At 67.0% G+C, this 57671-nt stretch carries 47 protein-coding genes (2 of these 47 cut by a window edge); 11 read left to right on the forward strand and 36 right to left on the reverse strand.

The window, feature by feature from the left end; genetic code table 11:
• The 4 genes from AC5P9L_RS12175 to AC5P9L_RS12190 form a co-directional block, all read right to left on the reverse strand.
• Positions 1-685, reverse strand: partial view of a COG3650 family protein gene (locus tag AC5P9L_RS12175; protein WP_227415206.1) — the 5' portion only. 8 nt of this gene lie to the left of the window's left edge; the window shows 685 of its 693 coding nt (coding positions 1-685); its start codon is at positions 683-685; its stop codon lies beyond the left edge, outside the window.
• 83 nt (positions 686-768) lie between these two features.
• Complete coding sequence (locus AC5P9L_RS12180) at positions 769-1161, reverse strand: nuclear transport factor 2 family protein (RefSeq protein ID WP_087803366.1); 393 nt, start codon at positions 1159-1161, stop codon at positions 769-771.
• On the reverse strand, positions 1142-4291 hold the full coding sequence (locus AC5P9L_RS12185) for a multidrug efflux RND transporter permease subunit (protein ID WP_227415207.1): 3150 nt from the start codon (positions 4289-4291) through the stop codon (positions 1142-1144). Before AC5P9L_RS12185 ends, AC5P9L_RS12180 begins: the two co-directional genes overlap by 20 nt.
• A 36-nt stretch (positions 4292-4327) precedes the next feature.
• Positions 4328-5473: an efflux RND transporter periplasmic adaptor subunit gene (locus tag AC5P9L_RS12190; RefSeq protein WP_024958332.1), complete on the reverse strand. Its 1146-nt coding sequence runs from the start codon at positions 5471-5473 to the stop codon at positions 4328-4330.
• A 129-nt stretch (positions 5474-5602) separates the two neighbouring features.
• Here AC5P9L_RS12190 and AC5P9L_RS12195 point away from each other — a divergent pair, with 129 nt between their 5' ends.
• Positions 5603-6319: a response regulator gene (locus tag AC5P9L_RS12195; RefSeq protein ID WP_005413196.1), complete on the forward strand. Its 717-nt coding sequence runs from the start codon at positions 5603-5605 to the stop codon at positions 6317-6319.
• Positions 6319-7395 (forward strand): ATP-binding protein, encoded by a 1077-nt coding sequence (locus AC5P9L_RS12200; RefSeq protein WP_005409462.1) that lies wholly within the window; start codon positions 6319-6321, stop codon positions 7393-7395. The genes AC5P9L_RS12195 and AC5P9L_RS12200 overlap by 1 nt, the downstream gene beginning before the upstream one ends.
• Here AC5P9L_RS12200 and AC5P9L_RS12205 read toward each other — a convergent pair.
• From AC5P9L_RS12205 to AC5P9L_RS12215, 3 genes are all read right to left on the reverse strand, one after another.
• A complete protein-coding gene (locus AC5P9L_RS12205) occupies positions 7373-9169 on the reverse strand; it encodes an Lnb N-terminal periplasmic domain-containing protein (protein WP_227415208.1) in 1797 nt (598 codons plus the stop codon). The two genes, AC5P9L_RS12200 and AC5P9L_RS12205, sit on opposite strands and share 23 nt — an antisense overlap.
• Positions 9170-9203: 34 nt before the next feature.
• Entirely contained in the window at positions 9204-9503 is a 300-nt protein-coding gene (locus AC5P9L_RS12210) for a DUF2388 domain-containing protein (RefSeq protein ID WP_005409460.1), read from the reverse strand.
• Between the two features lie 62 nt (positions 9504-9565).
• Entirely contained in the window at positions 9566-10954 is a 1389-nt protein-coding gene (locus tag AC5P9L_RS12215; RefSeq protein ID WP_024958330.1) for an FAD-binding oxidoreductase, read from the reverse strand.
• A gap of 169 nt (positions 10955-11123) precedes the next feature.
• Between AC5P9L_RS12215 and serA the strand changes: the two genes are divergently transcribed.
• A complete protein-coding gene (serA, locus tag AC5P9L_RS12220; RefSeq protein ID WP_033833465.1) occupies positions 11124-12365 on the forward strand; it encodes a phosphoglycerate dehydrogenase in 1242 nt (413 codons plus the stop codon).
• Positions 12366-12444: 79 nt separating this feature from the next.
• On the opposite strand, the gene AC5P9L_RS12225 is transcribed toward serA, so the two are convergent.
• Positions 12445-13059: an NUDIX hydrolase gene (locus AC5P9L_RS12225; protein WP_227415209.1), complete on the reverse strand. Its 615-nt coding sequence runs from the start codon at positions 13057-13059 to the stop codon at positions 12445-12447.
• A 133-nt stretch (positions 13060-13192) separates the two neighbouring features.
• Between AC5P9L_RS12225 and AC5P9L_RS12230 the strand changes: the two genes are divergently transcribed.
• A complete protein-coding gene (locus tag AC5P9L_RS12230) occupies positions 13193-14668 on the forward strand; it encodes an amino acid permease (RefSeq protein ID WP_005409456.1) in 1476 nt (491 codons plus the stop codon).
• Positions 14669-14750: 82 nt separating this feature from the next.
• A complete protein-coding gene (locus tag AC5P9L_RS12235) occupies positions 14751-16178 on the forward strand; it encodes an amino acid permease (protein ID WP_005409455.1) in 1428 nt (475 codons plus the stop codon).
• Positions 16179-16330: 152 nt separating this feature from the next.
• On the opposite strand, the gene AC5P9L_RS12240 is transcribed toward AC5P9L_RS12235, so the two are convergent.
• On the reverse strand, positions 16331-16825 hold the full coding sequence (locus tag AC5P9L_RS12240) for a hypothetical protein (RefSeq protein WP_227415210.1): 495 nt from the start codon (positions 16823-16825) through the stop codon (positions 16331-16333).
• 198 nt (positions 16826-17023) lie between these two features.
• Complete coding sequence (locus AC5P9L_RS12245; protein ID WP_005413186.1) at positions 17024-17398, reverse strand: hypothetical protein; 375 nt, start codon at positions 17396-17398, stop codon at positions 17024-17026.
• A gap of 252 nt (positions 17399-17650) precedes the next feature.
• Between AC5P9L_RS12245 and AC5P9L_RS12250 the strand changes: the two genes are divergently transcribed.
• The 3 genes from AC5P9L_RS12250 to mtnC all read left to right on the forward strand — a co-directional run bounded on the left by AC5P9L_RS12250 (position 17651) and on the right by mtnC (position 19641).
• Positions 17651-18292, forward strand: coding sequence for a methylthioribulose 1-phosphate dehydratase (locus tag AC5P9L_RS12250; protein ID WP_043035629.1), 642 nt, complete (start codon positions 17651-17653; stop codon positions 18290-18292).
• 92 nt (positions 18293-18384) lie between these two features.
• Positions 18385-18942: a 1,2-dihydroxy-3-keto-5-methylthiopentene dioxygenase gene (locus AC5P9L_RS12255; protein WP_005409451.1), complete on the forward strand. Its 558-nt coding sequence runs from the start codon at positions 18385-18387 to the stop codon at positions 18940-18942.
• Between the two features lie 3 nt (positions 18943-18945).
• Positions 18946-19641: an acireductone synthase gene (mtnC, locus tag AC5P9L_RS12260; protein ID WP_099497644.1), complete on the forward strand. Its 696-nt coding sequence runs from the start codon at positions 18946-18948 to the stop codon at positions 19639-19641.
• A gap of 521 nt (positions 19642-20162) precedes the next feature.
• On the opposite strand, the gene AC5P9L_RS12265 is transcribed toward mtnC, so the two are convergent.
• From AC5P9L_RS12265 to AC5P9L_RS12290, 6 genes are all read right to left on the reverse strand, one after another.
• Positions 20163-22781: a beta-mannosidase gene (locus AC5P9L_RS12265; RefSeq protein WP_279915652.1), complete on the reverse strand. Its 2619-nt coding sequence runs from the start codon at positions 22779-22781 to the stop codon at positions 20163-20165.
• Positions 22782-22872: 91 nt separating this feature from the next.
• A complete protein-coding gene (locus tag AC5P9L_RS12270) occupies positions 22873-24099 on the reverse strand; it encodes an AGE family epimerase/isomerase (protein ID WP_279915651.1) in 1227 nt (408 codons plus the stop codon).
• Positions 24096-25091 carry a carbohydrate kinase family protein gene (locus AC5P9L_RS12275; protein ID WP_012480047.1) on the reverse strand — a complete coding sequence of 332 codons (996 nt, stop codon included), beginning with the start codon at positions 25089-25091 and terminating at the stop codon, positions 24096-24098. The genes AC5P9L_RS12270 and AC5P9L_RS12275 overlap by 4 nt, the downstream gene beginning before the upstream one ends.
• Positions 25092-25098: 7 nt before the next feature.
• The gene (fucP, locus tag AC5P9L_RS12280) at positions 25099-26412 is read right to left on the reverse strand and encodes an L-fucose:H+ symporter permease (RefSeq protein WP_279915650.1); all 1314 of its coding nucleotides are present in this window, start codon (positions 26410-26412) and stop codon (positions 25099-25101) included.
• A gap of 60 nt (positions 26413-26472) precedes the next feature.
• Positions 26473-27522 (reverse strand): LacI family DNA-binding transcriptional regulator, encoded by a 1050-nt coding sequence (locus tag AC5P9L_RS12285; protein ID WP_005413180.1) that lies wholly within the window; start codon positions 27520-27522, stop codon positions 26473-26475.
• Positions 27523-27618: 96 nt separating this feature from the next.
• Positions 27619-30084, reverse strand: a complete 2466-nt coding sequence (locus tag AC5P9L_RS12290; RefSeq protein WP_049459806.1) for a GH92 family glycosyl hydrolase — start codon at positions 30082-30084, stop codon at positions 27619-27621.
• Positions 30085-31121: 1037 nt separating this feature from the next.
• Here AC5P9L_RS12290 and AC5P9L_RS12295 point away from each other — a divergent pair.
• Both AC5P9L_RS12295 and AC5P9L_RS12300 read left to right on the forward strand, forming a co-directional pair.
• Positions 31122-34199 (forward strand): TonB-dependent receptor, encoded by a 3078-nt coding sequence (locus AC5P9L_RS12295; RefSeq protein ID WP_279915490.1) that lies wholly within the window; start codon positions 31122-31124, stop codon positions 34197-34199.
• A gap of 203 nt (positions 34200-34402) precedes the next feature.
• The gene (locus AC5P9L_RS12300) at positions 34403-34597 is read left to right on the forward strand and encodes a heavy-metal-associated domain-containing protein (protein WP_005409441.1); all 195 of its coding nucleotides are present in this window, start codon (positions 34403-34405) and stop codon (positions 34595-34597) included.
• A gap of 80 nt (positions 34598-34677) precedes the next feature.
• Here the strand turns inward: AC5P9L_RS12300 and cueR are convergent, their stop codons facing one another.
• The 18 genes from cueR to hisS all read right to left on the reverse strand — a co-directional run bounded on the left by cueR (position 34678) and on the right by hisS (position 55250).
• On the reverse strand, positions 34678-35133 hold the full coding sequence (gene cueR, locus AC5P9L_RS12305; protein WP_005409440.1) for a Cu(I)-responsive transcriptional regulator: 456 nt from the start codon (positions 35131-35133) through the stop codon (positions 34678-34680).
• Positions 35134-35144: 11 nt separating this feature from the next.
• Positions 35145-37646 (reverse strand): heavy metal translocating P-type ATPase, encoded by a 2502-nt coding sequence (locus AC5P9L_RS12310; RefSeq protein ID WP_279915489.1) that lies wholly within the window; start codon positions 37644-37646, stop codon positions 35145-35147.
• Positions 37647-37820: 174 nt separating this feature from the next.
• Positions 37821-40778, reverse strand: a complete 2958-nt coding sequence (locus tag AC5P9L_RS12315; protein WP_164225670.1) for a TonB-dependent receptor plug domain-containing protein — start codon at positions 40776-40778, stop codon at positions 37821-37823.
• A 400-nt stretch (positions 40779-41178) separates the two neighbouring features.
• Positions 41179-41910 (reverse strand): copper homeostasis protein CutC, encoded by a 732-nt coding sequence (locus AC5P9L_RS12320; protein WP_024956874.1) that lies wholly within the window; start codon positions 41908-41910, stop codon positions 41179-41181.
• A complete protein-coding gene (locus tag AC5P9L_RS12325; RefSeq protein ID WP_043035082.1) occupies positions 41907-42905 on the reverse strand; it encodes a glycosylasparaginase in 999 nt (332 codons plus the stop codon). The genes AC5P9L_RS12320 and AC5P9L_RS12325 overlap by 4 nt, the downstream gene beginning before the upstream one ends.
• A 51-nt stretch (positions 42906-42956) precedes the next feature.
• Complete coding sequence (locus AC5P9L_RS12330) at positions 42957-43979, reverse strand: glucokinase (RefSeq protein WP_005413172.1); 1023 nt, start codon at positions 43977-43979, stop codon at positions 42957-42959.
• Between the two features lie 84 nt (positions 43980-44063).
• Entirely contained in the window at positions 44064-44348 is a 285-nt protein-coding gene (locus AC5P9L_RS12335) for a hypothetical protein (protein WP_005409434.1), read from the reverse strand.
• 35 nt (positions 44349-44383) lie between these two features.
• Positions 44384-45973, reverse strand: a complete 1590-nt coding sequence (locus tag AC5P9L_RS12340) for a calcineurin-like phosphoesterase C-terminal domain-containing protein (RefSeq protein ID WP_062605920.1) — start codon at positions 45971-45973, stop codon at positions 44384-44386.
• Between the two features lie 154 nt (positions 45974-46127).
• Positions 46128-46748 (reverse strand): bifunctional phosphoribosyl-AMP cyclohydrolase/phosphoribosyl-ATP diphosphatase HisIE, encoded by a 621-nt coding sequence (gene hisIE / locus AC5P9L_RS12345; RefSeq protein WP_076738989.1) that lies wholly within the window; start codon positions 46746-46748, stop codon positions 46128-46130.
• Entirely contained in the window at positions 46738-47514 is a 777-nt protein-coding gene (hisF, locus tag AC5P9L_RS12350) for an imidazole glycerol phosphate synthase subunit HisF (RefSeq protein WP_005409431.1), read from the reverse strand. The genes hisIE and hisF overlap by 11 nt, the downstream gene beginning before the upstream one ends.
• The gene (gene hisA, locus AC5P9L_RS12355) at positions 47508-48242 is read right to left on the reverse strand and encodes a 1-(5-phosphoribosyl)-5-[(5-phosphoribosylamino)methylideneamino]imidazole-4-carboxamide isomerase (protein ID WP_164225671.1); all 735 of its coding nucleotides are present in this window, start codon (positions 48240-48242) and stop codon (positions 47508-47510) included. Before hisA ends, hisF begins: the two co-directional genes overlap by 7 nt.
• The gene (gene hisH / locus AC5P9L_RS12360) at positions 48239-48841 is read right to left on the reverse strand and encodes an imidazole glycerol phosphate synthase subunit HisH (protein ID WP_024956882.1); all 603 of its coding nucleotides are present in this window, start codon (positions 48839-48841) and stop codon (positions 48239-48241) included. Before hisH ends, hisA begins: the two co-directional genes overlap by 4 nt.
• Positions 48838-49911: a bifunctional histidinol-phosphatase/imidazoleglycerol-phosphate dehydratase HisB gene (hisB, locus tag AC5P9L_RS12365; protein WP_005409428.1), complete on the reverse strand. Its 1074-nt coding sequence runs from the start codon at positions 49909-49911 to the stop codon at positions 48838-48840. Before hisB ends, hisH begins: the two co-directional genes overlap by 4 nt.
• Entirely contained in the window at positions 49908-51002 is a 1095-nt protein-coding gene (gene hisC / locus AC5P9L_RS12370; protein ID WP_076738987.1) for a histidinol-phosphate transaminase, read from the reverse strand. The genes hisB and hisC overlap by 4 nt, the downstream gene beginning before the upstream one ends.
• A complete protein-coding gene (gene hisD / locus AC5P9L_RS12375) occupies positions 50999-52294 on the reverse strand; it encodes a histidinol dehydrogenase (RefSeq protein ID WP_076738986.1) in 1296 nt (431 codons plus the stop codon). Before hisD ends, hisC begins: the two co-directional genes overlap by 4 nt.
• Complete coding sequence (gene hisG / locus AC5P9L_RS12380; RefSeq protein WP_099562583.1) at positions 52291-53202, reverse strand: ATP phosphoribosyltransferase; 912 nt, start codon at positions 53200-53202, stop codon at positions 52291-52293. The genes hisD and hisG overlap by 4 nt, the downstream gene beginning before the upstream one ends.
• 34 nt (positions 53203-53236) lie before the next feature.
• Complete coding sequence (locus AC5P9L_RS12385) at positions 53237-53545, reverse strand: YerC/YecD family TrpR-related protein (RefSeq protein ID WP_005416326.1); 309 nt, start codon at positions 53543-53545, stop codon at positions 53237-53239.
• A gap of 310 nt (positions 53546-53855) precedes the next feature.
• Positions 53856-55250, reverse strand: a complete 1395-nt coding sequence (gene hisS, locus AC5P9L_RS12390; protein ID WP_495230627.1) for a histidine--tRNA ligase — start codon at positions 55248-55250, stop codon at positions 53856-53858.
• 126 nt (positions 55251-55376) lie between these two features.
• Here hisS and AC5P9L_RS12395 point away from each other — a divergent pair, with 126 nt between their 5' ends.
• Positions 55377-56129 carry a Crp/Fnr family transcriptional regulator gene (locus AC5P9L_RS12395; protein WP_005409422.1) on the forward strand — a complete coding sequence of 251 codons (753 nt, stop codon included), beginning with the start codon at positions 55377-55379 and terminating at the stop codon, positions 56127-56129.
• 102 nt (positions 56130-56231) lie between these two features.
• Here AC5P9L_RS12395 and thrC read toward each other — a convergent pair whose 3' ends face one another.
• Entirely contained in the window at positions 56232-57518 is a 1287-nt protein-coding gene (gene thrC / locus AC5P9L_RS12400) for a threonine synthase (protein ID WP_279915486.1), read from the reverse strand.
• A 29-nt stretch (positions 57519-57547) separates the two neighbouring features.
• On the reverse strand, positions 57548-57671 hold the 3' portion of the coding sequence (locus AC5P9L_RS12405) for a homoserine kinase (protein ID WP_062605932.1). The gene runs 791 nt beyond the window's last position; the window shows 124 of its 915 coding nt (coding positions 792-915); its start codon lies off the right edge, out of view; the stop codon is at positions 57548-57550.

A 57671-nucleotide genomic window follows, 5' to 3' on the forward strand; every position in this document is an offset into this window, starting at 1 on the left:
GCTTCGCGCCGAAATTGCCGCAGCCGTGGTACTGGCGGGTGCCGATGGTCAGGTTCACCTTGGCCTCGAACGCCTCGCCACTCATGTCGTCCTGGCAGATCGTGCGCTGGAAGCTGAGCTTGACGTCGGTGCCATCAGACGCCTTGCCACTCCAGCCGTCAGCACCTGCGGTGGGCTGGGCGACATCGAAACGACGCTCACCGTAATCCACTTCCACCTGCAGGCCCGGCGTGTCGCCGTCGACAACCGCCAGCCAGCCCGGCTCATTGCCGGTGGCACGGAACGCGGCATTGCCGGCGCTGCCATCGCCTTCAGTGGCTTCGACCGCATGGCACTCGCGATCGGCTTCGCCCTTCAGGCTCAACAGGCCGTCATCGCTGCCCTTGGTCCAGAAGCTGTTGCCCTTGCCATCGCCGTACTTGGCACCCGACGCCGCACGCTCGGAGCTCATGGCGAAGGTGCGTTCGCCGATCACCACCGTGGCCGCATCCTCGCCATTGAAGGTCGCGCGCACGCTCAGATCACCACACTGGTACGTGGTCTCGCTGCCACCTTCGGTGCTGGCGCTCGGCTGCGGCGCGGCAGGCGGGGCGTCATTGCCGCCTGCGGCGGGCGGCTGGGCCGGCTGGCACGCGGCCAGCACCAACCCGAGGGAGGCTGCCAACAGACTGGGAACTACACGCATGGCTCGACTCCTTGTCGACACTACAGAGAGGCTCGACCCTACCACCTGTCGGTGAGCGGGGCCTGAAAGCGGCCTGACCGCACTCATGCGGCCAGTACCGCCATCGACAACAGCTGCGCGCCGCTTTCGCCGGAACTGCAGGTCCACACCCGCAGCAGGCGCAGTTTCAGCTCGCGCTCCTGGCCCTGCCCGCGCACCGACAAGCGCACGTCGCTGGACAACAATGCCAGGCGTCCGCACAGCAGCGTTTCCACCGCGTACGACTGCAGGCAGCGCACGTGCAGGTTTCCGGCCAGCCAGTCGCCCAGCCACGGCAGGTCGAGCAAGCGTCCGCCCTGCCCGTCCATCATGAACAATGCCGGCGATACCAGCGCGGTCAGCGCATCGTGGTCGTCATCCAGCAATGCCTGCCGCAGGCGCTGTTCCAGCGCTGCCAACTGCCGCTCATGCAGGTCTTCAACGATGTCCCGTTCCATCCACGGATCCTTCCGGCATCGGCCGGCGCCTGCGCAGGCGTTGCGCGATCCACTGCCGCGCGCCCTGCACCACTACATAGAAGACCGGCACGAAGAACACCGCCAGCACCGTCGCACTGACCATGCCGCCGAACACACCGGTTCCAATCGCCTGCTGGGTTTCCTTCGACGCGCCCTGCGCCAGCATCAGCGGCACGACGCCCAGCGCGAATGCCAACGAGGTCATCACGATCGGCCGCAGGCGCAGCCGCGCCGCCTCCAGCGCTGCTTCAACCAGGCCGCGACCCTGCTGCTGCAGCTGGCGCGCGAACTCGACGATGAGGATCGCGTTCTTCGCCGACAGCCCGATCACGGTGATCATGCCGACCTTGAAGAACACGTCGTTGGGCATGCCCCGCAACAGCACCGCAGCAACCGCACCGAGCAGGCCCAGCGGCACCACCAGCATCACCGCCAGCGGGATCGACCAGCTCTCGTACAGTGCCGCCAGCACCAGGAACACCACCAGCATCGACAACAGCAGCAACCACGGCGCCTGCGCACCGGACTCCCGCTCCTGCAGCGACTGGCTGGTCCACTGCAGGGCAAAACCGGACGGCAGCTTCTCCGCCAACCGCTCCATCTCCGCCATGGCCTGGCCGGTCGACACGCCGGAGGCCGGTGCGCCGGACAGGTTCAGCGCCGGGAAGCCGAGATAGCGCTGCAGCTGCAGCGGCGCCTCGGTCCAGTGCGGCGTCACCAGTTCCGACAACGCCACCATGCCGCCTTCGCTGTTGCGCACGTATAGCTTCAGCACATCCTCCAGCTCCATCCGGTGGGGTGCATCGGCCTGCAGGATCACCTGCTGCAGCCGCCCCTTGTTGGGGAAGTCGTTGACGTACTGCGAGCCCATCGCCGCCGACAGCGTGCTGCTGATCTGCTCGAACCCCACGCCCATCGCCTCGGCCTTGGCGCGATCGATGTCCAGCCGCACGCTGGTACCTGCCGGCAGGCCATCGGCATGCACCTCCGACAGCAGCGGACTGGCCTCGGCCAGCTTCAGCAGCTGCTGCAGGGCCGCACGCAGCTCGGCCTGGCTCTGCCCGGTGCGCGCCTGCAGCGCCAGCGAGAAGCCGGACGAACGGCCCAGGCTGTCGATCGCCGGCGGCATCACGCTCATCACCTCGCCCTCGGCAATCGTCGCCATCGCCTTCTGCGCGGCCTCCACTTCGCCGGCCGCGGTGGCCCCTGCACGCTCGCCCCAGTCCTTCAGCATCGTGTAGGTCAGCGCCGCGCTCGGGCCGGAACCGGAGAAGCTGTAGCCGAGGATCGACTGGTTGGAGCCGATGCCCGGGCGTGACGCCACGTGCCGTTCGTAGGCTTCGACCACGGCCAGCGTGCGTTCGGCGGTGGCTTCGGCCGGCAGCTGGATCGAGGTCATGAAGTAGCCCTGGTCCTCTTCCGGCAGGAAGGCGCCCGGCAGCCAGTGCAGGCCCAGCAGCAGCGCCGCCACCAGCGCGGCGAACACGCCCATGACCCGCCCGCTCCGCTGCAGCACCGACGCCACGCCACGCTGGTAGCGCCCGGTCATCCGTTCGAAGCCACGATTGAAGGCGCCGAACAGACCGCCCCGACCATGGTGGCCATGGGTGTTCGGGCGCAGCAGGGTCGCGCACAGCGCCGGCGTCAGGCTCAATGCCAGCAGCGCCGAGAACAGGATCGACACCGCCATCGCCACGGTGAACTGGCGGTAGATCGCACCCACCGAGCCGCTGGCCAGCGCCATCGGAATGAACACCGCGGTCAGCACCAGGGTGATGCCGATCACCGCACCGGTCAGTTCGCGCATCGCCTTGATGGTGGCCTCGCGCGGCGGCAGGCCTTCCTCGGCCATGATCCGTTCCACGCCCTCGACAACCACGATGGCGTCGTCGACGATGATGCCGATCGCCAGCACCATGCCGAACATGGTCAGCACGTTGATCGAGAAGCCCAGCGCCAGCATCACCGCGAAGGTGCCCAGCAACGCGATCGGTGCGACCAGTGCCGGAATCAGCGTGTAGCGCCAGTTCTGCAGAAACAGGTACATCACTGCGAACACCAGCAGCATCGCCTCCAGCAGCGTCTGCACCACCTTCTGGATCGAGATCTTGACGAACGGTGCGGTGTCGAACGGAATGCTCGCCTCCACGCCGCGCGGCAACAGCGGCGCCAGCTCGGCCATGCGCTCGCGCACCGCCGACGCGGTGCGAACCGCGTTCGCGCCAGGACGCAGCTGCACGCCGGCGGCGGTGGCCGGATGACCATCCTCGCGGGTGCCCCAGGCATAGCTCTGCGCGCCCAGTTCAACGCGGGCGACATCGCCCAGCACCACCCGCGAGCCGTCGGCCCCGGCGCGCAGCACGATGGCAGCGAACTGCTCCGGCGTGGACAGCTGGCCATCGGCACTCAGCGGCACGGTGATGCGCTGGCCCGGAACACCCGGAGAATCGCCGATGCGCCCCGGCGAGATCTCCAGGTTCTGCTGCTCGATGGCAGCGGCCACGTCACCCATGGTCAGCCCATAGCCGGTCAACCGGGTCGGGTCCAGCCACACGCGCATCGCCTGTTCGGCACCGAACAGCTGCACGCGGCCGACGCCATCGATGCGGCGCAGCTCCTCGATGATGTTGCGCGCCATGAAGTCGCCCAGTGCGGCCTCGCTGACGCTGGCATCCGGCGAACGCAGGCCGACCAGCATCAGGAAACCGGAATCGGCGGCCTCCACGAACAGGCCGTTCTGGCGCACGCTGCGCGGCAGGCGCGGCTCGATCGCCTTGATCCGGTTCTGCACGTCCACCTGCGCCAGCTCCGGGTTGGTGCCCGGCTTGAAGGTGGCGGTGATCGAGGCTTCGCCGGACGTGTCCACCGACGACTCGAAGTACAGCAGGTGCTTGACGCTGGACAGCTCGCGCTCGATCAGGCCGACCACCGCGTCATTCAGCGTCTGCGGGCTCGCACCCGGGTAACTGGCGTAGATGCTGACGCTGGGCGGGGCAACCGCCGGATAGCGCTCCACCGCCAGCCGCGGGATCGCCAGCACACCGGCCAGGATGATGAAGATCGCCAGCACCCAGGCGAACACCGGGCGATCGATGAAGAAACGTGCCATGTTGGATTTTCCTGGAGGGACCGGCCCGGTAGAGGCTCAGCCCTTGCTGCCGGCCTGCACCGCGCCGGCGCTGGCGACCGGCATCTGCCAGTCGCGCGCATCGACCACCACGCCTTCCTGCAGGCGTTCCTGGCCTTCGACCACCACCTTTTCGCCCGCCTTCAGGCCGGTGCGCACCAGCCATTGGCGATCGACACTACCGTCCACTTCCAGCGTGCGGATCACCGCCTTGCCATCGCCACCGATCACCCAGGCATAGGCCTGGCCACCGGCACTGCGCAGCACGGCCTGCTGTGGCACGGTCAGTGCGCTGGCCGGCGCACCCCGCGGCACCTTCGCGCGCACGTACATGCCGGGCAGCAGCTGGCGCTGCGGGTTGTCGACCAGGATGCGCAGGATCACATCACCGGTGCGCGCATCGACATTGATGCCGGAGAACAGCATCTGGCCACGTTCGGGCAGCGGCTTGCCGGCCGCACCGATGATCGTCACCGGCAGCTCGCCGCCACCGGCACTGCGTTGCAGCGACTCGAGCTGCGCCGCTGGCTGGCGCACATCGACGTAGACCTGGTCGATCTGCTGCACCACCGCCATCGGCTCGGCATCGGCCACGCCGACCAGTGCACCTTCGGTCACCAGCGCCTGGTCGATGCGGCCGGCAATCGGCGCGCTGACCGTGGCATAGCGCAGATCGAGCTGGCGACGCGCCAGGATCGCGCGCGCTTCGTTCACCGCGGCACGGGCCTGTTCGTACTCGGCACTGGCATCGTCGCGGTGCTGCTGGCTGACCGCCTGCGCGGCCGCCAGCGCATGCAGGCGCTGCGACTGCACGCGGCTGCGGCCCAGGGCTGCCTCACTGCGCTGCAGCGCGGCCAGTGCCGAGTCGACATCGGCACGGAACGCCGCCGGATCGATCTGGAACAGGGCCTGGCCGGCGCGCACTTCCGCACCCTGCTCAAACAGCCGGCGCTGCACGATGCCGCCCACCTGGGCACGGATCTGTGCGGTGCGTACGGCGGCCACGCGGCCGGGCAGTTCGTCATCGCGCTGCACGACCTGCGGGCCGACAGTGACCACGCTGACGCGCGGTGCCGCTTCGGGCGTGGCTTCGGGGGCGGAGCAGGCCGTCATGGCCAGGGCGAGGGCCGCGATCAACGCGACCGGAGTCCTGAAGGTTCTCATTGCTGTGCACAATGCCGCGCGGGCGGCTGATAGGTTCTGAAGCGTGCAGTCTGCGGGGCGATGATGGGGTTTCGATGGAGGAACTGTGGAGATACGATGGAGGCAAGCACCTTAAGGCCCCGCCCCTGCATGCATGCCTCCCCTGCCCTCGCCGCCCTCGTCCTGATCGTCGAGGATGAGGCCGAGATCGCCGATATTCTTACCGCCTACCTGGAACGCGAAGGACTACGCACCCTGCGTGCCGCCGATGGCCACAGTGCACTGGACCTGCACCGCAGCGCCCGCCCCGACCTGGTCCTGCTCGACGTACAACTGCCGCGGCTGGATGGCTGGAGCGTACTGACCCAGCTACGCCAGCGCGGCGAAACGCCGGTGATCATGCTGACCGCGCTGGACCAGGACCTGGACAAGCTGACTGCGCTGCGCATGGGCGCCGACGACTACGTGGTCAAGCCGTTCAATCCAGCCGAAGTGGCAGCGCGCGTGCGCGCCGTGCTGCGGCGTACGCTGCGTGGCTCGCGCGTGGACGCACCGACCGCACTGCGCGCGGGCCCGTTGCTGATCGACTCGGCCACCCATGCCGTGCATGTGGAAGGCGACGGCTACAGCCACGAAGTGCTGCTCACCCTCACCGAGTTCAAGCTGCTGCACTGCATGGCGCTGGCGCCGACCCGCATCTTCAGCCGCAGCGAACTGATGCACGAATGCCTGCCGGAAAGCGAGGCGCTGGAGCGCACGGTCGACAGCCATGTCAGCAAGCTGCGCCGCAAGCTGGATGAAGTGGGCATGGTCAATGTTCCGGCCAGCGTGCGCGGTGTCGGCTACCGGTTGATGGCCGACCGCTGATGGCCCGCCTGCGCCGCTCCGGGCTCAGTCGCCACATCATCGTCTCGATGTCGCTGATGGTGATCGGCGTCATCGTGATGATGATCCTGTCATCGTGGCTGCTGTACGCGGTGCTGGTCGAGTTCTTCCCCGGCAGTGCCGAAGAGCCGGAAAGCTGGCTGCCGACCGGGCCGGAGCTGGCATGGATGGTCGGGGTGATCCTGACCGGCCTGGCACTGGCCATCGCCGCCTCGTTCCGCCTTGCCCACCGCATCCTGTCGCCGTTGAATTCGCTGGTCGACAGCGTGCGCGCGCTTGCCGGCGGCGACCTCGGTGCGCGCGCCAGCGCCCAGGAAAACTCGCCCGGCGAAGTGGCCACCCTGGTCGAGGATTTCAATGCGATGGCGCGCCGCCTGCAGCACATGGAGAGCGAGCGCGCGATGTGGCATGCGGCCATTGCCCATGAACTGCGGACTCCGGTGACGATCCTGCGTGGTCGCCTGCAGGGGCTGGCCGAGGGTGTGTTCCAGCCAGACGAATCCCAGTTCCGCAGCCTGCTGGCACAGGTCGAAGGCCTCTCACGCCTGATCGAGGATCTGCGCGTGTTGAGCCTGTCCGACAACGCGCGGTTGGACGTACGCCGCGCGCGCACCGACGTGGTGGCCGAAGTGCATTCGGTGATGACCCTGGTCGACCCGCAGTTCCGCGCCGCCGGCTTCGTGCTGGAGCTGGAAACCAGCCGCGAGGAACACAACGCGCACTGTGACCCGACACGCTTGCGCCAGGCCCTGCTGGCACTGCTGGAGAATGCGCGCCGCTACGCCAGCCCGGGCAAGGTGCGGATTGCCGTGCACGACACGCCCGGACACGTGCAGGTGGCGATCGAGGACGAAGGCCCGGGCATCGACCCGGAACTTCACACCGACATCTTCACTCCGTTCATGCGCGCCGACGGCTCGCGCTCGCGCCAGGGCGGCGGCAGCGGGCTGGGCCTGGCGGTGGTCAAGGCCATCGCCGATGCACATGGCGGCCGCGTCTACTGCACGCCCGGCAGCGCCGGCGGCAGCCGCTTCGTCATCGAGCTTCCGCGCCAGTAGCGGGCGTGGCTGCCTGTTCCCGCAGGCGTGCGCCGAGCGCGGCGAGGTTGGCATCGATCGCATCCATCTCGTTGCGCTGGCCCGCCGGCAACTGCTGGCGCAGCTGCACGCGCAGCGCCTGCCAGGCCGGCACCGCCTCTGCGCTGGCAGTGGCAACCGCTTCGGCCAGCACCGCCTGCTCATCGGCAAGCGGCAATCCGTAGCCATCGTCGACCAGCAGCGTACCCGGGCGCAGCCATTGCCCACCCTGCTCCAGCAGCTGGCGCAGGCCGCGCGTCTCGGCACTGTCCGGTGCCGCCAGCAGGCGCCGTTTCAGCACATCGCGCGCGCGCAGTTCAGCGCGGCGTTGCGCAGCCTGTTCCAGCAGCAGCAGCCCGGCGCTGGCACGCAGGTCACCCTGCAGCAGCCAGGGCGCACGCTGCTGTGCGGGCAGCTTCAGCCAGGCGCGCACATCGCGCACCGGCAGCCCCAGCTGTGAGCTCGCCACCGCGAACAACTGCTGATAGTGATCGCGCGCCGAGGCAAAGTAGTAGCCCTGCGCCTGCGCTGCATTGCGGTCCGTCAGCACCTGCTCGTCCAGCACATGCAGCCGGGACAGCCGACGCTTCAACCCGCGCGGACTCAGCTGGGCCAGCCCGGCCGCCCCCAGGCGCGGCACACCCGCCTGCAGCAGCTTTGCAGTTTCCACCGCGCAGTTGTTGCTGACGAAGTAATAGCGCCCGTCATAGCTCCAGTGCACCTGTGCAGTGCGCTCGAGCAGGCCGGCGATCTCGCCGGGCGACAACTGCAACGGCAGCGACTGCAACCCACGCAGTTCCACCTTGGTGTACTCGTCCACCACCTGCTGCAGCGGCAGCACGAACAGGCGCGAGGGATAGCCGCCGGTCAGGCCACGCCAGTTGGAAATCTGCACATCACCTACGAATGCGCGGAACGACAGCACGCGGTGGTACTCCAGGTCCAGGCGGCAGTCTGGCCCCGGCGCACGGCCCGGCCGGCAGATCACCAGCCGCAGCATGCTGTGCCCCCAGCGGCTCATCGGCTGCGCACTGCCTTCGGCGAACAGGTAGTCCACGGCGTAGACGCGCGAAGGATCGAGCTGCAGCAGCGATGCCGCACCCTCTTCCGATTCGGCCTGCAGCAATGGCAACGTGGCCGCGCAGTGCGACTGCGGCAGCGATGGCGGGGTTCCGAAATGGGCCTGGTACCACTGCGCCAGCGCCGGGCGCCGGCAGGCAAACTCGCTGTCGAGCACGAAATGCTCGGCGTTCACTGCCAGGTACTCGGCCGGGTCCTTCAGCTCATAGGCATCCGGACTACGGTCACGGAAGTCGTTGCCACCACGGCCAAGATGCCAGGGCTTGCGCTGCCATCCGGCCAGGTCGCGCCAGCGCGCACTGCGCGACCAGTTCGCGCCGCTACGGTCTGCAACATGGGTCAGTTCATGCACCAGCGCGCTGCGTCGTGCACGGCGTGCGCCGGGCACGGCATCATCCAGCAGCTCGCGACGCAGGTCGATGCGGCCGGCGAAAGCGCGACCGTGCACATCGGCCGGCAGGTGGTCGCTCCAGCGCACCTGCACGTGTGCTGGCAGTGCGCGCAGCAGGCCATCTGGCAGCAGGGACTGCACGTCGGCCAGGGTCTGCATCGCCACCTGCTGCTGTGCAGGGCTCAGCCCTTCCGGATCCAGGCGCAGGTCGCTGCTGGCATGTGCGGCCGGAACGGCCAGCAGTAGAGCCAGGCCATGCCTGGCTGCGTTCCGTGCAGATGTCATGGCGTTGCCAGCCAGCGGCCGGCACTACCCGGGATCAACGCGCCAGCAGCGCGCGGGCCAGTTCCAGGTCGCTCTGCTGCTGCGCGGCAGCGCTCTGCTCACGCAGATGGACCAGCGCGGCCTGCAGGCGGGCGCCACGGATCTGGCCGTCGCTGGCGATGAACGCGGCGGCATCGTCGCGTGCGGCCTGCACCACCTTGTCGTCGCCCGAGCTGCTGGCCGAAGAGCCCGACGATGCACCGGTGGCGGAACCGGCCGAGGTGCCGGCGAAGCTGGAAGCGAAGCCGGCCAGCGGCAGGGACAGCAGGGCGAGCAGCAGAAGCGGACGGGTCATCGGTTCGAAGCCGGTTGTGAGGATGCGTGGAGCGTAACGGGTGCGTGAAGGATTTGCCCGGCTCAAACGTCGAACAGCTTGCCGGGATTCAGCCGCGCTTGGGGATCGAACGCACGTTTGACCGCCTTCATCAGGGCGATCTCGGCCGGGCCGCGGGTGCTGTCCAGGTAGCCCTTCTTGACCAGGCCGATGCCGTGTTCAGCCGAGATGCTGCCATCGAACCGGGCCAGCACCTGCGCCAGCAGCTTGGTCACATGCTCGCACTGCGCCACGAAATCGGCGTCGCTGGTGTCATCGGGCTTGAGCACGTTGATGTGCAGGTTGCCGTCACCGATATGACCGAACCACACCACATCGAAGTGCGGGTAGGCCTGCCCGATCAATGCCTGGGTCTCGGCCAGGAACGCCGGCATCGCCGAGATCCGCACCGAGACGTCGTTCTTGTAGGGCTTGTAGCGCGCCAGCGATTCGGTGATGCCTTCGCGCAGGCGCCACAACTGGGCGGCCTGGGCATCGCTGGCACTGATCACGCCGTCGCTGACCCAGCCGTTGCCCATGCAGTCCTCGAAGGCCGCCATCGCCGCCGCTTCCTGCGCTTCGTCGTTGGCGGCGAACTCGGTGACCACGTAATACGGGTGCACCTCGTCGAACGGTGCCTGCGCACCATGCGCCAGCACGTGCTCCAGCGCGCGATCAGTGAAGAATTCGAAGGCCTGCAGCTGCAGCCGTGCGCGGAACGCGGCGAATACCTGCATCAGCACTTCGAAGCTGGGCAGCGCCAGCAGCATCACGTTGCTGGCCGGCGGCGGATCGGTCAGCTTCACCGTCGCTTCGACGATCACGCCCAGCGTGCCTTCCGAACCGATCAGCAGCTGGCGGAAGTCATAGCCGCTGGAGTTCTTGATCAGGCCCTTGTTGAGCTCCAGCAACTCGCCACTGGCGGTGACCACCTTCAGCCCGGCGATCCACTCGCGGGTGTTGCCGTAACGGATCACGCGGATGCCACCGGCATTGGTGGCGATGTTGCCGCCGATCGTGCAGGAACCACGCGCGGCGAAATCCACCGGGTAGATCAGGCCGTGGTCCAGCGCGGCGTTGTGCACGGCTTCCAGCGGCATGCCGGCCTGCACCACCAGGGTGCGATCGACCGCGTCGTAGGCCAGCGCCTTGTTCATCCGTTCCAGGCTGAGCACCAGCTCGCCGTTGGCAGCCACCGCGCCACCGGAGAGGCCGGTACGGCCGCCGGACGGCACCACGGCCACGCCCTCGCCCGCACTCCAGCGCATCACCGCCTGCACTTCCTCGACCGTGGCCGGCAGTGCGATCGCCAACGGCGCCGGCGTCCAGCGCCGGGTCCAGTCGCGCCCGTAATGCTCCAGGTCGGCCGGGTCGGTCTTCAGCTTCAGGCCGGGACAGGCCTGCTGCAGCGAGGCAATGCGGGAATCGGTCATGACGGTCCAGCGCGGGGCGTGAAGAACGGGCAAGCGTGCCAGCGGCACGCGCCAGCGTCCAGCCCTGCCGCGCTGCAGATAGCTACGGATGCAACCAATTGCGCACTGCACCATGGGCGCTTCGATCTGGCATAGTGGTCAGCCCCTGTCCCACTGGCCGTGTCGCCCCATGTCGCCGAAGAAGACCTCGTTCCCCAAGCAGGATATCCGCGTGCTGTTGCTGGAGGGGGTCAGCCAGACCGCCGTGGAGGTGTTCAGCGCCGCCGGCTACAGCCAGATCGAGGCGCACACCAAGGCACTGCCCGAGGACGAACTGAAGGCACGCATCGCCGAGGCGCACATCGTCGGCATCCGTTCGCGCACCCAGCTCAGCGCCGAGGTGCTGGCCGAGGCCAAGCGCCTGATCGCGGTGGGCTGCTTCTGCATCGGCACCAACCAGGTCGACCTGGACGCGGCCGAGCTGGCCGGCATCCCGGTGTTCAACGCGCCCTATTCCAACACCCGCAGCGTGGCCGAGCTGGTGATTGCCGAGGCCATCATGCTCACCCGTGGCATTCCGCAGAAGAATGCCGAGTGCCATCGCGGCGGCTGGTCGAAGTCGGCCAGCGGCAGCCATGAGGTGCGTGGCAAGACCCTGGGCATCATCGGCTATGGCCACATCGGCACCCAGGTCGGCGTGCTGGCCGAATCGCTGGGCATGCAGGTGATCTTCCACGACGTGGAAACCAAGCTGGCGCTGGGCAATGCGCGTGCTGCGGCCAGCCTGGACGACCTGCTGGCCCGCGCCGACATCGTCACCCTGCATGTGCCGGAGACCCCGGCCACGCAGTGGATGATCGGCAGCACCGAGCTGGCGAAGATGCGCAAGGGCGCGCACCTGATCAACGCCGCGCGCGGCACCGTGGTCGACATCGATGCGCTGGACGCGGCCCTGGCCAGCGGCCACGTCGGTGGCGCCGCGCTGGACGTGTTCCCGGTCGAGCCGAAGGGCAATGGCGATATCTTCGAATCGCCGCTGACCCGCCACGACAATGTGATCCTGACCCCGCACGTGGGCGGCAGCACGCTGGAGGCGCAGGACAACATCGGCGTGGAGGTGGCGGCCAAGCTGGTGCGCTACAGCGACAACGGCAGCACGCTGTCGGCGGTCAACTTCCCGGAAGTGACCCTGCCCGAACACGAAGACAGCCTGCGCCTGCTGCACATCCACCAGAACGTGCCGGGCGTGCTGTCCAAGGTCAACGAGATCTTCTCGCGCCACAACGTCAACATCGACGGCCAGTTCCTGCGCACCGACCCGAAGGTGGGCTACGTGGTGATCGACATCACCGCCAGCGAGGAACAGGCCGCCGCCGTGCGCGACGAGCTGGCCGCGATTCCGGGCACGCTGCGGACGCGCATCCTGTATTGAAAAAAGGGGACGGAGGGGATTAAGTCGTTAGCGGCACATGCGCTATAAACGACTTAATCCCCTCCGTCCCCTTTTTACCTCAACGTGCCAGCCAGCGGCGCGCCATGCGCTGCATGGACTCGTCCGATTCCTGATCGGACGCGACTTCGGTCACCGGCCGCCATGCCAGGTCAAGTGACTCGTCGCTGAGCACGAAGGCTTCGCCACCCAGCGCGCGGATCACGAAACGCACGTCGTAGTGCCAGTGCCCCGGCACGTCCTTGCGCTCCGGGATCCAGTGCTTGTCCAGATCGAAGATCGCCGGGTCTTCCAGCACCAGGCCGCTCAGGCCCGACTCCTCTTCGGCCTCCTTCAGCGCCACCTGGGCCAGGTCACGGTCGCCGTCGGCGTGGCCGCCCAGCTGCAGCCAGCGTTGCAGCTTGCGGTGGTGGGTCAGCAGCAGGCGCTGGCCATCGGCACTGACCAGCCAGCAGCTGGCGGTGAAGTGGCCGGCCAGGCGCTCGCGGCGGAACGGATCTTCCGGATCGTCCAGCAATGTGCCGAATTCGGCAGCCAGTGCGTCGTGGGCAGGCTCACGGCGGGCATAGTCCCGCAGCAGGCCACGCAAGCGATCGTCAAGCACGGCAAGGGTTTCGGCGGTCTGGCGCATGAATGGGGGCGGTCTGGAAAAATACTGCTCATTATCGCCGTTCATTGTTGCGATTGCGCTTGTGCGTTGGCTTCAGCTTTGGCTAAGGTACAGCGGGCCGTTCGCGCGGCCTTCACCATTCCAGGGTTGCCGGCAACGTATCGGCGGCCCACCCCATCCGATCACTAGGAAGTACTGCATGCTGAAAGCTCTGTTGAGGGTCAAGCCGGTTGAACCGGCCGGGCACGTCGATGCCGGCGAACCCATCGAAGGCAGCCTGGACGGCGAAGCCACGCTGAAACGGACCCTCACGGCTAAACACCTCATCCTGCTTGGCGTGGGTGCGGTGATCGGCGCTGGTATCTTCGTGCTGACCGGCCAGGCCGCGGCCAACCATGCCGGCCCGGCGGTGATGCTTTCGTTCGTGCTGGCCGGTTTCGCCTGTGCCCTGGCGGGCCTGTGCTACGCCGAGTTCGCGGCGATGATGCCGGTCTCCGGCAGTGCCTACTCGTACTCCTACGCCACCCTGGGCGAAGGCATGGCCTGGTTCATCGGCTGGTGCCTGGTGCTGGAGTACCTGTTCGCCTCGGCCTCGGTCGCGGTGGGCTGGTCGGCGTACCTGATCAGCTTCATCACCACCACCTTGCACATGCCGTTCCCGGACCTGCTCAGCGCCGCGCCCATCGCCTGGACCGGCAGCGAGTTCGTCTCCTCCGGCAAGCTGTTCAACCTGCCGGCGGTGCTGATCGTGGCGGCGGTGTCCGGCCTGCTGTACGTGGGCGTGACCCAGTCGGCCTTCGTCAACGCCATCATCGTGGCAATCAAGGTCACCGTCATCTGCCTGTTCATCGGCATCGGCGCGGCCCATATCGACCCGGCCAACTGGCAGCCGTTCATCCCGGAAAACACCGGCGTGCCGGGTGAGTTCGGCTGGAGCGGCATCTTCCGCGCCGCCACCATCGTGTTCTTCGCCTACATCGGCTTCGACGCGGTCTCCACCGCCGCCGGTGAAACCAAGGACCCACAGCGCAACATGCCGATCGGCCTGCTCGGCTCGCTGGCGGTGTGCACGATCGTCTACATCATCGTCTGCGCGGTACTGACCGGCATGATGCCGTACCACCTGCTGGGCACCGACAAGCCGGTGGCCACCGCGCTGGAGCCCTACCCGACCCTGTCCTGGCTGAAGACGTTCGTGGAAATCGGCGCCATCGCCGGCCTGTCCTCGGTGGTGCTGGTGATGATGATGGGCCAGACCCGCATCGCCTACACCATCTCCCGCGACGGCCTGCTGCCGAAGTTCTTCGGCAAGGTCCACGCCCGCTTCCGCACCCCGTACGTCGCCACCATCGTGGTCGGCGTGATCGCTGCCGCGCTGGCCGGCCTGGTGCCACTGAACGTGCTGGGCGAACTCGTCTCGATGGGGACCCTGCTGGCCTTCGCCACCGTCTGCGTCGGCGTGCTGGTGCTGCGCTATACCAAGCCGGACCTGCACCGCCCGTTCCGCGTGCCGATGGTTTGGATCATCTGCCCGCTCGGCGCTGCCACCTGCCTGTTCCTGTTCTGGCAGGCGTTCGTGGTGCATTGGCACCTGTTCGTTGGCTGGACCCTGCTCGGCCTGCTGATCTACCTGGGCTACGGCATCCGCAACAGCAAGCTTGCCAAGTCGCCCTGATCCGCCGACGGGCCGGCCTCGCGCCGGCCCGTCCGTTTTCCCCGCGCGCCGCCCGTGGCGCGCTTCGACAAGACCACCACACATGTTCAAGCAACTGTGGGCCACCAAGCACCCGCATGCCGCCCATGAAGAGGCCAACGGCCTGAGCCTGCGCCGCCACCTCGGCCCCTGGGGCCTGACTGCCCTCGGTATCGGCGCGGTGATCGGCGGCGGCATCTTCGTCATCACCGGCCAGGCCGCCGCCAACCACGCCGGCCCGGCCATCATGCTGTCGTTCGTACTGGCCGCCATCTGTTGCGCCTTCTGCGCACTGGCCTATGCCGAATTCGCCTCGATGGTGCCGGTCTCCGGCAGCGCCTACACCTACACCTACGCCACCTTCGGCGAGCTCTCGGCCTGGTTCATCGGCTGGATGCTGGTGCTCGAGTACGGCGTCTCCGCCTCGGCGGTCGCGGTCAGCTGGACCGGCTATTTCCTGAGCCTGCTCAGCCAGTTCGACATCCATCTACCGGCGGCGCTGGTCAGCGCCCCACTCGATGCACAGCTGCGCCCCACCGGCGCGATCGCCAACCTGCCGGCCGCTGCGCTGGTACTGCTGCTGACCTGGCTGTGCTACGTCGGCATCAGCAAGTCCTCGGCGATGAACATGGCGATGGTCGTGCTGAAGACCGGCCTGATCCTGCTGGTCATCGTGGTCGGCTGGAAGTATGTGGACACCAGCAACTGGACCCCGTTCATTCCCGCCAACGAAGGCCCCGGCAAGTACGGCATGGAAGGCGTGCTGCGTGGCGCGGCGATGGTGTTCTTCGCCTACATCGGTTTCGAAGCGGTGTCGGTGGCGGCGCAGGAATCGAAGAATCCGCAGCGTGACATGCCGTTCGGCATGATGCTGTCGCTGGTGATCTGCACCGTGCTGTACATCGCGATGGCTGCGGTGATGACCGGCCTGGTGCCGTTCCAGCTGCTCGGCACCGACGAGCCGGTGGTGACTGCCGTGGCCGCGCATCCGCAGCTGGGCTGGCTGCGCTGGGTGGTCGAGGTCGGCGCGCTGGTCGGCCTGTCCTCGGTCGTGCTGGTGATGATCATCGGCCAGCCGCGCATCTTCATGATCATGGGCCGCGACGGCCTGCTGCCGCCGGTGTTCACCAGGATCCACCCGAAGTACCGCACTCCGCACATCAACACCGTGATCACCGGCATCGGCATCGCGCTGCTGGCGGCGCTGTTCCCGCTGGACATCCTCGGCGAGCTGACCTCGATGGGCACGCTGATCGCGTTCGCCGCAGTCTGCGCCGGCGTGCTGATCCTGCGCCGTACCCAGCCGGACCTGCCGCGCCCGTTCCGCATGCCGATGGCGTGGCTGATCTGCAGCCTGGGCGTGTTGAGCTGCCTTGCCCTGCTGTCGGCGATGACGATGCACAACTGGATGCTGATGGGGGTGTGGACGTTCGTCGGTTTCGTGATCTATTTCTGCTACGGTTTCAGGCACAGCCGCCTGCGGGGTAAGTAAAGGGATTGCAGGGCCTGCGGCCCTGCACCCGCCTTTGAAGCCGGAGCAACGGCAACGGCAACAGCGGGTCTGAGGGTTTGGCGGGGAGGGGCGAGATTGCGGGGGGCGCTGCAAGTACATCCCTGTAAGCTCGGTCGCCGCATCCATGCGGCTCACGCCCCCGCAACCTCACCCCTCCCCACCTTCGACACTCTCCCTGCGCGTCCGGTGGATCCACGCCATGCGTGGATGATGGTCATTCCCAGCGACCAGGGCGCCCGACGATGATCATCTGCGGCCAAACCAGATGGTCTTCTGTATCCAGCCTGCGCCGCCCATGCAGCCCATGAAGTGCTGTGATTCTCCTTGGCGTTGACGTCCACGGTGTGGCGCTCGGTCTTTGGCATCAGCATCGTCATGTATTTGCCATCCACGTCGCATGTCTCGCCTTCCTTGCAGACGGTCAGCACCTCGATCTCCTCGGTGCGCTCGACAACGTCCATCTTCTCCGGCCACTTCTCGTTGGCCTCTGCCCTGCAGCGCCACCGCGACTCATCCAGCGGATCAGCATGATCACTGAAGCGGGCCCATTCGGTCGCACAACCGCCGCTCAACAGCGCAAGCCCCGCAGCCACGGCCATTCGCATACACGTAGCCATCTCCATCATCCTTCTCGATTTCCGGTCGCTGCACGCGCTCGTACTTTCCGTCCACGTCGTACGTGTTCTTGTCCCGCCCCCTGCTCGTCTCCAGCCTCAACGCCTGAACGGTTCGCAGAGCCAGATCATTCTCCGCTGGCCCCTGTTGCCTCGACTCCGTTGACCAGCAATCGGTCGAGCCCCTGTCGTCCGCTGCGCCGGCCCCGCCTAGCGGCGATTGAACCAGATGAGCTGCTGCTGCCAGCCGGCACCGGCCATGCAGGCATTGAACTCGCTGCTGCGGTCGGACGCGTTGACGTCCACGATGTAACTCTCCTCTTTCGGCATGGGTACCATGTTGTACTTGCCGTCAATGGCGCAGACTTCATCAAGCCTGCAGGGCACCTTGCGGTCTTCGTAGACGGTGCGCGTGGCCACTTCATTCCTGACCGGCCAGTGATCGTCGGCCTGCGCCCTGCAACTCGAATGGGCGGGGCCGAATGACCGCGCACCCGCATCCATCTTCACCCATTCCATCGTGCAGCCACTGCTGGCAAGCATGATGCCAATCACCCCCATCATCCCCATCGCGCGCGCGATCATCGAAGTACTCCTTTTCTTGGCGCTCGCCGGAACTTCTGCGGCAATCCGATGATGTTTCGCGGCAAGAGGGCTGTCCACGACCGGAATCGCTTCCAGCGGGAGCGCTGCCCTCCCCATTCAGCCAGCGCTGTGCTTGCCTCGATCCAACCCCTGCGCGCCGCCTGCCAGCACGCCGCTTCGCGTTGCCCACGCAGCAGGCAGGCGGTCGCCGCGCGGGCCCAGCATCGGGCCGGATCACGTAAAATGCCGTCCATGGACACCACCACCTTCCCCTACGACACCGCCCGCCTGGGCGAACTGGCCCAGCTGCTGATCGACAACGTCCGCGAACTGGCCCAGGCCGGCTGGACCCCGGCCACCAGCAGCAACTTCTCCCACCGCCTGGATGACCGCCACGCCGCGATCACCGTCTCGGGCAAGGACAAGGGCCGCCTGATCGAGGACGACATCATGGTGGTGGACTTCGATGGCAAGGCCGTCGGCCGCCCGCTGCGCCCCTCCGCCGAGACCCTGCTGCACACCCAGCTGTACCGCCGCTTCCCGGAAATCGGCTGCGTACTGCACACCCATTCGCCGGTGCAGACCATTGCCTCGCGCCTGTACGCGCCGCAGGGTCATGTGCACCTGGAAGGCTACGAACTGCTGAAGGCCTTCGCCGGCAACAGCACCCACGAGATGGCCATCGACGTACCGGTGTTCGCCAACACCCAGGACATGAACGTGCTTTCGAAGCAGGTCGATGATCTGCTCGACCGCCAGAACCTGTGGGGCTACCTGATCGACGGCCACGGCCTGTACGCCTGGGGCCGTGACATGGCCGAGGCGCGCCGTCATCTGGAAGCCTTCGAATTCCTGTTCCACTGCGAACTGGAACTGCGCAGGCTGCGCGGCTGAACCCGCGCGCAGGTGCAGATGCCGATCCGGAATCTGCACCTCGCCCCCACCCTGATACCCTGTCTTCCCCCCGAGACGTTCAAGCTGCCGCCATGAGCCGACTGCGCATCTACGACGACACCCGCCCCGAATCGCCGCTGCTGGACACCCAGGACGGCGCGGTCATCGCTGCCGAACTGCAGAAGATCGGCGTCACCTTCGAGCGCTGGCAGGCCACCGCACCGGTTGCGCCCGGCGCCAGCCAGGAGGAAGTGTTCGCCGCCTACCGCGCGGACATCGACCGCCTGGTCGCCGAGCGCGGCTTCAAGAGCGTGGACGTGGCCTCGATCGCCCCGGACAACCCGAACCGCGCCGAGCTGCGGAAGAAGTTCCTCGACGAACACTTCCACAAGGAAGACGAGGTGCGCTTCTTCGTCGCAGGCTCCGGCCTGTTCACCCTGCACGTGGGTGACAAGGTCTATGAGATCGAGTGCGTGAAGGACGACCTGATCGCCGTGCCCGATGGCACCACCCACTGGTTCGACATGGGCGATGAACCGAGCTTCGTGGCGATCCGCTTCTTCACCGAGCCGGACGGCTGGGTGGGTCATTTCACCGGCACCGACATCGCGCAGAAGTTCCCCCGTTACGTACCTACCCAGGCGTCCTGATCCATGCAGCCCCGCGTCATCCTGACCGACATCGAAGGCACCACCAGCAGCATCTCGTTCGTCAAGAACGTGCTTTTCCCCTATGCCCGCAAGGCCTTGCCGGCGTTCGTCGCCGAACATGGCCAGCAGCCGGAGGTCCGCCGCTGGCTGGACGCGGTGGCTACCGAGATCGGCGGCGCCTGCCAGGACAGCCTGGTGGCCGAGACGCTGCAGGGCTGGATCGACCAGGACCGCAAGCACACCGCGCTGAAGGCGCTGCAGGGCCTGATCTGGGATGAAGGCTACCGCCGCGGCGACTACACCGCGCACTTCTACCCGGAAGTGGCGCCGGTGCTGAAGGGCTGGCACGCTGCCGGCCTGCCGCTGTACGTGTACTCCTCCGGCTCGGTGCCGGCGCAGAAGCTGTTCTTCGGTTTCAGCGATGCCGGTGACCTCAGCCCGCTGGTGTCGGGCTGGTTCGATACCGAGATCGGTGGCAAGCGCGAGGCCGACAGCTACCACCGCATCGTGCAGGCGATCGGCGTGCCGGCCGGCGAGATCGTGTTCCTGTCCGATGTGGTGGAGGAATTGGACGCCGCCCGCGAAGCCGGCCTGCAGACCCGCCTGATTGATCGCCTGGATGACTACCCGATGCCGCGCATCGGCCAGGCCGCCAACGGCCACGAGCGGGTCGAGAACTTCCAGCAGATCCAGCTGTAAAGAAGAGAGGTGTGCGGACCAACGGTCAGCACCTACCCGTCTCCGCGTCTGGTGGATGCCAACCTGGGTTGGCATGTTCCGGGTGTGCCAACCAAGGTTGGCACCTACCAAAACAGCATGTGCCGCCCTCAACGATCGAGGTGCGCGGACCAACGGTCCGCACCTACCCGGCTCCGTGTCTGGTAGATGCCAGCCTTGGGTGGCATGTTCGGGGTGTGCCAACCAAGGATGGCACCTACCCAAACAGGATGTGCCGCCCTCAACGATCGAGGTGGGCGGACCAACGGTCCGCACCTGCCCGTCTCCGCGTCTGGTAGATGCCAACCTTGGTTGGCATGTTCCGGGTGTGCCAACCAAGGTTGGCACCTACCAAAACAGGATGTGCCGCCCTCAACGATCGAGGTGGGCGGACCAGCGGTCCACACCTGCCCGGCTCCGCGTCTGCTAGATGCCAGCCTTGGTTGGCATGTTCGGTGTGTGCCAACCAAGGTTGGCACCTGCCAATGCGGGATACGCCGCCCTCAACGATCGTTGAGGGTCTTCAGCTTCATTGCTTCGCGCAGGGTCGTCAGGTCCACCGGGCCACGCACCGCGATATCGCGGATTTCGCCCGGCAGCAGATCCAGCAGGTTGTCTTCGACCTGCACATCCAGCGCGCCGAAATCGATCCACGTCGCGCGCACGTAAGACGCGCTTTCCAGGCGCAGACGGTAGTGATCGCCTTCGATGGACAGGGTGGCCTTCAGCTTCTGCCGCGGCAACACCTGGTCCTTGGCTTCGACGAATCCGACGATCTGGCGGGCACTGACCGCCCCGTTCTGCAGCAGCTCGAACACGGCCACCGTGCGCTTCGGATCGGCACCGGCCAGCAGCTCGGCATCGCGGAAATCACCAATCGAGGTGACGCCCGCCGCCGTCAACGTCACCGCGTCCTCGCGACGACGCAGCACCTTGCCATCCACATCCATCACCCGCAGCCGCCAGCGTGCATCTCCGGCAGCGCCATCATTGATCAGGCGCACCCGCGTACTGCCCTCGTCACGCAATGCCGCCAGCGTGGCCGGCGCGAAGAAGCGCCGCGCGGCAAAGTGCAATGCCTTCCAGCGACCGAAGTAGTCCACGCTGGACCATGAAGCACCCGGCCAGACGTCGTTGAGCTGCCAGTACAGCGAGCCCATGGTGTACGGCCGCGAAGCGCGATGGTGCAACGCGGCCAGCGCGATGCCATCGGCCTGCATCACCTGGCTGAGGTAGACGAAGTCCTCGAAGTCCTTCGGCGTGCCGTAGCCCAGTTCGATGTAGTGCAGCAGGCGGCTGTTGCCCTCGCCGGCCATGAATTTCTGGTGCGCGCGGATCACCGGGCTGTCGATGCGCTGCTCGGCGCGGGTGGCGATCTGGTCAACGGTGGCCACCGACGGCCATGCCTGCAGGCCGTACTCGGACATGAAGCGCGGCGTCTCGCGCAGGTAAGCCTGCACCGGCAGCGCCGGATTACCCCAGACCTGCCAGTAGTGCTTGTCGCCACGGGTAGAGTCGTTCGCCTTTTCGCCCAGGTCGTTACTGGGCGAGCTGGACCAGTACGGCACGCCCAGTCCCTCCTCACCCACCACCCGGCGCAGGTCATTGCCGAACAGGTCGACATAGCCCTGCCAGACCTTCGCTGCAAACGCCGGGTCGGCCGCCTTCAGGTCGCGGCCGTGGCCCCAGTCCTTCCAGGCGGTTTCTTCCTCGTTATTGCCACACCACAGCACGATGCTGGGGTGATGGCGCAGCCGGCGCACATTGTCGCGTGCCTCGGCCACCACGCTGGCACGGAAGGCCGGATCGTAGCCCGGCTGCATGCCACCACCGAACATGAAGTCCTGCCAGACCAGCAGGCCCAGTTCGTCGGCGATGTCGAAGAAGGCATCGTCCTCGTAGTAGCCGCCCCCCCAGTTGCGCAGCATGTTCATGTTGGCGTCGCGTGCGGCGGTCAGCACCTGGCGCAGGCGCGCGGCGTCGACCCGTGCGGGGAAGGCATCGAACGGAATGACGTTGGCGCCCTTTGCGAAGATCTCCACGCCGTTGATGACGAAAGCGAAGCCCTGCCCGCCCTTGCCGTCTTGCTCGCGGCGCAGTTCAACCGTGCGCAGGCCGATGCGCTGCTCGCGCACCAGCGCTGCATCGGCGCCACCGTCCAGGCGGGCCTGCACGGTGTAGCGGTCCTGTGCACCGTGGCCGACCGGCCACCAGCGCTGCGGCTTGACCAGTTCGACCGGTACTTCGACGGCGTTCTGGCCGGGCTTCAGCAGCACCGTGCGCTGCACCTGGGCCACGATGCGACCCTGCGGATCGCGCACATCGACATTCACCACCGCAGAACCGGCCGCCGCGCCCTGCTCCATCTCCAGCAGCACGGCCAGCTTCGCCTGCTCCGCGCTCAATGCATCGGTACGCACGGCAAGATCGATCAGGCGGTGCGCATCCCAGGCCTGCAGGTCGACCCCGCGCCACACGCCGGCGGTGACATAGCGCGGGCCCCAGTCCCAGCCGAAGTGATAGGCCGGCTTGCGCGCGAAGTTGCCGACCATCGCGTCCTTGGGCTCATCGCCATAGGGCGAAGGATAGTTGCCGGCGATCTTGTGCGGCATCGCCTGCACACCCGGCAACAGCGTGCGGATTGGTGAACGGAACACGATCTGCAGTTCATTGCCATTCGCGCGCAGGCGCCCGTCCACGCGCGCACGCCAGGTGCGGTGCGCGTTGTCCGCGCGCAGCAGCCGCCTGCCGTTGAGGCTGACTTCGGCATAGGTATCCAGCCCATCGAAGCGCAGCTCGGCATTGGGCTTGGTCAGTGTCGCCGCATCCACGTCGAAGCGGGCGCGGTACTCCCAGGCAGCCAGCCCGATCCATTGCAGCTCTGCCTCAGGCGCACCGACGTACGGATCGCGGATCAGCGCATGGGCGAGCAGGTCGGTGTGCACGCTGCCCGGCACCTTCGCCGCACGCCACTGCTGCAGGCCCGGGTGGGCGGCGCCCTGCGCATCGCCGGGCAGCATGCGGAATTCCCATCGCGCCTGCAGCGGGGCTGCAGTTGCCGGGAAGGCGGAGACTGCGATCAGCAGCAGGAGCAGACGGACAACGAGGGAAAGACGATGCACGCGGAGCTCCTGTTTTTCCGCCGGGCGTCGCCCGGCGCTACCGATTCCGGATTGCCAGGCATGGCCTGGCAATACTGCCTTCGAACGATCTTCAGCGCAGCACGTTCAACACTTCGTAGCACGCGCCCATGGTGTGGTAATCCACCTTGCCGGCCGGGCTCTTCTCGTCGCTGTACTTGCGGTTGTCGGCATCAAGGATGCGGAACCAGGCACCGTACTGGTGGTCGACGAAGTACTCCCACGAGTACGCCCAGATGCGTTCGTACCACTGCCAGTAGCGGTCATCACCGGTGCGCTTGGCCATCAGTGCGGCGGTGGCCAGCGTTTCGGCCTGCACCCAGAAATACTTGTCGTCGTCGCAGACGAAGCTGTCGCCACCGATCGGCGCACCGTCCATGCCCGGCTGTCGGCGCGTTTCGGGTGCGAAACCGTAGTACAAGCCACCGCGCGCTTCGTCCCAGCTGCGCGCCACGGCCACATCGAACAGGTGCTGCGCGGTCGGCACCAGCCAGTCGGCCTGCACGTGGCGATCGAGGATCAGCAACAGCTTGGCCCACTCGGTCTGGTGCCCCGGTTGGAAGCCCCACGGGCGGAACAGGTGCTTGGGGTCGTCCAGGTTGTAGTCCCAGTCGATCTCCCAGTTCTCATCGTAGTGCTCCCAGACCAGCCCGCCGGCCTTGGCCGCCTGGCGGCGGGTCATGTTGTCGGCCAGCTGCAGCGCACGCTCGACATAGCGCTGCTCACCACTGGCCTCGAACGCCGCCAGCATCGCCTCGCACATGTGCATGTTGGCGTTCTGGCCGCGATAGCCGGTGAAGTTCCACTGGCCGTCGGCCTCGTCCTTGTACAGGCCGTGCTGTGGCTCCCAGAAGCGCGCTTCCAGCAGCTGCCAGGTTTCGTCCATCCACACACGCGCCTGTTCGATACCGGCCTTCAGCGCGCAACTGTAGGCCAGCAGCACGAACGCCACGCCGTAGCAGTGGTTCATGTCGTCCTCGACCTTGCCATCACGCAGGGTCCAGGCGTAGCCACCGGTAGCCGGGTTGCGGTGCACCTCGCGCAGGTAGCGCACGCCGTGCTCGACCGCCTCGCGGTACTCGGCATTGCCGAATTCGCGGTAGGCCATCGCGTAGTTGAAGACGAAGCGCGTGCTGCTCACCAGGTGCCGGTGGCTGGCATCGTAGACGCTGCCGTCATCCCGGAAGTAGTGGAAGAAGCCGCCGTCCGGATCGATGCAGCGCGGATGGTAGAACGCCATGGTATCGGCGATGTGCGCGCGCAGGAACGCGGGCGAACGGAAATCGGGCGAGGTGCTCATGCGGTAATGTCCTGTGCCTGCAGCAGCTGCTGCACTTCATCGAGCGAGGGCATTGCGGCGAACGCGCCCTTGCGGGTAACAGCCAGCGCCCCCACGGCGGCGCCGAAACGCAGCGTGGCGGTGATCGCCTCCGGGTCCTGGCAGAACGCAGCGAAACCAGCGCCCGCCCCACCGCGCTCCAGCAGGCCGACCAGCACGCCACCGACGAAGGCATCGCCAGCAGCCGTGGTGTCGACCGTGGCCACGCGGAAACTGGTGACCGTGCCGTGGTTGTCGCGGGTATACCAATGCAGTGTGGCCGCACCGTCGGTGACGATCACCCAGCGCGCCTGCGCGGCCAGCAGGCGCCGCAGCACCGTCGCCTCGCCGTCATTGCCCAGCGGCGCGGCCAGGTAGTCCAGCTCCTCGCGCGACAGCTTCACCAGATCGGCGCGTTCCAGCGCCTGCCACAGGCGCGGCGTCGGATCCTCGTTCGCCGGCCACAGCGCGGGCCGCAGGTTGAGGTCCAGGCTGACCACTGCGCCGGCCGCACGTGCACGGTCCATGCCGGCAAAGGTCGCCTCGGCGATGCCCGGCTCGGTCAGGCTGTTGGAGCAGACGTGGAAGCACTGCGCGCTGTCGAGGCAGGCGGCCTGGAAATCGCTGTCACGGAACAGCAGGTCGGCCGCCGGCGGGCGGTAGAAGCTGAAGCTGCGCTCGCCACTGGCGTCGAGGGCGACGAAGGCCAGCGCGGTCTTCGCCGCATCGGTACGCACGATGTAATCCGTGCCCACGCCGTGCTCGACCAGGCTGTCGGCCAGGAAGTCACCGAACATGTCACGGCCGAGCATGCCGACGAACTGGGTCTTCGCGCCCAGCCGCGCAGCGGCCACGGCAACGTTGGCCGGCGCACCGCCGGCGTACTGCAGGAACGCCCGCGGCGTATCGGCCGAGGCCGGCGGCTGCGCTAGTAGATCGATCAAAATTTCGCCGAAGCAAACGATGGAACCCATTCCGGACTCAGCCTCCCTGCGTTGCGGAAGCCGGCGTACGTGCGCCGACCAGTCCGTAGAAAATGATGTAGCCGTAGCACAGCAGCGGCAGGATGAAGCTGGCCTGCACACCGATGTGGTCGGCCAGCACACCCTGCAGGTACGGCACCACCGCACCGCCGACGATGGCCATGATCAGCAGGCTGGAACCCTTGTTGGTCAGCGGGCCCAGGCGCTCGATGCTCAGCGCGAAGATGGTCGGGAACATGATCGAGTTGAACAGGCCGATCGCCACCACCGAGTACAGCGCGATGTTGCCGGAGGTCAGCATGGTCGTGACCAGCAGCCCCACGTTGACCAGCGCGAAGATCGCCAGCAGGCGGCTGGGCGAGAAGCGCGCCAGCAGCGCCGAGCCGGCGAAGCGGCCGATCATCGCCATCGTCCAGTAGGCCGACACGTAACGCGTGGCTTCCTGCTCGCTGAAGCCGCCGATGTTGGGCATCGACAGGTAGTTGACCAGGAAGCTGCCGATCGAAACTTCGGCACCGACGTAGAAGAAGATGCCCAGCACACCCAGCAGCAGGTGGCGCTTGCGCAGCGCATCCAGGTAGCTGTGGTGGTGGCCCTTGTCGGCCTGCTCGGTGGCGTCGCTCAGTGCCGGCAGGCGGAACAGGTATACGAACAGCGCCAGCAGCACCAGCGCAACGGCCAGCCCCACGTACGGGCCCTGCACGGCCTGCGCCTCGGCGGCACGGTAGGCCAGCTGTTCGGCGGCCGGCAGTGCCGCGATGTCATCGGCACTCTTCACCGTGTTGGACAGGATCAGCATGCCGCCGAAGATCGGGGCGATGGCCGTGCCCAGCGAGTTCAGTGCCTGCGCCAGGGTCAGGCGACTGGAGCTGGTCTGCTCCGGGCCCAGCAGCGCGACGTAGGGGTTCGCAGCAACCTGCAGCACGGTGATGCCGGTGGCCAGAACGAACAGTGCGCCCAGGAAGGCGCCATACACGCGCAGCTCGGCCGCCGGCCAGAAGCCCAGCGCGCCGATACCGGCAATCACCAGGCCGGCCACGATGCCCTTCTTGTAACCCAGCGCCGCCACCAGCCGACCCGCCGGCAGCGACATCAGGAAATAGGTGCCGAAGAAGGTGAACTGCACCAGCATCGCCTTGGCGTAGTTCAGCTCGAACACCGCCTTCAGGTGCGGGATCAGGATGTCATTGAGGCAGGTCAGGAAGCCCCACATGAAGAAGATCGTGGTGACCACGGCCAGCGCCTTGCCGTTGGTGACGGCAGGTGCGTTGCCCGAAGATCCCGTTGGACGGGGCGTTGCGGAGATCGGCATGCGGTACGCGCCTCGATGCGCGGAAGGTCGTTGTTGCGTGGAAGGGGTGTATGGAATAAATCAGTTCGGTCGTGCGGCACTGCTTTCGCGGATGCGCAACTGCACCGGCGCGACCGTGCGCCGTGGCGGCGCGTCCGGTTCGTCCAGTCGTTGCAGCAGCAGCGCCGCAGCTTGCCGGCCCCGCTCGCGCGGATCGGCGGTGAGCGTGGTCAACGGCGGCACCGCCACCGCAGCCTCGGAAATATCGTCGAAGCCGGTAACGGCAAAGTCACCTCCCGGACGGATGCCCCGTGAATTCAAGCCCAGCATCAGGCCCAGCGCGACGGTGTCGTTGTAGCAGACCGCCGCACTCGGCCGATGGCCATCGGCAAACAGCTCATCGGTGCGCGCAGCGGCTTCCAGACGGTTCGGCGCCGACTCGATCATCCAGCCCGGCGGCAGCGACAGACCGGCCTCGGCCAGCGCCTGCTGGAAACCGGCACGGCGCTGGTGGCACGAGCTCGATGCAGCGTGGCCGCCGAAGAAGGCGATCTGGCGATGGCCGCGCTCGATCAGGTGACGCGTGGCCAGATAGGCGCCGTGCTGGTTGTCCAGGGTCAGGAAGTCCCAGTCGGCCCCTTCCAGTTCGCGGTTGAACAGCAGCACGTTGGCATTGGCACCCAGTGCCTGTCGCAACTGCACGGTATCGCTGCCCTCGGCCGGCGACAGGATCAGGCCGGCCGGGGTGTGCTCCATCAACGTGGACAGCACCGCCTGCTGGCGCTCCGGCGATTCGCCAGTGCTGCCGAGCAGGGTCACGTAGCCGCGTCCGCCCAGCGCCTCGTCCACGCCGGACGCGAATTCGGCGAAGAACGGGTTGGAAAGATCGTTGATCACCAGCGCGATGCTCGACGAGGTACGCCGGCGCAGGTTGGCGGCAGCGCGGTTGTAGACATAGCGCTGCCGGCGCAGCTCGGCCTCGACCTTGGCACGGGTATCGACGTTGACCAGCGGGCTGCCGCGCAACACCAGCGACACGGTCGCCCGTGACACGCCGATGGCACGCGCGATGTCGGTCACCGTCACTGCCTTGCCGGCGCGCTTGCTGGGACTGCTGCCGTTGTCGTTCATCGTCTTCCCGGACTCCGCTGGAGGCTCAAGCCTAATGGATCAGGGCCGTGTCGTGCCGTGCCGTTCGCTGGGTCACCGCGAACGGCACAGTCCGGCTCAGCGCAGCTGGCTGCCCGGTGCCGCGCACCAGGACACCGGCAGGTCCTTCACCGCCGTACCCCAGCCCTGCTCCGGCGCCTTCGCGTCAAGCGCGAACTGCAGGCGCGGGCCCTGCTGCAGCTGGTTCCAGTCCAGCCAGACCGGCGCATGCGCCTGGCCATCGACCTGCACGCCCTGAACGTACTGCAGGCGGCGGCCATCGGCACCCGGCGCGTCGATGCGCAGCGTCCGGCCATTGCCCATGTCCAGTTCCACCTTGCTGAAGCGCGGGGTGTGCAGCAGGAACTGGCCGCTGCCCGGCACCGCCGGATACACGCCGATGGCGCTGAAGAGATACCAGGCCGACATCGTGCCGAGGTCGTCGTTGCCGGTCACGCCATTGGGCGCATTGGTGAACAGCTGCTGCGCGGCACGCACCACGGCCGCGGTCTTCCACGGCTGGCCGATCAGCGTGTACAGCCACGGCGAGTGCAGGTCAGGCTCGTTGTTCGGGTTGTAGCGGAACTGGTTGTAGTAGCTGTACGGCCCGACCACCCACTCCTTGCGGGCGGCATTGAGCGGATCGGCCTGCAGCGCGTCCATGGCGAAGAACGCGTCGAGGCGGCGGCCGGCCTGTTCGCGGCCCTGCATCGCTTCGACCAGCCCCGGCACGTCCTGCTGCGCCAGCCACTGGTACTGCCACGCCGTGCCTTCATGGAAACCGTGGTGCGAACGCGGGCTGTAGTGGCCATCGGCCGGGGTGTACCACTGGCCATCCTCGGTGCGCGGGCGCGGGAAACCGGTGAAGCCTGTCTCGGCGTCGCGCACCTGCGGGTCCCACACCTTGCGCCAGTTGCGGCCGCGCTCACGCAGCGTCGCCGCGTCCTGCGCATGGCCGAGGCCATCGGCCATCTGCGAAAGCGCACAGTCGGCCAGTGCGTATTCCAGCGTTGCCGAACCGCCGTGGTGCGGATCGACGTCCATGCCCTTGGACGGGAACGCGCGGTCGTAGACCACATAGCCCTTGTCCAGGTACGTCGGGTTGCCGGAACGGCCGGCCATGCGTGAGTTCAGCGGCGGCGTGCCGAAGGCATTGCGGCGCAGCGCATCCCAGGCCTGCGATTCACGGCCCTTGAGCGCACCGAAGCGCCACAGGTCGACCATGAACGGGGTGACCGGATCGCCGGTCATGATGTTTGTCTCGAAGTTGGCATAGCCCCAGCGCGGCAGCCAGCCGCCCTGCTCGTCGATCGCCAGCAGGGTACGGCCGATGTCGCGCGCCACGTCCGGGCGGGTCAGTGCCAGCCACTGGTTCTGCGCGCGGTAGGTATCCCACAGCGAGAAGTACTCGTAGTAGGTCCAGCCATCGGCACGGTGGATGCCATCGTCATAGCCGCGGTAGCGGCCGTCGGCGTCGTTGCCGGTCATCGGCTGCAGCAGCGCGTGGTAGACCGCGCTGTAGAACACAGCGCGGTCGTCGGCGGTGCCGCCCTGCACGCGCACCCGGCCCAGCTGCTCGCGCCACGACTGCTGGGACAGCGCCCGCATCCGGTCGAAACCGAGCAGCGCGCCGCCCTGCATGCCTTCCGCGCGCAGGTTGGTACGCGCGCCTTCGGCATCCACATGCGATATCGCGCTGATCGCCGTTACCGACTGGCCCTTGGCGAGGTCGAAGCTGAGCCAGGCACCATTCGGCTTCTGTTCGCCTTCCATGCTGTGGCGCGCACCCGGCAGGCCGCCGCCCTCGCCCCAGGTGCCATGCGCCTTGAACGGGCGGTCGAACTCGATGCGGAACCAGGTGGTGTACTGATGGCCGCCGCAGAAACTCTTGGTGACCAGCTTGCCCTCGACCACGCGGTCGCCGACCACATCGACCACGCTGCCGATCACCGAATGGCGCTCATTGGCCTGGCCAACATTGACCAGCACGTGGCCCTCGCCCTGGCGCTGGCTGAAGGTGTAGCGCTCGGCCGCGGCACGTGTACGCGCGGTGGCCTCGGCATCGATGCCGCCGTAGCTGGTCAGGCGCACCTTGTAATAGCCGGCCTGGCCGATCTCGCCGTCATGCGTGTACGAAGCGGCATAGGTCTTGTGGTTGAAGTTCTTGGCATCAGCAGTATCGAAATCGCCGCCCGGACCGATGCTGCCGGTGACCGGCAGGATCGACACCTGCCCGCCCTGCTCCCAGCAACCGGCGCCGGAGATGAAGGAGTGGCCGAAACCGCGGATCTTCTCGTCGTCGTAGCGCCAGCCCGAATAGTGGCTGCCGATCGGGCTGACCTGGATCAGGCCGAACGGTGCCGATGCGCCGGGGAAGGTATTGCCGTCGTCCTTGCTGCCGATGAAGGTGTTGACCTCGCGCTCCAGCGCCGCCGGTGCGGCCTGCAGCAGCATCGGCATGGCCGAAAGCGCCAGCAGACAGGCCAGGCGCGCCAGCGGGCGGGAGGACAATGGGACGGCGGGAGCGGACGGCACTGGACGCATGTCGGGTTCCTGTAGTCAATGACGCGGAGGCAGACGGCCGGGGCCGTCCGGCACCGTTCCGCTGAGCCCTGCCCTGACCCGCAGAGAGCTCCCCCTGGAATGACGCCCGACCCACCAGACCGTGGATTTAGATCGATTCAAGTAGAGCATGCGGATTCAGCCGAATGCATTCTGCGGCGCAGCATGAGAGGGGGTGTTCGGCAGGGCTGCGCCCTGCACCTGCTACAAGCTGGAGCAACAGCAACAGCAACAGCAGAAGCTGGTTTCCTGCGGGGAGTCGGGGTGGGTCCGGTTGCGGGGGACGCCGTAAACCCGTCCCTGGGGGCTTGGCCGCGGCATCCATGCCGCGGACACCCCCGCAACCGGACCCACCCCGCCTTCGACAGATTTCCGCGATCTGTGGATCCATGCCATGCGTGGATGAATCTCTGTCGGATATCGAAATCGATTGGGGTCAGATCCGTTTTCCAAAGGAAAACGGATCTGGCCCCAGGACCCCATGTCGTTCCAGGATCAATCCAACCGTCACCGGGAAACTGTCGAAGGCGGGGCGGTGTCGGATTGCGGGGTGTCCGCGGCATGGATGCCGCGGCCAAGCCCCCATGGACGGGTTTACGGCGTCCCCGCAATCCGACACCGCCCCGCCCAACCCACAGAAAACCGGAGCCGTTCTGGCTTTGGCTTTGGCCTTGGCGTCGAGCAGGTGCAGGGCGCAGCCCTGCCGACCCACCCTCCCCTGCGCACGAAAACGATTTCACTGTTTTCAGCAAACCGTCATCCCTTCGCCACGCCAGTACCATATTGCGGAGCAGCATGCGCCCACGGGCGACCCATGCTAAAAAACGCCCGCCCATCGCTTAGATCGATCCAAGACGACATTGCGATGGCCGGGAGTTGGGGGAGCGGCAACAGGACGTACCAGGCCACGCGTACGGTGCAACTGCCACTGCATGGCGATAGCGACAATGTCACTTCAAATTAGATCGATTCAAGTTGTCCGTGCCACGTCACCGGATCAATCCAGGAGAGAGGGAGAGATGGGAATGAAGCATTCAACACGTACGCATGGCCAGGACGCATTGTCGCTGGCCGTCGCGCTGGCCTTGGCCGCCGCCGTCGTTCCGGCCGGCGCCGCCGCGCAGCAGGCAACCACCAGCGCCTCGCAGGAAGCCACCAACCTGGACAGCGTCCAGGTCACCGGCTACCGCTACGCCATCGAAAAGAGCCTTGAGCAGAAGCGCGACGCCAACGCCGTTGTCGAAGTGATCACCGCCGAGGACGTCGGCAAGTTCCCCGACAAGAACGTGGCCGACGCACTGCAGCGCGTGCCCGGCGTGGTCATCACCCGCAGCGGTGGTGAAGGCAAGAGTGTCAGCGTGCGCGGCCTTGCGCCGGACCTGACCCTGACCCAGTTGAATGGCAACTACGTGGCCACGTCGGAAACCAACGACGAAGCCACCCGCTCGTTCAACTACACCCTGCTGCCGTCGAACATGCTGTCCAGCGCCGAGCTGTTCAAGTCGCCGGAAGCACGCATCGACGAAGGCGGCATCGGCGGTACGGTCATCCTGCACACCCGCCGTCCGCTGGACATGGAGTCCAACTCGGGCTTCGTCACGCTTGAGGGCACCTCCTCCGATACCCACCACGATATCGACCCGCAGGCCTCGGCCCTGTATTCCTGGCACAGCAAGGATGAGCGTTTCGGCGTGCTGGTCGGCGTGACGCAGCAGAAGCGCACGACCCGTACCATGGAAGCCAGCACCGAGGACTACCAGTGGTACGGCGCCGGCAAGGCACGCGACGCCTATGGCAACGTGCAGCAGCAGGACGGCATCCACTACTGGTGGGGCAAGTCCGGCTTCAACAACCAGACCGGCGGCAACTACAGCGACTTCTTCATGCCGACCTCGGTCAACTTCGCCGTGAAGGAAGAAAAGCGCGAGCGCAAGGGCGGCCAGCTGACCTTCCAGTTCAAGCCGGTCGACAACGTCACGATGACCGCCAACTACTTCCGCTTCGAGCTGCAGGGTGACTACACCCAGAACATGCTGAAGATTCCGGAATGGAGCATGGCCCGCTTCAACGGCGATGGAAACTGGGCCGGCGGCCGCCTGCTCAACGGCCTGGATTTCGACCCCAGCGGCAACACCGTCACCGGTGCCCAGTTCGAAAAGCTGGCCGGAAAGACCTACTACTGCAGCGAAGACCAGGCCAAGGCCGCCGGCCTCAAGCCCGGCGGCTGGGGCCCGGACGACTGCACGATTCCGACACCGCAGCTGACCGGTGGCTACAGCAAGGAAAAGGCGCTGTCGCAGACCGCCGACCTGACCATCGACTGGGACATCAGCCCGCTGTGGAAGGCCTCGTTCACCGGTGGCCGCACCTGGTCTGAAGGTGGTCCGTCGATGAACTTCCGCATGTCGGCCAAGCCGCGCCGCAAGGTCGGCAACGACTACCTGTCCGGTAACCAGTACAGCGCATGGGACCTGACCGGCACGCCGTCTGCCACCTTCTCGCCCGACCTGCAGCAGCAGTTGATGAACGGCATCGCCGAAGTCGACACCGGCTCGACCGATTCGTCGTGGAAGCGCACCGAGGTCAAGCAGAACTACTTCCAGGCCGACGTGACCAAGCTGTTCGAGTCCGGTTGGCTGGATTCGATCCAGTTCGGTGCCAAGTACCGTGATGGCAAGGTCCACCGCAACACCGGCAACACCTACTGGGTATGCCCGGGCCGTGACCCGGCCGACTATGACAACAGCCGCTACCAGAGTGGCTGCGATCCGACTGCCGGCGATGCGCAGCCCGGCTTCTTCCTGTCGAACCCGATCAGCAACATTGCCGGTGGCTTCAATGCCAACGTGTTCCCGGGCATCAACTACCCGGCGTACATCGACTATCTGAACAAGACCTACGGTGGTTCGCACAACCGTACCGAGGAAGACTTCGTCTACAACGTCAACGAGAAGATCTACTCCGGCTACTTCCAGGCCAACTTCCGCACCGAGCGCCTGCGCGGCAATGTCGGCGTGCGTGTGGTGCGCACCAAGCAGTTCGCGCAGTCTTCCGACTCGATCGAGAAGTTCAACGACTACTTCCTGGACAACGCGTCCGGCGCGCCGATGGCGTGCACCGATCCCGCCGCTGCGGCCTACCCGACCTACAGCTGCGAGAGCGGCTTCGTGCGCCTGCCGCATGACCTGGCGCAGAGCAAGACCTACAGCCTGATCGGCGTGGACCGCACCTACACCGACGTGCTGCCGAGTTTCAACATTGCATGGGACATCACCGACACGCTGGTGCTGCGTGGTGCCGCATCGAAGGTGATCGCCCGCCCTGGCTACACCGACATCGCAGCACCGGGCGCACTGAGCTACTACAGCGAGGAGTACGTCAATGATCGCCGCGTTGCCGGTGGCGCATCGACCGCAGGCTGGGTCGGCCAGGGCAGCAACAAGCAGCTGGAGCCGTTCAAGGCCACCCAGTTCGACCTGGGCCTGGAGTGGTACTTCCAGCCGGGCGCGGTCGCCGGCGTCAGCCTGTTCCGCAAGAACGTGGACAACTTCACCCTGCCGGTGGTGCGCGACACGCCCATGGTCATCAACGGTGAAGCGGTGAACGTGCAGCGCTACGAGACCCAGGCCAATGGCCGCGATGGTGTGTCGCAGGGCGTCGAGCTGTATGGCCAGTACACCTTCGATTTCGGCTTCGGCGTGCAGGCCAACTACACCTACAACGACACCAACCTGGCTTCCATTGTTCTGGACGGGCAGGAAATCGGCTCCTCGCCGCTGGTCGGCAGCGCCAAGAACCAGGCCAACGTGACGGTCTTCTACGAGAACGAGAAGTTCCTCGCGCGCGCCTCGTTCAACCGTCGCGGCCAGGTGGTCGGTGGGCTCAACAATGGCCTCACCGTCTACACCGAGCCGTATGACCAGCTGGACCTGAACGTGGCCTACAACCTGACTCCGGACTGGACCCTGACCGCCTCGGTGATCAATGCCACCAAGTCCGAGCAGCGCGTGCACCTGGGAAGCGACACCAAGGCACGCCTGGTCTCCAATACCTATGCAGGCCGCCAGCTGTACTTCGGCGCTACCTGGAAGTTCTAAGGCAACACCGGGTTGCCCGGGCGTGCCCCGGTGCAACCCACGCCCCGCCCTGGCGGGGACGTTCCTCCACGGCAGCCGCGCTGGTACAGGTGGCTGCCGTTTTTTCTTGTCGGCGCTTGCCTTTCGTTCAGCCCGGCGCTTGACCCTGCCATCGTTGGAAGGTGCACACTGACTCCACCCCAAGAGCACCGAAGGAGCTACAGATGGAATTCCATGTCGATGGCATGACCTGCGGCGGCTGCGCGCGCAGCGTGACCCGTGCGATCCAGCAGATCGATCCCAACGCCAGCGTGGTCGCCGACCCGCCGACCGGCCTGGTCAAGGTGCAGACCACCGCATCGCAGGAAGACGTCTTCGCCGCAGTGAACGACGCCGGCTTCCCGCCACGTACTGCCTGATCCCCTGCCCCCGTCTCACACAGAAAAGCCCGCCCGGTGCTGCTGCACCCGGCGGGCTTTTTCATGCATGCGATATCGAGTCAATGCTTGTGCGTACGCCGCCGCACCGCACCGGTCTTCGCGGTATCGACCGGCACCGGCGTCTGATCATCCTCACCCAGCCGCTGCAGGATCGGGCACTCCGGCCGCTCGTCGCCCGCACAACAACTGATCAGCGATTTCAGCGTGTCGGCCATCTGCCGCATGTGCTCGATGCGCTGTTCCAGATCGGCAATGTGCTGTTCGGCCAGGTGCTTCACGTCGGCGCTGTGCCGCGAGGTGTCATTCCAGAGGCCCAGAAGATCAGTGATCTCGGCCACCTGGAAGCCGAGATCGCGCGCGCGGCGAATGAAGCGCAGACGGTGGATGTCCGCCTGCGAATACGCCCGGTAGCCCGACTCGGTTCTATCAGCGGCGGGAATCAGACCGATCTGTTCGTAGTAGCGGATCATCTTCGCCGACACGCTGGAGGCCTTGGCAGCTTCACCGATGTTCATACGGATCTCCTTCAATGGGTCGCTGCGGCGGCATCCGCCATCGGTGGCTGGAAACGGCGCAGGCGCAGCGCGTTGCCCAGTACGAACACGCTGGACAGTGCCATTGCACCGGCCGCGAACACCGGTGACAGCAGCACGCCCCAGACCGGGTACAGCACGCCGGCGGCCACCGGAATCAACGCGGTGTTGTAGGCGAAGGCCCAGAACAGGTTCTGCCGGATGTTGCCCAGCGTCGCCTTCGACAGCGCGATGGCATTCGGCACGCCCTGCAGGTTGCCCGACATCAGCACCACATCGGCCGATTCCACTGCGATATCCGTGCCGGTCCCGATGGCCAGGCCGACATCGGCTTCAGCCAGTGCCGGCGCATCGTTGATGCCGTCGCCGACGAAGGCGACATGGCCATGCGTGGCCTTCAAGCGGCGCACCGCCTTGACCTTGCCTTCCGGCAGCACCTCGGCCACCACTTCGTCGATGCCGAGCTGGCGCGCGATTGCCTGCGCGGTACCAGCATTGTCACCGGTGATCATCGCCACCTTAAGGCCAAGCTGATGCAGTGCCGCGATTGCGGCCGGCGTGCTCGGCTTGATCGGATCGGATACCGCGATGATTGCGGCCAGGCGGCCGTCGATGGCGGCATACAGCGGCGACTTGCCCTGGGTGCCCAGTTCTGCCGCCAGCGTCGCAAACAAAGTGATGTCCACGCCCAGGTCGCGCATGAAGCGATCGGCACCGACCTCCACCCGCGCGCCATCAACGTTGGCACGCACGCCCATGCCGGTGACCGATTCGAAATCGACCATCGACGGCAGCGCGATGCCCTGCTCGGTGGCTGCATCGACGATGGCGCGGGCAATCGGATGCTCAGAGCGCGACTCCACTGCGGCAACCGCCGCCAGCACGGTGCTGCGATTGAAACCGTCCGTGATCTCGAAGTCGGTCAGGCGCGGGCGGCCTTCGGTCAGCGTGCCGGTCTTGTCCACCGCCACCACCTTCGCGTCCTTCAGCAGCTGCAGTGCTTCGCCCTTGCGGAACAGCACGCCCATTTCGGCGCCGCGGCCGGTCCCGACCATGATCGAGGTCGGCGTGGCCAGCCCCATCGCGCACGGGCAGGCAATGATCAGCACCGCTACCGCGTTGACCAGCGCGAAGCTCAGGGCTGGCGACGGGCCGAAGATCAGCCAGACTGCGAAGGTCGCCAGCGCGGCCAGCATCACCGCCGGCACGAACCACAGCGTGACCTTGTCGACCACCGCCTGGATCGGCAGCTTCGAGCCCTGCGCCTGTTCGACCATGCGGATGATCTGCGCCAGCATGGTCTGCGCGCCCACCGCCGTGGCACGTACCGTCAGTGCGCCCTTCTGGTTGACCGTACCGCCCACCACGCTGCTGCCCGACTGCTTCTCGACCGGGATCGGCTCGCCGCTGATCATCGATTCGTCGATGTAGCTGCGGCCTTCAACCACCTCGCCATCGACCGGCACGCGCTCGCCCGGCCGCACTTCCACCATGTCGCCGCTCTGCACTTCATTGACCGGGATGTCGACGGTGCGGCCGTCACGGATCACATGGGCGACCTTGGCCTGCAGGTTGACCAGACGCTTGATCGCTTCGGAGGTACGGCCCTTGGCGCGGGCCTCGAGGAAGCGGCCGAGCAGGATCAGCGCGACGATGACTGCTGCCGCTTCGTAGTAGACGTTCACCGTGCCCGGCGGCAGCAGCCGCGGTGCAAAGGTCGCCACCACCGAGTAGCCAAACGCCGCGGCGGTGCCCACCGCCACCAGTGAATTCATGTCCGGCGCCAGCCGCAGCAGTGCCGGGAACCCCTTCTGGTAGAAACGGCGGCCGGGAATGGCCAGCACCAGGAGGGTCAGTACGAACTGCAGGTACCAGCTGGCCTGCATGCCGATGGTGGCCATCACCCATTCGTGCATGCCGGGAATCAGGTGCGAGCCCATCTCCAGCACGAACACCGGCAGCGCCAGCGCGGTCGCCACGATCAGGTCGCGCTTCAGTTCGGCGCGCTCGGCATCCTTCTTTTCAGCGGCTTCATCATCGGACTGCACACCGGCCTCGATCGGGCGGGCGGCGTAGCCGACCTTGTCGATGGCCGCAACCAAGGCGGCCGTATCAGCCACGCCGCGCACGGTCGCACGCTCCGTGGCCAGGTTCACGCTGGCCTGGCTCACGCCTGGCAACGCCAGCAGCGCGCGCTCCACGCGGCCCACGCAGGAGGCGCAGGTCATGCCTTCCACGGCCAGTTCAACGGTGGCGGGGGACACGTCGTAGCCCACCCGCTCCACCGCCTGGATCAACGCGGCACGATCGACCGGACCGGACGGGCGGATATCCGCGCGCTCGGTGGCCAGATTGACCGAAACACTGCCCACGCCTTCGACCCTGGACAGCGCCGCCTCGACCCGGCCGACACAGCTGGCGCAGGTCATTCCCTCGATGGGCAGGCTGATGGTGGCAGGGCTTGCGGGGGCTGCAGTGGCGCGGGGCATGCTCATGATCGGATTCCCGGGGTTCCTTCTGGATGCGGACAGGCTAAACCTTGCCATCGTGGGAAGGTCAAATCCAGCCACCCCGGGGGTTCATGATGGGGTTCATCCACGCATGGCGTGGAACTGCTGAGCGGACGGAGGCGCCAGGCGGATCAGGCCCGGCGCCCCCTGTGGGTCTGCTCAGAAGGTGAACACGTACTCCAACGCGAACTCGCGGCCGACCGCCCCCAGCAGGCGGGTCGGGGCGAAGTCGTAATCCAGCTTGTACGGGTCCTTGTGGTTCCAGCTGGCGGCGTTGAAGGCGTTGTTGACGTACACGTTTACCTTCGCGTGTTCGGTCACCTGGTAGCCCACGTTGAAGTTCCAGGTGATGAACGGCCCCACTCGACCGTAGTAGCGCGCCGTCTGCTGCCCGGCATTGGGGTTCGGGTTCGGCGAGCCGTCCGGACGTGTCGCCGGCTCCAGGCAGTTCAGCGACGGGCTGTCGCTGGGCACGTAGCCGTCGGCGAACGGCAGGCAGCCGCCGGGGTTGTCCAGGCGGTCGGTGCCCCAGTGGTAGCGCACGCCCGGCACCGAGCCCACGCGGTCGGCATAGACATTGGCATTCCAGTTGCCGCGCTGCCAGGCCAGGCTCGCGCGCAGCTTGCTGCGCAGGTCGCGGTCGCGGCGTTCCGGATTCGGATCGTTGGCGTAGCGCTGTTCCTTGGTCGAGATCTGGTTGGTGTAGTTCAGGCCCAGCTGGAAGCTGCCCCACTGCGCGGTTTCCAGGCGATAGCGTGCGGTCAGGTCGACACCACGCACTTCGCGGCTGGCCAGGTTGAACGGGCCGCGCTCGATCGACACCAGGCGGCCGCTGCTGTCACGGTTCACGCGGGCCAGGATGCCGGCGCAGTATTCGCCACCGGCCGGATTGGCCCATGGCGTGCCATCGATGTTCTTGCCGGTCAGGCAGCCGGCCTCGCTGGCCAGCACCTCATCGGCGCCGACGTCGACGATCATGTCTTCCAGCTTGATCGCCCAGTAGTCGGCACTGACCGACAGGTTCGGCATCACGTCCCAGACGAAACCGACCGTCCACGAATCACCGGTTTCCGAGCGCAGCAGCGGCGTGCCACGCCGGTTCACGTCGAAGGTGTACCAGACATCGGTGTTGCCCACGCCGCAGTTGTTGACCAGGTACGCGCCACTCTGGATGCAGCGCAGACGGTCATAGGTCTGCACTTCGGAGCTGCTCGGCTGGCCCAGCAGGTAATGCATGTCCGGCGCATGGAAGCTGGTGGCATAGGAGCCACGCACCAGCAACGATTCAACCGGGCGCCATTCCAGGCCGACGTTCCAGGTGGTTTCCTTCTGGCTGCCGATGTTCAGTGCTTCGCTGCTGTCGTCGGCCTTGTAGTTGCCATAGCGGTCATAGCGCGCGGCCGCAGTGGCGGTCACGCTGTCCAGCAGCGGAATCTTGAACTCGACGCCGGCCGAATAGCGGGTGCGCTCGCCGCCACCGCGATCGACGTTCTGCAGGTCGAAGTCGATGCCTGCGCGTGGGTCGGGGCTGAGGTGATAACCCTGCTGCGCGACTTCAGCCACCGCGGCGAACGAGATCGGGCCGGCCCAGCCCTGGAACAGTTCGCCGGTGATATCCGCCGAGGCCTGGTTGACCCAGGACGCCGCACGGTTCTTCGCCACCGTACCCATCTGCCAGTACTGGTCCGGCGTCAGCGGATTCCACCAGCGCGATTCGTTCAAGGCGTAGATCGCCTCGCCATCGGCCGTGGTGCCCAGCTTCGGGCCGAGGAAGTAGTCGTACGACTTCTGCTTGTCGACCACGTTCTGCCGTTCTTCCACGCGGTAGTACGAGCGCCCCACCGTGGCGCTCCAGTCGAAGCGGTCGGCGAGGCGGCCACGCAGGCCGGCGCTCCAGTCCCAGGACAGTTCGCGGTTGGTGTTGCGCAACGTATCCAGCCCGCCAACCTCATTCGGGGTGAACTGGCGCACGCCAAGAATCGGACGGTTGCGGTTGGCGTCCCAGTAGTAGCCGTTGTCATCGTCGATCAGCGACACGCCGGGCGGATTGGTGCCCCAGATCGCTTCGGAACGGTAGACCGCCAGATTGGTCCAGGCCTGCAGGTCGTTGCTGAAATCGAAGGTGGCATACAGGTTGCCGGACACGTTCTCGGCACCGCCGGTGAGCAGCCAGTTGGCGTAGTCGGCGCTCATGCCGCACAGGCGGCCGGTGTTGGTGATGGTGTTGGCGGCGTAGTTGTAGACCAGTCGATCGGCGGTGTAGTACTCACTGCCGAACTTCTCGCAGGTGCCGGTGGGCGGCGCCAGGCGCTGGCCCGTGGTCGGATCGATCAACGCCAGTCCGGCGGTAGGACGGAAGCCGACCTTGCGTTGTTCCATGTTCCAGGACGGGTACGGCGCATCATCGGCATCGTCCATCTGCGGGCGGTCACGGCCGAACAACGGATCGCGCTTGGTGTACTGCAACGCGTAGGTCACGCTCCAGTTGTCACCGGTCTTGCCGCCGGCCCAGGACAGGTCCCAGGTGTCGCGCCCACCCTCGGTGGAGGTGCCGCCACGCACGCGCACCTCGTCGCCGTCGTAGTTGGTCTTCAGGATGACGTTGACCACGCCGGCGATCGCATCCGAGCCATAGATGGCCGAGGCGCCACCGGTCAGCACTTCGATGCGCTCCACCGCCGCGGCCGGAATGTTGCCGTAGTTGGAGAAGTTGGTTTCACCGCCATAGGGCAGCGGGTAGTCGGCCACGCGACGGCCGTTGACCAGCAGCAGCGAGCGGTTCGGGCCCATCCCGCGCAGGTTCAGGCCGCTGGCATTAGGCGTGTGCGAGCCCCACTGCGAGGCAGCTTCAACAGTGCCGGTCGCTTCGGTGAGGGTCTTCAGCGCGTCGTACACGCTGACAAAGCCTTCCTTCTGGATCTGCGCGGCGGTGATCACGTTGACCGGCGCCGGGCCTTCGACGCTGGCGCGCTTGATGCGCGAGCCGGTGACGGTGACCGCGTCGAGATCCTTGGTGGATGAACTGGCGGCCTCCTGCGCGCTGGCAGCCAGGGGCAACAGGGCCAGGACCAGGGCCTGGGACAGCAGGTGACGACGCTTGCGGACGATCTGAGCCATGGGTGGTTGCTCTTCGAAAGTGTGGACGCACGGACGGGTGGTGGCGCGGCACTACGGCTGATCCGGGCACCTGGATCGGTTCAAGACCGTCCCGACACCCTCCCCTGTGGATCGATCCAAACTAAAGCACAGCTGAACCACACCGGGCATGCGGCGATGCAGCAATGCCCGGTGCAATGCCGCTATCGGCCGCAGGAATCAAGAACAATCAAAGGGTTGCGAAACATCGCTGAGAGAACAGCGCACACGTCAATGACATGATCGCGACAATCGCGCGCGGAACGGATTTGTCCGGCGCAAGCCAGCGTCCGGGGTCGGATCCCCTCGCAGAGGGCTCTGACCCGATTGCGTCGGGTGGGGTCAGAGCCCTTCTGCGAAGGGATCCGACCCCGGGCAGCTCTCAGCCGTCCAGCGCCTGTCGCAGCGCGGCCACGGTCGCGGTGGCGGTCTGGCTCCAGTCCGGGTCCAGCCCACGCAGGTCCGGGTTCTGGAACTGCATGGCCGAGCGCCGCAGGCCTTTGGCCGAGGCGTGCAGTTCGGTGCAGCCGCTGCGTCGTGCGACGGCGGCGACATTGGCCGGGCCCAGCCCGGCGCCGGCCATCACCGTGATACGTCCCGCCGCCTGGGTGACCAGGCCTGCCAGCACATCGGCACCGGCCTCGGCACTGACCTGGCCGCCCGAGGTCAGCACGCGCTGGCAACCCAGTTCGATCACCTGTTCCAGTGCCGCCGGCAGATCGCGGGCGGCATCGAAGGCGCGGTGGAAGGTCACCTGCAGCGGCCCGGCAGCCTGCACCAGTTCACGGCACAACGCCACGTCGATACCGCCCTGCACATCCAGCGCACCGATCACCACGCCATCGCAGCCGAGCGCGCGGCACTGCGCGATGTCACGCAGCATCAGTTCGGTTTCCAGCGCGTCGTAGTGGAAGTCGCCCGGGCGTGGCCGCACCAGCACGAACAGCGGAATCGACAGGCGTTCGCGCGCAAGCGCGATGGTGGCGAACGACGGCGTGGTGCCTCCCTCGGCCAGGTTGTCGAACAGCTCGATGCGGTCGGCGCCGCCGGCCTGGGCGGCCAGCGCCGAGGCCAGCGAGTTGCTGGCGATTTCCAGAGTGAGCCGGGTTTTCACGTCTGGGTGCTCGTGTAGATCGACGGCGAGTCGCGCAGGTCATCCTGGCGCTGCCCATCGCACACGGCGTAGACGAAGCCGCGATGCAACGCGTAGGCGCCCACCTCGCCCTGCTTGTTCATGGCCAGGAAGCACACCTGCAATGTCTTGCTCGCTTCGGGGCGCTTGCGCACCACGCGGTCGATGGCTTCACGGCAGGCCTGTGCCGGCGAGCGCCCCTGGCGCATCAGTTCGACCACCAGGAACGAAGCGGCGTTGCGGATCATCTCTTCACCCACGCCCGAAGCAGTGGCCGCCCCCACTTCGTTGTCGACATACAGGCCAGCACCGATGATCGGGCTGTCGCCGACCCGGCCGTGCAGCTTCCAGGCCATGCCGCTGGTGGTGCAGGCACCGGCAAGGTGGCCCTCGGCATCCAGCGCCAGCATGCCAATGGTGTCGTGGTTGTCGCTGTTGCCGGGAATACCACGGCGCTCGGCGTTGATCTGCGGCTGATACTTCTCCGTCTTCAGCCACTCGCGCCAGGCCGCTTCGGCCTGCGGCGTCAGCAGGTGCTTGCGCTCGAAACCCTGCTGCATCGCGAACTGCTGCGCGCCCTCGCCCACCAGCAGCACGTGTGGGCTGTTCTCCATCACTTTGCGGGCCACCGACACCGGATGCAGGATGTCGACCAGCGCGGCCACGGCGCCACAACGGCCATCGCCATCCATGATGCTCGCGTCCAGGCTTAGCACGCCGTCGCGATCCGGGTTGCCACAATGGCCGACGGTGGGGTTGCAGAGCTCGCTCTCGGCCCAGCGTGCGCCTGCTTCCACCGCATCCAGCGCGCTGCCGCCCTGCGCCAGTACCTTCCACGCGGCCTGGTTGGCCGGTACGCCGAAGTCCCAGGTCGAAACCACCTTGGCCCCACCCTGCGTGCGCGCCTGCACGCCCGGCAAAGCCGCCATGCCTGCAGCCAGTGCACCGGCCTGCAGGAACTGCCTGCGATCCACCATCTTCCCCTCCCAGTCTGCAATGCACGGCCGGCCCGATGCCGACCCTGCCGATCAGTCGTGCGTGGGCTGCCGTGCGGCGTGCCAGACCGCTGCGCCGAGCACGCCCAACTGGCCGTGCTCCACGCGCCATACCGGCACCTGGCGCAGCACCTCGGTCAGCACGCCCTTGTTGAGGAAGCGCTCACGGAAGCGGCCATCGGCCAGGAAATCCTGCACATGCGCGGAAATACCTCCGGCGAGGTACACCGAGCGCGCACCGACGGCGATCGCTGCGTCGCCGGCCAGGCTGCCCAGCCACGCACAGAACACCTGCAGCGTTTCCACGGCCAGCGCATCCTCGCCGCTGCGTGCGGCGCCGATCAGTGCCTCGGTGCTGGTCCACACCGGGGTGACGCCGCGCAGTTCGCACAGGCACGGATACAGGTTCATCAGGCCGCTGCCGGACAGCACGCGTTCGTTGTCCACGTGCGCCCAACGCTGCAGCAGCTTGCCCAGCACCTGCAGTTCCAGCGCGTTGCCGGCGCCAAGCGCGGCATGGCCGATCTCGCTGGCCAGCACCGGGCGCTCGCCGTCGGCAAAGCGCAGTGCGGCGCCCAGGCCGGTACCGGCACCCAGCACCAGCGCCGGGAATGCCTGCGCCGGATCAGCATCGCCGTTCAGCGGCACCAGCGTGTCCGGCTGCAGATAAGGGATGGCCAGCGCCACCGCCTCGAAATCGTTGATCAGCTGCAGTTCGCCCAACCCGGACTGCGCGCGGGTGGCCGACAGCGAGACCGTCCATGGCAGGTTGGAATTGATCAGCACATCGCCATCGAGCAGGCCGGCAATGGCCACCACCGCGGTCTGCACCGGCTGGCCAAGGCCTGCGGTGAAATCGGCCAGGATCGCCGCCAGGCTGGGATGCTCGGCGCAGGCATAGGTGCGATGGCTGCCCAGCAGCGGCGCCTGGCCGGGTTGGGTTTCAGCCAGCGCAAGGCGGGCAAAGGTGCCGCCGACATCGGCGACGACCAGATGGCGCGGAAGACCGCCGCGGGCGGAGTCGGAGGAAACCGGGGACGCTGCTGCGATGGTCACGCTGGCCTGCTTGGATCGATTGAATCGCCCCGATTCTCAGGCATCGGGGCGGCTTTGCCTAGCGCGCCGATGGTTCAGGTTGGCCTACATGCCTTCCTGTTCGGCCACCTGCACGCCATCCACCAGCACCCGCAGCCGCTGCGGGCGGAAGCCGGCGAACAGCAGCGGCCGGGTGCGCTCGACCAGCACTTCGTGGCCGGCGATGTGGCGCAGCCACGACTGTACCAGCGAGAACGAGAAGTGGGTGCCCGGATGCAGCGGGTGCTGCACCCAGACCTTCTCGGTAGCGCTCTGCAGCAGCATCGCGCCGGTGAACCAGTGGCGGCTGAGGGTCACCGGCGTGGTGCCGGCCATGAAGCGGATATCCATGCGGGGTCCTTTCGCTGGAGCGGTGGTGTGCGGGGTCAGGGCTGGGCAGTCTGCAGGCTGTAGCTGGTGCTGGCGGTGAACACCGCGCCGTCGGGCTGGGTGGAGCGTACCTCGACTTTGTGGCTGCCCACGGCCAGATCGGTCGGCAGCGCGCCACGCCACAGGTGCGGCGATGCGGTGGCCTCCGGCGAGCGGTCGTAGCCACGCAGGCTGTCTGCAAGATCGTCGGCCACGTTCTCCACCATCAGGCGCGGATCGGGTTGGCTGACCTGCTTCATCGGCTGCCAGGCGCCACCATCAACGCGGTACTCGACCACGCTGGCATCCTCACCCATGTAGACGTTGGCATAGATGCCCCAGGCCGGGTAGGCCCCCTGGCGCAGCACCTTCGGCGCATGCAGGCCGATCTGCTCGCTGGCCGGTTTTCCGGCCACGCGGTACTGCAGTCTGTAGCTGCCATTGCCGGCCACGTCAAGCAACGCATAGCCCTTCGGCGTGCCATCGCTCATGGTGCTGTCGGGCACGCCGGCGGCATTCTTCACGCCTGACCAGAACGCACCGCAGTTGGCGCCGACGTTGTATTCGTGCAGCGGCTTGTCGCCGTTCCAGCCCTCGGCCTTGCCATGGTAGACGTGCTGCTGGGTGTGGCTGTGGCCGCTGAGCACCAGCACGTTGCGGAAGTCCTTCAGCAGGTCGAACAGGCGCTGGCGGTCGGCATGGCGGAAGGTCTCGCGTCCCGGCGCCGCGTCGAACAGCGGGATGTGCATGCCCAGCACCAGCAGGCGATCCTTGTGCAGGCTCTTCAGGTAGCTGGCGAGGAAGGCGAACTGGTCTTCGCGCAGGCCGCCGATGTACTTCGGCTTGGCCTTGGGGTCGTACACCACATCGTCCAGGAACACGAAACTGGCGCCGCCCTCTTCCACCGCGTAGGTGTCCGGACCGTAGATGTTGCGCCAGCTGTCCAGCGAGTGTTCGTCGCTGGCCGCATCGAAGTCGAGATCGTGGTTGCCCGGCACGTGGAACCACGGTACGCCAAGTCCGGTGGTGACCTTGTTGATCGCCGGATACAGGGTCAGGTCGTCGTTGACGATGTCACCCAGGGTGGTGCCCATGCGCGCCTTGGTCTGTCCCACCAATGGCGCGACGATCGACTGCTGGTAGTAGCCGATATCCTTCAGGCTGGCGGTCTGGGAGTCGGTGAACACCAGCATCTGGAAACCACGGCGGCTGTCATGGCGATCAGACTGCAGGGCGAAATCCCAGTTGCGGGTGACATCGCTGGTGGCGGCGATGCCACCGTACTTCAGCGCCGGCGAACCGTTCGGGCGATAGTGGCGCCAGAACGAAGGCAGGCCATCGGCCGCCTTCGGGAACGAATACGCATCGGGCTTGATCACGAATACGGTCTGTCCGTCGCGCACCGGCAGGCTGTAGCTGCCGTCGGCGGCGGTCTTGACGATGGCCTCGCCGTTGGAGACCTGCACCCCGGCCAGGCCCGGATCGGTCGCACCGCGGCCAGGTTTGCCGTCACGCTCCAGATACACCTTGCCGGTGACCACGGTGTCCGCGGCCCAGGCCGGCGAGGTCAGCAACAGGCAGCACAGCCAGGCGGCAGGCAGTTTCATGGGCGGTCCGGGAAAGAAAGACCGCCTATTGTAGATTCCGTTGATGACATCGCGCACGCGATGGCGCATTGCCGGTAGTGTCGGCCGCTGGCCGGCAACCTCATGATCGTCGGGCATCCGGGGCTTGCCGGCCAGCGGCCGGCACTACCACACGTCAACGATGGCGTTTTTCCAGCACCGCACGCGCATCATCCAGCGACAGCCTGCGCGCGCGCAGCAGCACCAGCAGGTGGTACAGCAGGTCCGAGGCCTCGCCGAGCAGCGCCTCGTCATCCTGCGCCACCGCCGCCAGGGCGGTCTCCACACCCTCCTCGCCCACCTTCTGTGCGATACGGCGGATGCCGCCCTCGAACAGGCTGGTGGTGTAGCTGCCCGGCGGGCGTTGCGCCTCACGCATCGCCACCAGCTGGCCCAGCCCGCCCAGGAAATCCTTCGGCGCCTGGTCGAAGCAGCTCTCTGCACCGGTGTGGCAGGTTGGCCCCGCCGGCCGTGCCATCACCAGCAAAGTATCGGCATCGCAGTCGACGCTGATCGACTGCACCACCAACACGTTGCCGGACTGCTCGCCCTTGGTCCACAACCGTTGCTTGCTGCGGCTGAAGAAGGTCATGTGGCCGATGGCCAGCGTGGCCGCCAGCGATTCGGCGCTGACATAACCGAGCATCAGTACCTGCAGGGTATCGGCATCCTGAACCACCGCCGGCAGCAGGCCGTCACCCTTGGCCCAGTCCAGCGCCTGCAATGCGTCCAACGACGGCCTGACTTCAATAGACATCCCGCACCTCGATCTGCTGTCCGCGCAGGTAGCGCTTCAATTCTGGAATGGCGATGGCGCCGCTGTGGAACACGCTGGCGGCCAGCGCGCCGTCGACGTCGGCCTGGTCGAAGGCTTCGGCGAAGTGCTCCATCGCACCGGCACCGCCCGAGGCGATCAACGGTACCTGGCACAGTGCCCGCGCCTGTTGCAGCTGCACGACATCGTAGCCACGGCGCACGCCATCGCTGTCCATGCAGTTCAGTACGATCTCGCCCGCGCCACGCCGTTGTGCTTCGACGATCCAGTCCAGGGTGCGCAGCGGCACCGCCTGGGTCTTGTCCGGATCGCCGCTGAAACGACGCACCCGCCATTGCCCGTCGGCCTCGCGCACCGAATCGACGCCCACCACCACGCACTGCACGCCGAACTCGTCGGCTAGCTCGGTGATCAGCTCCGGCCGGCCCAGCGCCGGCGAATTGATCGACACCTTGTCGGCACCGGCAAACAGCACGCGTCGCGCGGTTTCCACACTGTCGATGCCACCGGCCACGCAGAACGGAATGTCGATCAGCCGCGCGATGCGCTCGATCCAGGCAACGTCGACCGAACGCGCCTCGGGGCTGGCGCCGATGTCATAGAACACCAGCTCGTCCGCCCCCTGGTCGCGATAGCGCTGCGCCAACTCGGCGATGTCGCCCATGTCGACGTGGTCGCGGAAGCGTACGCCCTTGACCACGCGGCCGTCGCGCACGTCCAGGCAGGGAATGATGCGGCGGCTCAACATGCCAGCGCCTCCGCCAGGTCCATGCGCTGCTCCAGCAGTGCCTTGCCGAGGATCGCACCGCCACAGCCGGCGGCACGCGCCTCGGCCACATCGGCCACGTCGCGGATGCCTCCGGAGGCCTGCACCGCCACCCCCGGCAGCAACCCCGACAAGTGCCGGTAGAGGCAGATGTTGGGCCCGGCCAGCATGCCGTCCCGGGCGATGTCGGTGCACAGCAGGTGGCGCATGCCGGCGCGCGCGTAGCGCTGAGCCAGCTCATCCAGGGTCACCCCGGCGTTCTCGGTCCAGCCGTGCACCGGCAGCTGCCACTGCCCCTGTGCGTCCTGGCGCGCGTCCAGCGCAATCGTGATGCGCTCGGCGCCGAATTCCTCCAGCCAGCCGACCACTTCATCGGGGCGACGCACCGCCAGCGAGCCGACCACCACGCGACCGGCGCCGGCATCGAGGATGCGCGCCACATCGTCGCGGCCGCGCACGCCACCGCCGGTCTGCACCTGCAGCGGCGTCTGCGCGCGGATCGCCGCCAGCAGCGGCGCCAGCGTGTAGCCACCGGCGCGCGCAGCGTCCAGATCGACCAGATGCATCCACTGCGCACCCTGCGCGGCGAAGGCCTGCGCGCGTGGCAACGGATCGTCGCCATACGAGGTTTCCTGCGCGTAGTCGCCCTGGCGCAGCCGCACCACGCGGCCGTCGCGGATATCCAGCGCGGGGTAGACGATGAAACTCATGCAGCAGTGCCCTCGAGAAAATTGCGCAGCATCAGCGAGCCGGTCTCGCCGGAGCGCTCGGGGTGGAACTGTGCGCCGTAGTAACGCCCCTGCTCCACCACGGCAGTGAACAGGCCGCCGTGGTCGCAGGCAGCGACGGTGTGGGTATTGAGGGGCGCGGCGTAGCTGTGCACGAAGTAGGCGCTGGCACGCTCCGGCACGCCGCGCAGCAGCAGCGATTCGCGCAGCGGCAGCAGGCGGTTCCAGCCCATGTGCGGCACCCGGATGCCGCAGGCCGGCACCAGCTTGCGCACCACGCCGGGAATCAGGCCCAGTGTCTCCACACCCGCCTCCTCGGAGCGTTCGAACAGCAGCTGCATGCCCAGGCAGATTCCCATCAGCGGCACCTCCAGTCGCTGCAGCGGTTCCACCAGGCCTTGCGCATGCAGGCGTTGCATGCCGGGACCGGCGGCGCCGACGCCGGGCAGGATCACCCGCTGCGCACCGACCAGACCGTCCGCATCGCGCACCAGCCGCACAGTCGCACCCAGGCGCTCCAGTGCGTAGCGCACCGAGCCCAGGTTGGCGCCGCCGGCATCGATCAGCGCAACGTCACTCACAGCGCCCCCTTGGTGCTCGGCAGTGCCGTGCCCTGCCGGGCCAGCGCCGGACGTAGCGCGCGGGCCAGGGCCTTGAAGCACGCCTCCACCTTGTGGTGATCGTTGTCGCCGCGTACCTGCAGGTTGAGGTTCAGGCCGCTGGCATCGCACAGCGAGCGGAAGAAATGCGGCACCAGCTCGGTCGGCATATCGCCCACGCGTTCGCGCTTGAACTCGCCCTCGAACACGAAGTACGGGCGGCCACTGAAGTCCAGCGCAGCGCTGGCCAGCGTCTCGTCCATCGGCAGGGTGAAACCGTAGCGGCCGATGCCGCGCTTGTCGCCCAGCGCCTCGCGCAGCGCCTGGCCCAGGGCCAGCCCCGTATCCTCGATGGTGTGGTGTTCGTCGATGTGCAGGTCACCCTCGGCCTGGATGTCCAGCGCGAAGCCACCGTGCTTGCCGATCTGTTCCAGCATGTGGTCGAAGAACGGCAGGCCGGTGGAGATGCGTGCATCACCCGCGCAATCCAGGTCCAGTTCGACGCGGATCTTCGTTTCTTTCGTGTTGCGCTGGACCACGGCGGTGCGCGGCGCATCGGCCAGCGCATGGGCAATGCCCGGCCAATCCCACTCGCCACCAAACTGCGCGGTGCGCAGCTGGAAACCGCGGATGTTGAGGTTGTCGGCAAACTGCAGGTCGGTGATGCGATCGCCGACCATGCCCGAACGCGCCCAGTCGATGCTGCGGTCCTGCAGATAAGCCGTCATCAGTCCGATGCCCGGCTTGCGGGTCGGCGCGTTGTCGTGCGGCCAGCTGCAGTCGATCAGCACGTCACGGAAAGTGATGCCCTGGCTTTCGAAGATCTGCAGCATCAGCTCGTTGGGGCCATCGAAGCTGGCACGCGGGTAGCTGTCGCTGCCCAGGCCATCCTGGTTGGTGACGATCACGAACTGGTAGCCGGCATCCCGCAGCTTCAGCAGCGCCGGGATCACCTGCGGCACGAAGCGCAGCTTCTCGTAGGCGTCGATCTGGAAATCGGACGGCTCCTCGATGAGGGTGCCGTCGCGGTCGATGAACAGGATCGGGGTCATGCTGCGGCCCTCCGCGCCGACAGGGCCGCGAGCACGCGGTCATTCTCTTCCGGGCTGCCGATACTGATGCGAAGCGCATCGCCCAGCTGCGGCGCGGCGCGCTGGTCGCGCACCACCACCCCTGCAGCAAGCAGCGTATCGAACGCCGCCTGCGCATCGGCGAAGCGGACCAGCAGGTAGTTGCCGGACGAGGCGTACACCCGGCGTACACCGGGCAGGCTGGCCAGTGCCGTTCGCAGGCGTTCGCGCTCGGCGATGACCGTGGCCACGCGCTCGGCGGTGCGTGCCAGCGCGGCCGGCTGCAGGGCCTGCACGGCCAGTTCCGCGCACGGGGTCGGCACCGGATACGGCGCCTGGCAGCGGCGCAGCACGGCAATCAGTTCCGGCGCGGCGATCAGCGTTCCAATGCGCGCGGCCGCGAGTGCGTGTGCTTTCGACAGCGTGCGCAGCACCGCCAGGTTGGCGTGCACGGCCAGCAACGTGGTCGCCGACGGACGCTGCGCGTACTCGACATAGGCCTCGTCCACCACCACCAGTGCCTGCCCGCGCAACGCAACCGCCACCCGTTCGACCTCGTCCAGGGCGATATCACTGCCGGCCGGGTTCGACGGTGCGCACAGGAACACCAGCTTGGCATTGCGCGCCCTGGCGGTGTCGATCACCGCATCCAGATCGGCGCGCAGGCCATCCTCGCTGTCCACCAGCGGCACTTCAATCAATGCGGCGCCCTGCAGGCGTGCGCAGACGGCGTACATGCCGAACACCGGCGGCGTGACCAGCACGCCATCGCGGCCCGGCACGCACAGCGCGCGCACCAGCAGATCAATGGCTTCGTCGCTGCCGCGACCGATCAGCAGCTGCTGTGGCGTCACGCCGTACAGCGCCGCCAGTCCCTCACGCAATGCCAACGGCTGCGGTTCGGGATAGCGCCGGCTGCTGCCCGCGGCATCAGCGGGATTGGCCCAGGCCGATTCATTGGCGTTCAACCAGACCTCGCCCTGCACCGCCGCACTGCGCGCCGAGCTGTAGCCGGCGAAGCCCTGCAGATCCGGGCGAACCAGTGCCAGCACATCATTGATAGCCGCGTTCATGCTGCCACTTCCATGCGCACTGCGACCGCACGTTCATGTGCATCCAGGCCTTCGGCACTGGCGATGATGCGCGCGCAGCCGCCAATCGCTGCCAGGCCGGCGGCGCTGGCGCTCTGCACGCTGATCAGGTTCTGGAAGCTGGCCACACTGACACCACTGTAGGCACGTGCGGCACCCGCGGTGGGCAGCACGTGGTTGGTGCCGCTGCAGTAGTCGCCCAGTGCCTCGGGGGTGTAATCACCCAGGAACACCGAGCCGGCCGCCTGCACCTTGTCCAGCCACGCACGCGGATCACGCAATGCCAGGATCAGGTGCTCCGGTGCATAGCGGTTGCTGATCGCGAAGGCTTCGTCCAACGAGTCGACCTGGATCAGCCGCGAGGCCGACAGCGCCTGGCGTGCGATCTGCTGGCGCGGCAGCAAGGCCACCTGGCGCTCGACTTCAGCCTCGACCGCCGCCAGCATCGCGGTATCGTCGGTCAGCAGCAGCACCTGCGAATCCGGGCCGTGCTCGGCCTGCGACAGCAGGTCGGCTGCAACGAACGCCGGGTTTGCACCTGCATCGGCAATCACCAGCACTTCGGAGGGACCGGCCGGCATGTCGATGGCGGCGGCGCCGTCCTGTGCGACCTGCTGCTTGGCTTCGGTGACGAAGCTGTTGCCCGGCCCGAACAGCTTGTCACAGGCCGGAATGCTGGCCGTGCCGTAAGCCATCGCAGCGATGGCCTGGGCGCCGCCCAGCTTGAACACGCGCTGCACGCCGGTCAGGCGTGCGGCCACCAGCACCGCCGGATCCGCGCTGCCATCGGCACGCGGCGGCGTGCACAGCACCACCTGCGGGCAGCCGGCCAGCTGCGCTGGCACACCCAGCATCAGCGCGGTGGACGGCAGCGGTGCGCTACCGGCCGGTACGTACAGGCCCACCCGGCCGATCGGGCGCAGCATGCGTTCGCAGACCACGCCCGGGGCGGTTTCCACCACGTATCCCTGGCCCATGCCGGCGGCGTGGAAGCGCGCGATGCGTTCGGCAGCTTCCACCATGGCCTGGCGCAACTCAGCCGGCACCGCAGCTTCCGCCGCGGCAAACTCGGCTTCGCTCACTTCAAAGGACGACAGCTCGACACCATCGAAGCGTGCGGTGATCGCGCGCAGCGCGTCGTCGCCCTGTGTGCGCACCTGTGCAATCAGCGTCGCCACCGCGTCGCGGGTCTGCTGCGCCACGGTCTGCACCGGGCGGGTCAGCGCCGCGCTGCGCGCGGTCTCATCAAGTCGGGACCAGATCAGACGGTTCATGCCAGCGACCGCTCCACGCTCAGTACCATCAAGCCCTGCGCGCCGGCGCGCTCGAGTTCCTCCATGCGCTGCCAGCTCAGCGGGCCCGGGCACATGGTCTGCAGGCGCAGCGCGCCGCCATCGGCCGGCAGCCGAACCAGCGGCTCGGCATCGGCCAGCAGCTGCGCCAGCGCGTCGACGCGATCCTCGCTGGCGCGGAACATCAGCAGCTTGCGATCCTGGCGCTGCACCACGCCGTCGAGGCGGCGCAGCAGCATCGCGCGCAGCGATGCACGTGCGTCATCCGGCACGCGCACCGCACCGGCCAGCACCGCCTCGCTGTCGAGCAGGTTGTGCACCGGGGTCAACTGGTTGGCGCGCAGCGTGGCGCCACTGGAGACCAGGTCGCAGATCAGGTCGGCGGTACCCAGGCGCGGGGCGATTTCCACCGACCCGGACAGCTCGACCACCTGTGCGTCCACGCCCTGTTCGGCCAGCCATTGCTTGAGGATGGCCGGGTAGCTGGTGGCAATGCGGGTGCCGGCCAGCTGCGCCGGTCCCTGCCACTGCCACTCCTCGGGTACCGCCAGCATCAGCCGGCACTGGCCAAAGCCCAGTCCGCGCAGTGCCTGGTAGGCAACCGGCAGGCCGATCTGGCGACGTGCCGCAGCCTGCTCGTCCAGCTCGTTGCGGCCGACGATGCCGAGGTCGCAGACGCCGTCGGCGATCAGGCCGGGGATGTCGTCGTCGCGCACCAGCAGCAGGTCCACCGGCAGCGATTCGCCGTAGCAGAACAGCTTGTCGCGGCTCTCGCGCCAGCTCAGGCCACAGGCACTGAGCAGGTTGCGGGCGGGCTCGGCCAGCCGGCCACTCTTCTGGATGGCGATACGCAGCCGGTCTCGTGCCGGCGCTGCCTGGGTTGCACTCATGGGGGAGGTCTCGAAGTTCGGAACGGGGCGCGGATCAGCGCGAAGCAAGGCGGTCGATGGCGGCGGCATAACCTCGATGGCCATGCTCGAGCGTTCGCGCCACCCGTCCGGTGGTGGTCACGCTGACCCCGGTGCGCTCGTGGATCTCGCGATACGGCACGCCCTGCTGCAGCAGCGGCACCACCTTCCAGCGGTCGGCCATGGCTTCCAGCTCGGCCGGTGTGCACAGATCGCGCAGGAAGGCCTCGACCTGTTCCGGCTCGCGCAGGGCGGCAAAGGCCCGGGCCAGGGCTTCAAGGTCGGCCTTCGGGTCTTTGGCGGCAATTTCGGGGCGGGCTTTCACGGGGTCGTTTCCACGCATCAATGTAATAGCGCGTTAGTACATTAGCGCATTCTTGCGCAGTGCGTCAAATGCAGGGTTTGGGGCGGCAGGGCAGCTGCCCCGCACCCGCACCCGCAGAGGCCGGAGCATCGGCACAGCTGGGTTCCGGACCGACCCCGCCCTCGACAGGTGGCCGCGAGCTGTTGGGACGGCCGGGGTCGGATCTGTTTTCCAGAGGAAAACGGCTCTGACCCCGGAACGGGGCCCGGAAACGAAAACGCCCACCGGTTGGTGGGCGTTTCGTTGAAGCGCTGCATGCTGCCAGGGGCCGTTACATCACCTTCGACTGCTCCAGCTCGACCTGCAGGGTGCTGGCCAGCTCGTCGCGGGAGACCTCGAACTGCTGCTCGCGCAGCAGGTCCTTCACTGCCACCACGCCGCGCGCCAGCTCGTCCTCACCGGCCAGCACCACGAAGCGGATGCCGGCCTTGGCTGCGTACTGGAACTGCTTGCCGATCTTCTTCGGCTCCATCTGCACTTCGGTGTTGATGCCACCGGCGCGAAGGCGGCGCGCGATGTCCAGCGACTGCGGCATGCCCTGCTCGTCCATCAGCGCCACCAGCGCCTGCACGCTGCTGCCCTCGATGCCATCGATCAGGCCGGCTTCGCGCAGCTGCCAGAACAGGCGCGACAGGCCGATGGAGATGCCCACGCCCGGCAGCTTCGACTTGCTGTAGTGGCTGGCCAGGTCTTCGTAGCGGCCGCCCGAGCAGATCGAACCGATCTGCGGGTGGTCGGTCAGCGTGGTCTCGTAGACGGTACCGGTGTAGTAGTCCAGGCCGCGCGCAATGGAGAAATTCAGGCAGTACGCGGTTTCCGGCACGCCCAGCGCCTGCACCAGCTGCAGCACTTCGCGCAGTTCGGCGACGCCGGTACGCAGGATCTCCGAAGAACCGGCGTCGGCTTCAAGCGTGGCCAGCTGCGCCAGTGCATCGGCATGGCCCTGCGAACGCACGGCCACGAACGCCAGGATCTTCTCGACCTGCTCGACCGGAATCTCGAAGCCCTCGCCCACCAGCGTCTCGCGCACGTAATCGGCGCCGCGCTTGTCCAGCTTGTCCACTTCGCGCAGCACTGCCAGCTGGCGCTCGCCCTCCGCCACGCCCAGGCTCTCGAAGAAGCCACGCATCAACTTGCGGTTGTTCAGCTGGATGCTGAAGTCGCCGATGCGCAGTTCCGAGAACACCGCGTGGATGACCGCCAGCACTTCGGCGTCGTATCGCACGCTCAGGCTGTCCTTGCCGATCACGTCGATGTCGCACTGGTAGAACTCACGGAAGCGGCCGCGTTGGGCGCGCTCGCCGCGGTACACCCGCTGCATCTGGTAGCGACGGAACGGGAAGGTCAGTTCATGCTCGTGCTCGGCCACGTAGCGCGCCAGCGGCACGGTCAGGTCGAAGCGCAGCGCCATTTCCGGCAGCGAACGGTCACCCGATTCGGCGGCGTTGGCCAGCGCACCGGTGGACTGCACGAAATACACCTGGCGCTCGGTCTCGCCACCGGACTTGGTCAGCAGCACGTCGGACAGCTCGAACACCGGCGTCTCCACCGGCAGGAACCCGAAGCGCTCGTAGTTGCGACGGATCACGTCCAGCATGCGCTGGAACGCAATCTGCTCGCGCGGCAACAGTTCAAGGGTGCCGGGCGGGGTACGGGGCTTGATCACGGGCGGAACTCCTGCTGGAACGGGACGTGGGAGGGGGCGACATTCTAGCGCCCCCGCCTCGGGCAGGGTCGAACGGCCGCTTGAAGTATCATAAGGCCCTCCCCGCCCGCGATACGCCCCCGCAACATGTCACGGCCTTCCGGCGCTCCGCCCGCCACCAACGATCCCGCCTCGCCATCCTGCAACACGCTGGACTGCCTGCACTGCTCGGTTCGCCACCTTGCGGTGTGCTCGGCGCTGTCGCCCGATGAAGTGCAGGCACTGGAACAGGTCACCGTTTCCCAGCAGGTCAGCATGGGCAGTACCCTGGCCCGCACCGGCGAAGAGCGCGACCATGTCTATACATTGACCGGCGGCGCCCTGCGCCTGGTGCGCACACTGGCCGATGGCCGCCGCCAGATCAATGGCTTCGTGCTTCCTGGCGACTACCTGGGCCTGAGCGGCAGTGACCACCACCGCTACGATATCGAGGCCATCGCAGACAGCCGCGTATGCCGTGTCGCGCTGCCGCAGATGAAGGCGCTTCGCAGCCGTTTCCCGCACCTGGAACGCAAGCTGCTGCAGCGTGCCTGCCAGGAGCTGGACGCCGCGCAGGATGCCGCGCTGGCACTGGCGCGGCTGCAGCCGGCCGAGAAAGTGGCCGACTTCCTGCTGCGCCTGGCCGCGCGCGAGGCCAAGCTGGGTGGCGATGGCCTGCGCGTCTCGCTGCCGATGGGGCGTGGCGACATCGCCGACCATCTGGGCCTGACCATGGAAACGGTCAGCCGTACCTTCACCAAGCTGCGCCAGCAGGGGTTGATCGCCCTGCCCCACCTGAACGTGGTGGAGATCCTCGACGAGGACGGGTTGCGCACGCTGGCCGGTGAAGGGTTGATCTGACCGCATCGCGGTTGGTTGCGTTGCCGGCCAGCGGCCGGCACTACCAGGTGGACGCAGCACGGGTAGTGCCGGCCGCTGGCCGGCAACCACGTCCATCTCCGGTCAACGCAGCAACACCTCGCGCAACGCCGCATACTCCGCGGCCAACGGTTCCGCGTGCGCGGGCCGCTGCAGCAGCGCATCCAGCGCCGGCGGCACGGCCACTGATTCGCCAATCAACGGCTCCACCACTGCCTCGAACTTGGCCGGATGTGCGGTAGCCACCACCGCCCAGTCGCCCTTGGCGCCGCGCGCACGCAGGTCCTGCAGCACCTTCACCGCTGTGGCCGTATGCGGGCAGAACAGTTCGCCGTTGCTGGCATGCGCCGCCGCAATCGTCGCGCGGATGGTCACGTCATCCACCGCGAACGCGCGGAACGCAGCGCGCAGCTCGGCGTCATCTCCGAGGTAAAGCCAGCGCAGGCGTTCAAAGTTGCTGGGCGCCCCTACGTCCATTGCATTGGCCACGGTGGCCACGCTGGCCTGCGGCTGGTAGTCGCCGCCATTGAAATACGCCGGCAGTACCGCATTGGCATTGGTGGCCAGCACGATCTGCCCGATCGGCACGCCCAGCGCGCGCGCCAGCACGGCCGCCATCGCATTGCCAAGGTTGCCGGTCGGCACCACCAGGTTGAGCCGACGACGATGCGTCGCGTAATGGGACAACGCCGCATGCGCGTAATAACTCATCTGCGGCAGCAGGCGGCCGAGGCTGATGCTGTTGGCCGAACTCAGCGGCACCTGCGCCTGCAGTTCGCGGTCAGCCAGTGCCTGCTTGACCATCGCCTGGCAATCGTCGAAGGCACCGGCCACGCGCAGCGCCTGGATGTTGTCGCCGAAACAACCGAGCTGATGCGCCTGGCGCGGTGACACGCGGCCATCCGGATACAGCACCACCACGCGCACGCCGGGCTGGCGATGGAAGGCCGCAGCAACGGCGGCGCCGGTATCGCCAGACGTGGCGACAACAATCGTCAGATCGCGGTCCTTGCCGGCCTGCAGCCGCGACAGTGTTCCGGCCAGGAAGCGCGCACCGATATCCTTGAACGCCGCCGTCGGCCCATGGAACAGCTCCAGCACATGGTCACCGCCGCCCAATGCACGCAGCGGAACCTGAAAGTCGAACGCTTCCCGGCAGATCGACGGCAACGCAGACTCCAGCGCGTCGCCGGAAAAGAACGGTGCCAGCAGATCGGCGGCGGTATCGGCCAGCGTTGCGCCGGCCCGCAGCTCACGTGCCGCCGGCAGCACCTGCGGAACATACAGCCCTCCATCGGGCGCCAATCCTGAAGCGATCGCCGCACTGAGGCCAACGGCCGGGGACTGACCCCGGGTCGAAACAAATTGCATGGGTTCGGTATCCAGTAAAGGGGAAGGATTCAGCACAAGCGGGCTCCCGGTGCATCCAGCGGCGACACCCAGGCATCGCTGTCGAAACCGGCGGCGGCAAATGCCGCCTGCACCGGTGCGGCAGCGGTGCGGGCCTGGTCGGCGTCCTCGAAC

It is taken from the genome of Stenotrophomonas sp. YJH_SMC_64 (genome assembly GCF_059371375.1).

Coding starts and splice junctions, on each gene's coding strand:
- AC5P9L_RS12190 (WP_024958332.1), bottom strand. CDS start 5,473: ATGAGAACCTTCAGGACTCCGGTCGCGTTGATCGCGGCCCTCGCCCTG.
- AC5P9L_RS12315 (WP_164225670.1), bottom strand. CDS start 40,778: ATGGCTCAGATCGTCCGCAAGCGTCGTCACCTGCTGTCCCAGGCCCTG.
- AC5P9L_RS12295 (WP_279915490.1), top strand. CDS start 31,122: ATGGGAATGAAGCATTCAACACGTACGCATGGCCAGGACGCATTGTCG.
- hisIE (WP_076738989.1), bottom strand. CDS start 46,748: ATGTCTATTGAAGTCAGGCCGTCGTTGGACGCATTGCAGGCGCTGGAC.
- AC5P9L_RS12240 (WP_227415210.1), bottom strand. CDS start 16,825: ATGATGGAGATGGCTACGTGTATGCGAATGGCCGTGGCTGCGGGGCTT.
- AC5P9L_RS12195 (WP_005413196.1), top strand. CDS start 5,603: ATGCATGCCTCCCCTGCCCTCGCCGCCCTCGTCCTGATCGTCGAGGAT.
- AC5P9L_RS12180 (WP_087803366.1), bottom strand. CDS start 1,161: ATGGAACGGGACATCGTTGAAGACCTGCATGAGCGGCAGTTGGCAGCG.
- AC5P9L_RS12245 (WP_005413186.1), bottom strand. CDS start 17,398: ATGATCGCGCGCGCGATGGGGATGATGGGGGTGATTGGCATCATGCTT.
- AC5P9L_RS12200 (WP_005409462.1), top strand. CDS start 6,319: ATGGCCCGCCTGCGCCGCTCCGGGCTCAGTCGCCACATCATCGTCTCG.
- thrC (WP_279915486.1), bottom strand. CDS start 57,518: ATGCAATTTGTTTCGACCCGGGGTCAGTCCCCGGCCGTTGGCCTCAGT.
- AC5P9L_RS12395 (WP_005409422.1), top strand. CDS start 55,377: ATGTCACGGCCTTCCGGCGCTCCGCCCGCCACCAACGATCCCGCCTCG.
- AC5P9L_RS12310 (WP_279915489.1), bottom strand. CDS start 37,646: ATGAGCATGCCCCGCGCCACTGCAGCCCCCGCAAGCCCTGCCACCATC.
- hisB (WP_005409428.1), bottom strand. CDS start 49,911: ATGACCCCGATCCTGTTCATCGACCGCGACGGCACCCTCATCGAGGAG.
- AC5P9L_RS12335 (WP_005409434.1), bottom strand. CDS start 44,348: ATGGATATCCGCTTCATGGCCGGCACCACGCCGGTGACCCTCAGCCGC.
- AC5P9L_RS12255 (WP_005409451.1), top strand. CDS start 18,385: ATGAGCCGACTGCGCATCTACGACGACACCCGCCCCGAATCGCCGCTG.
- AC5P9L_RS12285 (WP_005413180.1), bottom strand. CDS start 27,522: ATGAACGACAACGGCAGCAGTCCCAGCAAGCGCGCCGGCAAGGCAGTG.
- AC5P9L_RS12325 (WP_043035082.1), bottom strand. CDS start 42,905: ATGGTGGATCGCAGGCAGTTCCTGCAGGCCGGTGCACTGGCTGCAGGC.
- AC5P9L_RS12275 (WP_012480047.1), bottom strand. CDS start 25,091: ATGGGTTCCATCGTTTGCTTCGGCGAAATTTTGATCGATCTACTAGCG.
- AC5P9L_RS12250 (WP_043035629.1), top strand. CDS start 17,651: ATGGACACCACCACCTTCCCCTACGACACCGCCCGCCTGGGCGAACTG.
- fucP (WP_279915650.1), bottom strand. CDS start 26,412: ATGCCGATCTCCGCAACGCCCCGTCCAACGGGATCTTCGGGCAACGCA.
- AC5P9L_RS12230 (WP_005409456.1), top strand. CDS start 13,193: ATGCTGAAAGCTCTGTTGAGGGTCAAGCCGGTTGAACCGGCCGGGCAC.
- AC5P9L_RS12205 (WP_227415208.1), bottom strand. CDS start 9,169: ATGACATCTGCACGGAACGCAGCCAGGCATGGCCTGGCTCTACTGCTG.
- mtnC (WP_099497644.1), top strand. CDS start 18,946: ATGCAGCCCCGCGTCATCCTGACCGACATCGAAGGCACCACCAGCAGC.
- AC5P9L_RS12210 (WP_005409460.1), bottom strand. CDS start 9,503: ATGACCCGTCCGCTTCTGCTGCTCGCCCTGCTGTCCCTGCCGCTGGCC.
- AC5P9L_RS12215 (WP_024958330.1), bottom strand. CDS start 10,954: ATGACCGATTCCCGCATTGCCTCGCTGCAGCAGGCCTGTCCCGGCCTG.
- AC5P9L_RS12300 (WP_005409441.1), top strand. CDS start 34,403: ATGGAATTCCATGTCGATGGCATGACCTGCGGCGGCTGCGCGCGCAGC.
- cueR (WP_005409440.1), bottom strand. CDS start 35,133: ATGAACATCGGTGAAGCTGCCAAGGCCTCCAGCGTGTCGGCGAAGATG.
- hisA (WP_164225671.1), bottom strand. CDS start 48,242: ATGAGTTTCATCGTCTACCCCGCGCTGGATATCCGCGACGGCCGCGTG.
- AC5P9L_RS12185 (WP_227415207.1), bottom strand. CDS start 4,291: ATGGCACGTTTCTTCATCGATCGCCCGGTGTTCGCCTGGGTGCTGGCG.
- hisF (WP_005409431.1), bottom strand. CDS start 47,514: ATGTTGAGCCGCCGCATCATTCCCTGCCTGGACGTGCGCGACGGCCGC.
- AC5P9L_RS12225 (WP_227415209.1), bottom strand. CDS start 13,059: ATGAACGGCGATAATGAGCAGTATTTTTCCAGACCGCCCCCATTCATG.
- hisD (WP_076738986.1), bottom strand. CDS start 52,294: ATGAACCGTCTGATCTGGTCCCGACTTGATGAGACCGCGCGCAGCGCG.
- serA (WP_033833465.1), top strand. CDS start 11,124: ATGTCGCCGAAGAAGACCTCGTTCCCCAAGCAGGATATCCGCGTGCTG.
- AC5P9L_RS12290 (WP_049459806.1), bottom strand. CDS start 30,084: ATGCGTCCAGTGCCGTCCGCTCCCGCCGTCCCATTGTCCTCCCGCCCG.
- hisG (WP_099562583.1), bottom strand. CDS start 53,202: ATGAGTGCAACCCAGGCAGCGCCGGCACGAGACCGGCTGCGTATCGCC.
- AC5P9L_RS12270 (WP_279915651.1), bottom strand. CDS start 24,099: ATGAGCACCTCGCCCGATTTCCGTTCGCCCGCGTTCCTGCGCGCGCAC.
- AC5P9L_RS12235 (WP_005409455.1), top strand. CDS start 14,751: ATGTTCAAGCAACTGTGGGCCACCAAGCACCCGCATGCCGCCCATGAA.
- hisC (WP_076738987.1), bottom strand. CDS start 51,002: ATGAACGCGGCTATCAATGATGTGCTGGCACTGGTTCGCCCGGATCTG.
- AC5P9L_RS12340 (WP_062605920.1), bottom strand. CDS start 45,973: ATGAAACTGCCTGCCGCCTGGCTGTGCTGCCTGTTGCTGACCTCGCCG.